Genomic DNA, 57671 nt, shown 5'->3' with positions numbered 1-57671 from the left:
CGATCGAGCACGGCCGTCGAGGATCCGGGAATGGCGACGGTCGCCCATCCCAAGGAGGTCGAGGATGTCGACGCACTCGGCCGAGCGGACGACGAAGTACGGGGGGACGCCGAGCCCGACGGTCGCCCCGTCGACGCGTTCACCGGTTGCGCCGGGGAGCGGTCGCCCTGCCGCTGGCCTGCGGCGCTGGTACTCGCAGGCGACGCTGTTGGCGCCGCGCCCGGCGCCGCCGTTGCGTCTTGGCCTCCGCCTCGGGGCCCGTTCAGACTCGTGGACCGGTCCGGGCCTCCGTCGCTCGGGTTTGCGCCACGCGGTGCGCCGCCGCTCGGAGTACGGCCGCTGGGCGCACCGACCCCCGGTGTCCCTCCGGCGGGCGCGGCCGGGCCGCCGTCCTGCCCCGCCGGCTTCGCCACGAACTTCACCCGGATGCCGAGCAGATCGATGATGGACTGCCGCAGCACCTCGCTCGCGGCATCCTGCGCTCCTGGCCTTCCGCGGAAGCTCTCGACGTCGTTCGCGCTCGGGAACGACAGCGACAGCACGTCGCCGTCCAACGCACGCACGGTCGCCGTGTACACCACGGCCCACGCGCTGCGACTGGATTCCGCGACGGCGTCGAGGATCTCGGGCCAGGCATCCCGCACCTGTTGCGTCGTGACGGCTCCCACGACGACGGCTGGTGTGTCGTCGGTGACACCCGGTGTCGCCCAGGCGGATGCCGCGGAGTTGCTCGATGCTGCCGGCGCACCTCCCATGGCCGCGCTCTTCTTCGCAGCAGCAGCCGCGGCGAACGCCGCAGCCTGCGCCACGGCCGGGTCGAGCGACGACGCTTCTGACGGTGCCGCCGGCGCTGCACCGGTGGGCGACGTTGAGTCCGGCGACGCCGCCGCTTGCGGCCCGGCCGGCGGGGCCGGTGTCGCCGCGGGTGCTGAAGATGGTGCGGACGCCGCGGACGAGCCCGCGGACTCTGCCGTCGACGCGCCCGTCCGAGCGGGCGTCGGAGGTGTCGAAGCAGCAGCGCCGGAGGATGCGCCGTCCGCACCGCCGGCTGCCGGCCCGCTCGGGGAACTGACCGACCACGCGGACGTCGCCGCCGTCGCCGCCGTTCCCGGCCCGGCCTCTGCCGTCCGGCCCTCGCCGGCAGCGGCTGGCTGCTGCCCGGCAGCACCCCGTACCTCCGTCACCGGCCGTCCCGCGGCGCCGCTAGAGGCGCGCGGCGCCTGGTTCGCGGCGGCAGCTTGAGTCCCCGCGACCGCCGGAGTCCCGGCAGCGGCAGGAGTCGCCGAGGCGACATCGCTCACAGCAGCCGAGCTCTGCACGCCAACTCTGCGTTCCAGTCGCTCGACGCGCGCCAGTGCGCCGCGGTCGGTCGCATCGGATGCCGGAACGAGCATCCGCGCGATCATGAGCTCGAGGTGCAAGCGCGGAGACGTCGCACCGGTCATCTCGGTGAGCGCGGCGTTGACGATGTCGGCGCACCGCGAGAGCTCCGCCGCGCCGAACACTGACGCCTGAACCGACATGCGGTCCAGCTCTTCCTGGGGGGTGCCGCGCAGCACGGCTGCAGCAGCATCCGGAGACGTCGCGGCCACGATGATGAGGTCGCGGAGTCGCTCGAGCAGGTCTTCGACGAACCGGCGAGGATCCTGACCGGTCTGGATGACGCGGTCTACTGCGGCGAACGCCGTTGGCGCATCCACGGCCCCGATGGCATCCACGACCTCGTCGAGCAGCGCAGCATGCGTGTACCCCAGCAGCGCGACGGCACGCTCGTACTCGATGCTCGCGCCCTCCGAGCCGGCGATGAGCTGGTCGAGGAGCGAGAGCGTGTCGCGAGGCGAGCCTCCGCCTGCTCGCACGACGAGCGGCAGCACGCCGGGAGCGACCGACATCCCCTCGCTCTCGCACAGCCGCTGCACGTAGTCGAGCATCTGGGCAGGAGGCACGAGGCGGAACGGGTAGTGGTGGGTGCGGGACCTGATCGTCCCGATCACCTTGTCGGGCTCCGTCGTGGCGAAGATGAACTTCACGTGCTCCGGCGGTTCTTCCACGATCTTCAGCAGAGCGTTGAAGCCCTGCGGCGTCACCATGTGCGCCTCGTCGAGGATGAAGATCTTGTAGCGGTCTCGGGCCGGCGCGAAGATGGCGCGCTCGCGGATGTCTCGCGCGTCGTCGACGCCGTTGTGGCTCGCCGCGTCGATCTCGACAACGTCGAGCGATCCCTGACCGCCCCGCCCGAGCTCGATGCAGCTTTCGCACGTCCCGCAGGGCGTGTCCGTCGGACCCGTCGCGCAGTTGAGGCAGCGGGCGAGGATGCGCGCACTCGTGGTCTTGCCGCAGCCCCTCGGCCCGCTGAACAGGTAGGCGTGGTTGACGCGGTTGGTGCGCAACGCCGTCATCAGCGGCTCCGTCACCTGAGACTGGCCGATCATCTCGGCGAACGTCTCAGGCCGATAGCGGCGATACAGGGCGGTGACCACGGGCTCAATCGTAGCCGCGGCGACTGACACGCGATTGAGGGCTGTGGAAGGGCGCTCGCGCACTTCCAGCTCTGGCCTTCGCACACCCCATCCGGACCGAAAATCGGGGATCTGGACGTATCCCCGGCGCGCCGCCCGCATCGCACGGCGCGTCATACGGATCACCGATTTTCGGGCATGCGAACCGACCCCACCTTGTCGTCCCCGGCTCGTGTCGCGCGTCGTTTCACACCGAATCAATGCGTACATCCGCTGAGGTCCACGTGGCTCAGCAGACTCGATCCATGCTGCTTTGTCGTCTTGGCCACGCGGCGTGGTCTCGACAGCTGATCGCCGCCGGCGCGACGAGACGGGCCCTCGCGAGCCTGTCGGCGGATGCCGCGGTGTGGCATCCCCGCCGCGGCCTTTACGCCTGCGAGCACCTTGGCGAGGAAGCACGTCTCGCACTCACGCTCGGCGGTCGACTGGACTGCGTCAGCGTTCTCCGAGAAAGAGGAGTCTGGACGGGCCACGACGAACACGTCCACGTTCGGATGCCGCCCTCTGGTCGGCTTCTGTCTCACCCCGAACAGCCACCCGAGTGTCCCACGGACGCCGATTCGCACGGCGGGCGCGGCGGATGTCTCGGCCAGGGCGGACGCGACGGGCCCGGCCCGCCCAACGAGCGTTACGTGCCACGCGGATGCGACGGCCATGGCGGACCGGACCCCAGCGGCGGCGTCGGTCTCGGGCCCGGTCCCACTTCCACGTCTCGACGTGCTGTTCGCGTTCACTGGACGAGCGACCCGGCAGGGAGCGATCCGCTACGAGTCTCCACGCGCGCCGCCCTCCGTCAGGCGATGCGCTGCTTACCCCCGGATGACGTTATTGCGGCGCTCGAATCCGCGGTGTTCCTGCGCGTGATCTCGCGGGCAGAGTTCGAGGACCTCCGCGCACATTCGCCGACAAGGCTGCGCGCCACACTCGCCCAGGCGGAGATCGGCGCGCAGTCCGGCTACGAGACGCACGCCCGCCTTCGCCTGCGGAGAGCGGGGTTCGTCGTCCGATCGCAGGTCTACGTACCGGGCGCGGGTCACCTCGACAACGTCATCGACGACCTCGTGGACCTGGAGACCGATGGCCGCGAGTTCCACCAGGACAGCTTCTTCGACGATCGGCGAAGAGACCTTGCGGTGCAATGGATGGGACTGCGCGTCTTGCGCATCCCGGCCACGCTGGTTGACACGGACTGGGACTACGTGGAGGAGACGGTCTCGCGCATGGTCCTCGACGGTCGCCGGAGGCACGACCCCCGAGGCCGGCGGAGGCATGACCTCCGACCACCGTGACGCATCCGGTGGTCCACTCTGCGTGCCCCGCGCGTGGGGTCAGAGCGGTCGGACGACGTGCACGAAAATCGGGGATCTGCAGCGACGCGCCGCGCCCGCGAGCGCCGCACCGGCCGATCCCGCAGATCTCCGATCTTCGTGCCGTCCGTGCTTCCCGAAGGTGGTGAGAGAGACCCGGCCGAAGGTGTAAGACAGCCAGGCCGAACGGTGTGAGACAGCCGGGCCGAAGGTGTGTGACGCCCAGCCGAAGGTGTGTGACAGCCCGGCCGAAGGTGTGAGACAGCCCGGCCGGACGTACGCGCCCGCGACGAAGGGGCGCGACCCGGAACCCCGGACCGCGCCCCTTCTTGCTGTGGTGTCATCCCTCTTGCTGTGGTGTCATCGCTCCTGCTGTGGTGTCATCGCCCGTCAGCGCTACTGGCGGGCGCTCGCCGTCAGACGATCCGGCGGCGTCGGAGCACCATCAACACGATGCCTGCCGCGAGCAGGCCGATCGCGGCCAGGATGCCCCCGATCCCCACGGACACCGCCCCTGTCGCCGCGAGCACCTCGGCCGGCGTCAGGTAGGTGAAGCCGCCCTTCAGCGTCGACGTGCCGCAGTCACCCGATCCCACCACCGTCACGTCGACCTTGCCGCTTCCCGCTGGCGTGACAGCGGTGATCGTCGTGTCGTTCACCACCGTGAAGCGGGCCGCGGCAGTTCCGCCGAACAGCACCTGGGTCGCTCCCGTGAAGCAGTGACCGGTGATCGTCACCGTCGTTCCGCCTGAAGCGGGTCCCGATCCCGGATCCACGTGGTGCACATCCGTGACCGCGTAGTAGGTGAAGCGCCCTGCGTTGGACTGCGAGTTCGCCGCCGCGGCAGCCAGCGTCACAGCGGAACGCAGCGAAGTGCCAGGGGATGCCTGCACATCCGGTCCGAACACGATCACGTCGACCGTCGCCGGTACGTGTGCCGGGCTGGTCACGGTGATCTGGGTGTCGCTGTCCACTGTGAACGACGTGCCCGCCAGTCCGTCGAACGTCGCGCCCGTCGCTCCGTCGAAGTTGGCGCCGGTGATGGTCACCACGGTGCCTCCGGTCTCCGGGCCGCGGTTCGGCGTCAGCCCGTAGATGATCGGATCGGTCGACGGCACGTAGGTGAAGCCGCCGGGCGCCGTGCCCGTGCCACACTCGGCCGTCCCGACGACGACCACGTCGACCGTCCCGACGCCTGCAGGAGTGACGGCGGTGATCGTGGTGTCGTCCACCACGGTGAAGCTCGTCGCATCCGTTCCGCCGAAGAGCACAGCCGTCGCATCCGTGAAGCAGTGGCCGGTGATGGTCACCTGGCTGCCGCCGTCCTCGGGTCCCGACGACGGGCTGACGCCGGTGATCGTGGTCACCGGATCGTACGTGAACGTTCCGGCAGGGCTGTCACCGTGCGGGCTCGTCACGATCACATCGACCGATCCGGGCGTGCCGGGTGGGGTCGTCACCGTGATGGTCGTGTCATCGACCACCACGAAGTCCCCGCCTGCGCTGCCCCCGAAGGTGGCGCCGGTGGCATCGGTGAAGCCCGTCCCCGTGATCGTCACGGTGGTGCCGCCCGTCTCGGGTCCGTGGTTCGGATCGATCGACTCGATCGCCGCCGGGGCAACGAACGTGAACTGTCCGGGTCCCGACGTGCCGCCCACGGTCGTCACCGTCACGTCGACCGCACCGGCGCTGTGTGCCGGGGTCGTCGCCGTGATGTGAGTCGCGTCATCCACGGTGAAGGATGCCGCAGGCGTCCCGCCGAAGTCCACGGCACTGGCCCCGGTGAACCCGGTGCCCGTGATGGTGACGGATGTTCCACCCGCGGTCGGTCCCTCCGTCGGTGTCAGCGACTGGATGGTGGGCGCGGCGACGTAGGCGAACGCATCCGGATCGGTCGCGCTGCCGCAGTCGCCGCCTCCCACGACCGTCACATCGACGGTGCCGGTTCCGGCCGGAGTGACGGCGGTGATCTGCCCGTCGGAGTCGACCGTGTAGCTCACGGCGTTCGTCGTGCCGAACGTCACCGCCGTCGCCCCCGTGAAGCACTGGCCGGTGATGACGACGGAGGTGCCGCCCTCCTCCGGGCCGGTGCTCGGGTCGACGCTGTCGATCCGCGTCGCCGGATCGTACGTGAAGGCTCCCGGCGCCGACGGCCCGACCGGCGACGTCACGACCACTTGCACGGCGGCGGGCACGTGTGCCGGCGTGGTGGCCGTGAGCTGCGTGTCGCTGTCGACGATGACCGAGAGAGCCGGGACCCCGTCGAAGGTGACGTTCGTCGTTCCGGTGAAGCCGGTGCCGGTGATCGTCACCACCGTTCCGCCGGTCTCCGGTCCGTGATCAGGCGTGATCGATGCGATGACCGGCGCGCTCGGCGCCACGTACGTGAAGGCGCCGGGGAGCGTCGCCGTCCCGCAGTCGGTGGTCACGACGCTCACGTCCACGACGCCGGTCCCCGCAGGGGTCACCGCCGTGATCTGGGTCGGGCTGTCGATCGTGACGTTCGTCGCGTCGGAGCCTCCGAACGTGACCTCAGTGGCGTTCGTGAAGCACTGTCCCGTGATGACGACGGTGGTTCCACCCGCCTCGGGACCCGAGCCGGGGTTCACCGTCGCGATCTGCGCCACCGGGTCGAACGTGAACGTGGCGGCATCCGAGTTCCTCACGGGATCCGTGACGACGACGTCAACCGGACCGGGAGCGTGCTCCGGGGACGTGACCCGGATCGTCGAGTCGTCCAGCACGGTGAAGTCGTCCCCTGGCGTCCCGTCGAACGTGACGCCGGAGGCGTTCGTGAAGCCCGTTCCGCTCACCGTCACGACGGTGCCGCCAGTCTGCGGACCGTGGTCGGGCGTGAGCGAGGCGACGGATGGCGTGGGCACGTAGTCGTATCCGCCCGGGTCGGTGCCAGTGCCGCAGGTGCCTGCGCCGATCACCGACACGTCGACGGTGCCCGTCCCTGCCGGAACGACGGCCGTGATCTCGGTGTCGCTCACGACCTGGAAGCTCGTGGCCGACACGCCACCGAACGTGACGTCCGTGGCCCCGGTGAAGCACTGACCCGTGATGGTCACGGTGTTGCCTCCGGCTTCCGGACCGGTGCCGGGGTCGATGCCGTCGACCGTCGTCACCGGGTCGAATGTGAAGCCGCCGGGCTCCGAGTCCCCGTTCGGGCTCTGCACGACGACGGACACCAGGCCGGGCGCGTGAACGGGAGTCGTGACGGTGATGGTCGTGCCACCCGACTGGCTGAAGTTCGTGCCCTGGATGCCGTCGAACGTCACACCGGTCGCGCCGGCGAATCCGGTGCCCGTGATCGTCACGTCCGTTCCACCCGTCTGCGGCCCGTGATCGGGCGACAGCGACGTGATCGACGGCACCGGGTCGTACGTGAACGCCTGCGGCTCCGACGAACCGAGCGGCGTCGTCACCACGACATCGACCTGGCCAGCCGCGTGCGCCGGCGAGTCGATCGTCAGGTGCGTGTCGTCGATGATCGTGAGGTTTGTGCCCGCGACGCCGCCGAACGTCACACCGGTCGCCCCGGTGAATCCGGTGCCGGTGATCGTCACTGTCGTGCCACCGGCCTCAGGGCCGTGGTCGGGTGAGAGCGAGTCGATGACGGGAGCCGGGTTGTAGGTGTAGGCGTTCTGGTCCGTGCCCGTGCCGCACGCTGCCGACCCGACCACCACGACGTCGACGGTCCCGGTTCCGGCCGGGACGACCGCCGTGATCTGCGTGTCGCTGCCGACCGAGAAGCTCGTGACCGGGATGCCGCCGAACGTCACCGACGTGGCGCCGGTGAAGCAGCGTCCCGTGATGGTCACCGTGTTGCCGCCGGCTTCCGGCCCGTTGCCGGGGTCGACGCCGTCGATGGTCGTGACCGGCGTGTACGTGAAGGTGCCAGGCCCGGAGTCCCCGTTCGAGCTCTGCACCACCACGTCGACGCCGCCCGGTGCGTGAGCGGGGGTCGTCGCGGTGATGTGGCTGTCGTCCACGACCGTCACGTCGGTCGCCGCGGTCCCGCCGAACGTGACTCCCGTGGCTGCCGTGAATCCGGTTCCGGTGATCGTCACGGACGTTCCGCCCGTCTCTGGCCCGCTCGTCGGGTTCAGTCCGTTGATGGCAGGGATGACGTCGAACGTGAACGTTCCCGGGCCCGAGTCGCCGTTCGGGCTCTGCACCACGACGGGCACGTCGCCAGGGTCGTGCGCCGGCGTCGTGACCGTGATGTGGCTGTCGTCGACGATCGTGAAGCCCGTTCCCTGGTCGCCGCCGAACGTCACGCCGGTCGCCTGCGTGAACCCGCTACCCGTGATGGTGACCGTGGTGCCACCGGTCTGCGGGCCGTGCGTGGGATCGATCGACGTGATGGATGCCGGCACCGCGACGTTCGGTCCCACTTCCGCCCGTCCGAGATCGACGGTCGCGCCCGAACCGGACAGCAGCGAGACGCGCAGTGCGACCTCGCGATAGGCACCGCTGTCTGTACCGGGTTCCTGCACGTTGAGGGTTGCGCCGACGACCGTGCCAATCGAGGTCAGCACCGGGTCGAGCGCGGTGCTGAGCGTCGTCACGTCGCTGGCGACAGCCGTCGAGACCGTGCTGATCGCGCTCGAGCGCACCGGCGTGACGACACCCGACAGAGCGGTGCTGAGCCCTCCGGTGAGGGCGGAGAGCACCGGGCCCAGGGCGGAACCCACGGTGCCCGTGCCCGTCACCGTGACGACGGCGTCGCCAGAGGCCAGATCGCCCAGGGTGCCGTTGTACGACACCGTCAATCCGCCGACCGCGCAGCCGCCGAGGGGAACGCAGACGCCGCCCGAGATCGTGACGGGAACCGCATCCAACGCGGTGGCGAGCGCGGTGTTGATGTTCGTCTGCAGCTGCTGGAGGATGCCGTCGACGTCGCTCACGACCGAGCTGATGACGTCAGCGCTGAGGAGCGGCGTGTTCAGGTCGCGGTCGTTGAGGCCGCCGATCACGGTGGCGAGATCGACGGTGATCGTTCCGTCGTCGAGGTTGAGCGTCACCCCGTCCTGCGACAAGGTGCCCGCCAGTTCCGGCGCAAGGGCCGAGCGAAGGTCGGCGTTGACCGTCGCCGTGATGGTGCTGTTGTCACCGCTGCCGAGAATCGAGCTCAGGGCCGGGATGTCGAGGATCTGCCCGAGGACCGCCGAGCCGAGCGAGTCGGAGAGGCCGTTGACGGTGCCGCTGACGGTATCCAGCGTGCCGTTCACCCCGGTGACGAGCTGGCCGACGAGTGGCGAGGTCAGATTCAGCCCGGCGTTCGCGACGTTGTAGTCGCGGCAGTTCACCGGGTCGGAGATGTCGGCACATGAGGTCGCGGGCGCTGCTCCGTCGCCGCTCAACGCCGCGACGCCGCTCACGGCGCCGACGTGCAGGTTCGCGGCCGAGAGTGCTGTCTGCGATCCGAGGAGCTTCGTGAGGTCGACCGTCGCATCCGCGGGGAAAGCGCCGCTGCCGTCGACATCGACCGCGCCGTCATTGCCGACGGCGCCGGATGCCGCGCGAGAGACCCCGGCGTCGGACGCCTGCGCGTACTGGTTGACCGCGCCCAGCTGCATGAACTGGCCGAACGGGATGTCGAGGCCGTTCGGCAGCGACACCTGGATCGCGCTGAGCGCCGTGACGTCGAGCGTGCCGGTTTCCGTGACCGGGTCGGGATTGCCGGGGTTGCTGGCGCTCACCCCTTCCGCGCCCGCGACACTGTCGAGGGGGATGCCCGTGAACAGCGTCCCGGAGACGAACGTGCCGCTCGCCGTCGAGCTGTCACCCGGAGATGCGACGGCGGCCAGAGCGCCGGTGGACATCAGGGCGGCCGTGCCGATGCCTGCCGTCCACTTCACGATCCGTCTGCGCCACTGCGGCCGACGGTGTCGTGGCCCTCCTCTGCGGCGATCGTTCGGCTGATTCTGATCCGTTTCCGGCAGCGAAGACAGCATCATGACAGGACTCCCCCCGACCCGCGAAGCCCGTCCACCCCGTATGAACGGTTGCGCTCCCCGGTTCCCCCCTAGAGCCGTTTGCCACGCTACAGACAGCCGCACGGTGGGCGTCAAGGGTTCACGACCAGATGTGCCCCGAACGTGGGAACCGTTCATGCGGTAGACACCGGTTGCCGAGGATTCGTCACCTCGGCGCGCTCATTCGAGTGCCGAAAATCGGAGGTTCGCGGCGACTCACTGCTACAGGGAGCGCCGCGCCGAGCACTCGCGCAGAACTCCGATTTTCGGAGCATGCGTGGTGCGCGACTCGCGGATGCCGTGACGCGTAGCGGCGGCCGGGCTCGCCCCCTACGTCGCCACCTGCAACGTCTGACGTGCGATCTCGAGCTCCTCGTTCGTCGGCACTACGAGCACGGTCGTGCGCGACGCATCCGTGGAGATGACGCGCGGACCTCTGTTGGGCGCATCGTTGCGGTCCGGGTCGATCTCGATGCCGAGACCCTCGAGTCCGGACAGCGCACGGGCGCGCACGATCGCGGAGTTCTCCCCGACGCCGGCCGTGAACGTGATCAGGTCGGCACCGCCGAGCTCGGCGAGATAGGCGCCGACGTAGTGCTTGATGCGGTGGACGTACACGCCGAGGGCCAGTCTCGCCTTCTCGTCGCCGGCATCCGCTGCGGCCGTGAGATCGCGCATGTCCTGGTGGCCCGAGATGCCCAGCACACCGGACTGCTTGTTCAGCAGGTCGTCGAGCGCGTCGACGCCGATCCGCGTCTTGCGCTGCAGATAGAGCAGCACGGCGGGGTCGATGTCGCCGGTGCGGGTGCCCATGACGAGCCCCTCCAGCGGCGTGAATCCCATGCTGGTATCCACGGACCGTCCACGGTCGATCGCGCACACGGATGCGCCGTTCCCCAGGTGCAGCACGAGCTGCTTGAGCTCCGTGAGCGGTCGCTGCACGAACCGGGCGGCGGCCTCCGAGACGTACTTGTGGCTCGTGCCGTGGAACCCGTACCTGCGGATGCGCAGGCGCTCCGCGACGGATCCCTCCAGCGCGTAGGTGTAGGCATCCGGCGGCATGGTCTGGTGGAACGCCGTGTCGAACACCGCCACCTGAGGCAGTTCGGGGAACACCTGCATGGCCGCCTTGATGCCCTCGACATTCGGTGGGTTGTGCAACGGGGCGAGTTCGGAGAGGTCCTCGATGTTGATCAGCACGAGCGGCGTCACGAGAGTGGGCTCGAAGAAGCGGGCTCCGCCGTGCACGACCCGATGGCCGACCGCGACGGGCGGATGCTCATCGAGACTCGGCCCGTGCTCCCGGAACGCGTCGGTCATGACACCGAAACCCGCCGTGTGGTCGGGGATCTCCAGCGAGCGCTCCCACTGGCCTTCCGGAGTCTCGTGCGTCGCGTGTCCCGTCGAGTCGCCGATGCGCTCGACGAGGCCGGACGCGAGACGTTGCTCGGATTCCGCGTCGATCAGCTGGTACTTGAACGACGACGAGCCGCTGTTGATGACCAAGACGGATGACATGCGGACTTCCCTAGTTCTGCGCCTGGATCGCGGTGATCGCGATCGTGTTCACGATGTCGTCGACGAGCGCGCCGCGCGAGAGGTCGTTGATCGGCTTGCGCAGACCCTGCAGCACGGGGCCGATCGCGACCGCACCCGCCGAGCGCTGCACCGCCTTGTACGTGTTGTTGCCCGTGTTGAGGTCGGGGAAGATGAACACCGTCGCCCGGCCCGCGACACTCGATCCGGGCAGCTTCGCGGCGGCGACGGCGGCGTCAGCCGCGGCGTCGTACTGGATGGGACCCTCGACCGGAAGCTCGGGGGCACGCGAGCGCACGAGCGCCGTCGCCGCGCGCACCTTCTCGACATCCGCTCCGCTGCCTGACTCCCCCGTCGAGTAGGACAGCATCGCCACGCGCGGCTCGATGCCGAACTGCCGCGCCGTGGCCGAGGAGGAGACCGCGATGTCGGCCAGCTGATCCGCTGTCGGGTCGGGGATGACGGCGCAGTCGCCGTACACGAGCACCCGGTCGGCGAGTGCCATCAGGAACACGCTCGAGACGACGGAGACGTCCGGCTTCGTCTTGATGATCTCGAAGGCCGGGCGGATGGTGTGCGCGGTCGTGTGCTTCGCGCCGGACACCATGCCGTCTGCCAGGCCGAGCTGCACCATCAGGGTGCCGAAGTACGAGACGTCGGTCACGACATCCGCTGCCTGCACCCTCGAGATGCCCTTGTGCGCGCGCAGCCTCGTGTACTCGTCGGTGAAGGTCTCGTGCAGTTCGGGATCGAAGGGCGAGAGGATGCTCGCCTGCGCGAGTTCGAGCCCCAGCTCACGCGCCCTGCCGCGCACGGTGGCCTCGTCGCCGAGGATCGTCAGGTCGGCGATGCCGCGTTCCAGGGCGATGCTCGCCGCCTTGAGGATGCGATCGTCGTCGCCCTCTGGCAGCACGATGCGTTTGCGTTGTGCTCGCGAGCGTTCGATGAGCCGGTATTCGAACGCCAGCGGTGTGACGACCGGCGCCCGCTCGACGTCGAGCAGGCCCAGCAGCATGTCGGGATCGACGCTCCGCTCGAAGAGCGCGAGCGCCCGATCCCGCTTGCGCTCGGAGTCCGCCGCCAGCCTGCCTCTGGTGTGCGTGATGCGCACCGTGGTGTCGTAGCTGCCGTACCGGGTGCCGATGATGGGCAGCCGCGTGTGGATGCCGTCGAGAAGCCGCTGGATCGGCTCGCTGAGCTCGAACCCTCCGTTGAGCACGATCGCGGAGATCGTCGGGAAGGTGCCCGACGAATTCGCCATCAGCACGGCGAGAAGCACTTCGGTGCGGTCGCCGGGGACCACGACGACGGATCCCTCGATGAGGCGCGTGAGCACGTTCTCCATCGACATGGCGGCGATGACCACGCCGAGCGCCTCCCGGTCGAGCAGTTCCGGATCGCCGGAGAGCAACGCGCCGTCGACCGAGCGCATGATCGACGCCACAGACGGCGCCACGAGCACGGGGTCTTCGGGGATGGCCCACACGGGCGTGAGCGTGGATGGCGCGCCTACCGCGCGTACCGTGGGTTGAGCCCGTCGAAACCCACCACCCTCGGAACCGGTTTCGAGAGGCTCAACCGGCGGTAGGGAGGGCTCAACCGGCGGTAGGGAGCGCTCGACCGGCGGCGCCGGCACGACGGACGCCACGGCGTCCACGACCTCCTCGAGCCGGTCGGGGTCTGCCCTGTTCACGACGATGCCCGCCAGACCGGCGTGCTCGGCGTGCAGGGATCCGATCGCGACCTCGCCGAGCTGACGGAGGTCGGAGGGGGTGCGGGCGTCCGCTTGCCCGAGGCGCTCGTCTGCTCCCTGGGCGGTGCGTCCGCCGAGCACCAGGAGCACGGGCGCGCCGAGGTTGGCGGCGATGCGGGCGTTGTAGCTGAGCTCGGTCGGCGTGCCGACATCCGTGTAGTCGCTGCCGACGATGACGACGACATCGCAGGATGCCTCGACGGCCTTGTACCTGTCAATGATGCGCGACAACGCGGCGTCGGGATCGGCGTGCACATCGTCGTACGTCACGCCCAGCGCGTGGTCGTAGTCGGTCTGGACGCCGTCCAGCCGGAGCAGCAGGTCGAGCACGTAGTCGCGCTCCGTGGTCGAGCGCGCGATGGGCCGGAACACGCCCACCCTGCGCCCCTGCCGCAGGAGGAGGTCGACGACCCCGAGCGCCACGGTGGACTTTCCGCTGTGCCCCTCGGCCGACGTGATGTAGACGGATCTCACGCCTGCACCCGCCGCCGTCCCCCGCCGACCGGGGTGCGGTCCCTTCGGCCCTTCCTGACGCGCCCGCTCACGCGTTGTCCCCTCCGGTGTCGCTGGAGAGGTTCACCTCCTCGTCTGCTCCGCTCTGGTCATGTCCGACGCTGTCGTGCCCCCACGCCCAGTTCGCCACCTCGGGAATGTCCTCCCCGTGCTCGCGCGTGTACTGACGCGCGACCAGGCGGGCATCCTGCATGCTCTGGCGCAGCTCGGCGTAGCGCTCCGCCAAGCCCGGAACCCGGTCGATGACGTCGATCACGAGGTGATACCTGTCGAGGTCGTTGAGCATGACCATGTCGAACGGCGTGGTCGTCGTGCCGTTCTCCTTGTACCCGCGGGCGTGGATGTTGTCGTGCCCGTGCCTGCGATACGTCAGCCGGTGGATGAGCCACGGATACCCGTGGTAGGCGAAGATGATCGGCCGGTCCGTCGTGAAGATGGCGTCGAACTCCTGGTCGGAGAGCCCGTGCGGATGCTCGGACGCCGACTGCAGGCGCATCAGGTCGACCACGTTGACCACGCGCACCTTCAGGTCGGGGATCTGCTCGCGCAGGATCTTCGCCGCAGCGAGCACCTCGAGCGTCGGGATGTCGCCGGCGGCCGCGAGCACCACATCCGGCGCCTGTCCCTGCACCTCGGTGCCCGCCCAGTCGAAGATGCCCAGGCCCCGGGTGCAGTGCGCGATGGCCTGGTCCATCGTCAGCCAGTTGGCGGCCGTCTGCTTGCCCGCGACCACGACGTTGACGTAGCCCACCGACCTGAGGCAGTGGTCGTACGTGCTCAAGAGCGTGTTCGCGTCGAACGGCAGGTAGACCCGCACGACGTCGGCACTCTTGTTGACGACGTGGTCGATGAAACCGGGGTCCTGGTGGCTGAAGCCGTTGTGGTCCTGACGCCACACGTGGCTGGACAAGAGGTAGTTCAGGCTCGAGATGGGCCTGCGCCACGGGATCTCGCGCGTCACCTTCAGCCACTTGGCGTGCTGGTTGAACATCGAGTCGATGATGTGGATGAACGCCTCGTAGCAGTTGAACAGCCCGTGCCTGCCGGTCAGCAGATACCCTTCGAGCCAGCCCTCGCACTGGTGCTCGCTCAGCATCTCCATCACCCGGCCGGCGCGTGCCAGGCGGTCGTCCGTCTCCCAGATCTCCGCGTTCCACTGCTTGCCCGTGTACTCGTACACGGCGGGGGCGAGCCGGTTGGATGCCGTCTCATCCGGCCCGAAGATCCGGAACGTCGTGGGGTTGTCCTCGATCACGGTCGCCAGCCACTGGCCGAGCACCTTGGTCGCCTCGGCCACCGTGGCGCCCGGCGCGGGGACGTCGACCGCGAAGTCCCTGAAGTCGCGCAGCGTCAGCTCCTTGCGCAGCAGGCCGCCGTTCGTGACGGGATTCGCGCTCATCCGCTTGTCCCCTCGGGGCGCGAGAGCTGTGGCCAGGGCCACCGGCGCCCCGTCGTCGTCGAACAGCTCCTCGGGCCGGTACTCGCGCAGCCATCCCTCGAGGATCCGCGTGTGCTCCTCGGTGTCGCGGGCATTCGCGAGCGGCACCTGGTGCGCGCGATACGTGCCCTCCACCTGCACGCCGTCGATGAAGCGCGGGCACGTCCAGCCCTTGGGCGTGCGCAGCACGATCATCGGCCAGGCCGGCACCGGGCCGCCCTGCTCGTCGCCGGGGGCCGCGTCGTAGAGGCCGGCACGGGCATCCGCCTTGATCGTGGCGATGTCGTTGAGAACCTCGTCGAGCACGCGAGCGAACCGCTTGTGCACCTCGATCGGGTCTTCGTCGTCGAAGCCGCCGCTGACCAGGTAGGGCTTGTGCCCGTACCCGCGCAGCAGCTCGAGCAGCTCGTCCTCGGGGATGCGCGCCAGCACGGTCGGGTTCGCGATCTTGTACCCGTTGAGGTGCAGGATCGGCAGCACGACACCGTCTTGCCTGGGGTCGATGAACTTGTTGGAGTGCCAGCTCGTGGCGAGCGGCCCCGTCTCGGCCTCGCCATCGCCGATGACGCACGCGACGAGCAGGTCGGGGTTGTCGAACGCGGCGCCGTAGGCGTGGCTCAGCGAGTATCCGAGCTCACCGCCCTCGTGAATGGAGCCGGGCGTCTCGGGCGCGACGTGACTCGGGATGCCGCCGGGGAACGAGAACTGCCGGAACAGTTTGCGCAGGCCGTCCTCGTCGCGCTTGATGTGCGCGTACACCTCCGAGTAGGTGCCGTCCAGGTAGGCGTTGGCCACCATGCCGGGGCCGCCGTGGCCGGGGCCCGTGACATAGATGGTGTCGAGACCGCGCTCCTGGATGGCCCTGTTGAGGTGCGCATAGATGAGGTTGAGGCCCGGCGTCGTGCCCCAGTGCCCGAGCAGGCGCGGCTTGATGTCGTCACGCGTCAGCGGACGCCGAAGCAGCGGGTTGTCGAGCAGGTAGATCTGCCCGACGCTGAGGTAGTTCGCGGCGCGCCACCAGGCATCCAGCGCGGCCAGCGTCTCCGGCGTCAGGTCGGTGACCGTGCGGTGCGGGAATGTCGGCGCGTAGTCGGATGCCGCCCGCCTCCCCTCGTGCTCGGCCCGCGTCGCGGCCTCGGATGCCACGACCTGCGTCGGCACCCCGCTCTTCGTCTTCGCCTTGTCGCGCTTCTTCTTCTGCGCCTTGATCGGGGCCGACACGGATGCCACGAGAGTCTCCTCCAGTCCGGTCGCGTTCGCGGCCACTGGTTCCATCCTGGCCAGCAGGCCACCTCTGGCGCCAGTGTTCGCCAGGCAACTCCCACCCGAATCCGGCGGCGCCGGATGCAGGGAAGACGCCCGTGCGAAGGCAGGGCACGCTCGTGCGAAGGTAGGGCAGGCCCGCGCGAAGGCAGGGCACGCCCGTGCGGAGGGACGGGAAGAAGAGGAGTGCGGGCTCGCGCACAAAAAAGGACCCCCCGCGTACCCGCCAGAGCCCGGTTACCCTTGCTGCGTTTCCGCCCTGGGGGAGTTGGCCTGGATGGCGCCACGCGGGGAGCCTCGTCCATTGTACCGATGCGTGAGAGCCGTCGCGCACGCCCGATAGTGTCGAACCACCGCTGTCGAACCGCCCTGTCGAACCGGGCCGCTTGTTCGGCAGAACCGGGCCGCTCCCCGACGAAAGGACGCCATGCCGCTGTATCTGGACGACCTGCACGCAGGCCAGGTGTTCGTCACGCCTGGGCGCACCATCACCGAAGCGGATGTGATGTCGTTCGCCGCGTGGACCAACGACAACAACCAGGTGCACACCGACGCCGAGTTCGCGAAACACACGCGGTACGGCCAGCGGATCGTGCACGGGATGCTCGGCGCATCCCTGTGCCTCGGCCTCATCGCCCGCACCGGTGTGTTCGAGGGCAGCGCCGTCGCCCTGCTGGGCATCGACGGATGGCGGTTCGAGGCTCCGGTGTTCATCGGCGACACCGTCACGTGCACCGTCGAGATCCTCTCCACGCGGCCGACGAGCTCGGGCAAGTACGGCATCGTCGAGCGGCGGCTCACGCTGCGCAATCAGCGCGACGAGGTCGTGCAGGGCGGTCGGATGGACATCATGGTCGCCACGGCCCCGGTCGCCTGATCTGGCCGTTCCGCCGGCTCAGGGCGTCACGGCCGCACGGTCAAGGAGGCTCCTGCCGTCGGGTAGGATTCTCTGAGGCCGTTTGCGAACGGCCGCCCGGAGGATTCGCCTAGTGGCCTATGGCGCACGCTTGGAAAGCGTGTTGGGTGAAAGCCCTCGGGGGTTCGAATCCCCCATCCTCCGCCAGGTCGAGAACCGCGACGGCGCCGACATCCGCGTCGCCGCCGAGCATCACCACCCGCTGCGCGTCGGTGTGTGGCCTCGCCGGGCGTCGTCCGGCATCGCCATCTCGGCACGGACTCCGAGGAGCCTCAGCGGCCGGCCGGGCTCGATCTTCGCGACGAGGTCGAGCACCTCGGCGAGCACTGTGCTGCGATCGAAGGTCTCCGCGATCTTGTGCCCGAGCGTCTTGGTGGTGAACGGAGCATAGCGCACCTTGAGCCCGACCCCGACGACGGGGCGTCCCTCTGCGATCACATCGTCGAGCACCTGATCCACGAGCGTGCGCGCAGCCTGCTCGATCTCGACCCGATCGGTGAGGTCTCGCTGAAACGTGGTCTCGCGGCCGTGCCCTCGCGCGACCCACGGGGTGTCATCCACCACGGAGGAGCCCTCACCCCGGCCCAGCTGCCGGAACCACGGTCCCATCTTGGGACCGAACTCGGCGACCAGCACGCCTTCGTCTGCGTCCGCGAGCTGCGCGACAGTGTGGATGCCGTGCGCCGTGAGCCGCTTCGAGATCTTGGCACCGACTCCCCACAGCGCGACCGCGGGCCGCTCCCCCATGACCTCCATCCAGTTCTCCGCGGTGAGCCGGAACGTGCCGCGTGGCTTGCCGAAGGTCGTGGCGTTCTTCGCCCGCACAAGCGTGTCACCGATTCCGACACTGCAGTGCAGGCTCGTGCGCTCGAGCACCGCGGCCTGCACCCGCCGCGCGTACGCCTCCGGGTCGTCCGTCGTCACCCCGAGAAAGGCCTCGTCCCATCCGAGCACCTGAACCACGGCATCCGGCTGCGCGCGCAACGTCGCCATGACCTCTTCGGATGCCGCCGTGTAGAAAGGGGCGTCGACCGGGAGGATGACGGCCTCGGGCGCCTTGCGCGCGGCGATACGCAGCGGCATCCCCGAGCCGACTCCGAACTCGCGCGCCTCGTAGGAGGCGGTGGAGACCACGGCTCGCTCGGTGGGATCACCCCTGCCGCCGACGATCACGGGTTTGCCGGCGAGCTCGGGCCGACGAAGCACCTCGACCGTCGCGATGAACTGGTCGAGGTCGACGTGCAGCACCCACGGCCGCGCCGGTTCACTCATACGTCCAGTGTGGCGACGCCGGGCGTCGACCGGGAGGGCGATCGGCAGAAGCCTCTGCTCCCGCGGAGCGTCACCTGCCTTTGCCGTGATCGCCGGGATTCCCGTTGCCCGGCCCGGCGCCGGGGCCTGGCCCGTTACCGGGGCCACGGCCGTGCCCGTTGCCACTTCCGTTCCCCGCGCCCGGCTGATGGGACGTGCCCTTCGGGCCTGCGCCTGCGGGTCCGGTATCTCCACCTGGGCTCGGCGCCGAAGGTTCCTGGATCTCCACGGGCGCGGGGGGCTGGGTTGCCGAGGGCGTCGAGGTCGGAACCTCCGTCACCACCACCGTCGGCACGGGCGTATGCGGCGCGGGGCGAGGCTGGTCGCCGAGAGAGCTCCAGGCGAGCGCTCCGCCCGTGAGACCGAGCGCGACGACCACCGCGGCGAGGACTGCGGCGACTCGCGAGCGCCTCAGCCGCCCAGGGACGGATGCCGGCAGCACGACGGTCGACGACAGAGGCTCTGACTCGGCCGGCATCCGTTGCGTCGTCGCTGCGAAGGCCGGGGCCATCGGCATGGTCGCCCCCGTGCTGGGGGGCGCCTGCGCGTTCTCGACCAGGACGAGTGGCTCCCCACGTGCCGCCAGGGAGTCCAGCGCGGTCACGAGCTGGGCCGCGGTCGGCCGCGCGGCCGGATCCCGCTCCGTCATCGCGGAGAGAAGCGAACTCCAGCCGGGAGGCAGCGCGTCCGGAACCACGGGATCACGCACCAGGCGCGCCACTCCCGCTTCCACCGCCGATCCCGGATACTCGCGCCGGCCGGTCAGGCACTCGAGCACGACGAGGCCGAGCGAGTAGATGTCGCTCGGCGTTCCGACCTCGTGTCCCGACACCTGTTCCGGACTGAGGTAAGCGGCCGTTCCGAGCACCAGGCCGTCCGTCGTGATGCGCTCGGAGCCGCTCACCCGTGCGATGCCGAAATCGACGAGCTTCACCGCGCCGGTGGCATCCTCGATCAGGATGTTCTCCGGCTTGACATCGCGATGCACGATCCCGCGCTCGTGCAGGTAGGCGAGCGCTGCCGCCAACTGGACACACAGGCGCGAGGCGAACTGCGTGTTCGCCCCGTCGCGGTCGATCCGACGTCTCAGCGACTCGCCCTCGACCAGCTCCATGACGAGGAAGGCCTGCCTGCTGCCGCCGGCATCGGCCGGCCATTCGGCGTCGAAGAGCGTGACCAGGTGCGGATGACTGGCCATGGCCAGCGCTCGCGCCTCGCGCAGCCTGCGCTCACGGTCCGCGGCGATCGGCCCGTCCGATGCGAACATCTTGACGGCGACCACGCGCTCGAGCTTCTCGTCCCAGGCACGGTAGACGGTCGACATCCCGCCGCGGCCCAACGCCGCACCCAGCCGATAGCGGCCCGCCAGCAGGATCGGCGGGGTCGCATCGGGTTCAGGCATCCGTCACCTCCCGATCGGCCACCCACCATACGGGGCAATGGAGCGGCGTCTCAGGGGTTGACTGCTGGTCTGGCGGCAGTCAGCACGCTGCGGCGGCGTCCGGCGCACCCCACCAGAGCGCCGCGACGTCGCCGTCGATAGCTCGTCGGGCGAGGCGTTCTCATGCGAGGCCGGGGCTCGCCGATGCGGGGTTCTCGCGTGACCGGCCGCGCTCGTCCGGACGCGTGGCCTCGCACGAGCACTTGGCCGCGCGCTTGCTCGCATGGGGAAGTATTGATAACGTTACCAACCGATGTTCCTTGGAGGGTCAACGTGGACAAAAATCTGCCGGGTACGGCCGAGGGTTCTTCCTACGACAAGTTCCCGGCAGTAAGGCTTCCCCCCGGCCACCAGGCCTGGAGAGGATCTGCCGCATGGGCCAGGATCGGAGGCGAGATCGAGTCCGGCGCCCGCCTCATCGCGATCGACACCTATCCGGGCGTGGAGCTGGCGGAACTGCTGTCGGTGCTGACCGAGCAGTTCCCGAACGCCGATGTCATCGACATCGAGGCAACTGCCGCGAAGCCGATCGAGCAGATCGACGCGATGATCGCGAACAATCTGACAGACGATCGCGTCTTCGGGGTTCTGAACCATCAGACGCTGGATGCGTTCTACGAACCGGACAGGCTGCTCGAGGTCGCCAAGAAGCTTCGCTCATCAACGGGCCCGGTGTTCGTGGTCGGCTGGGGCGCGACACTGACACCGGTCGCTTTCGATCGGATCGTGCTCGCCGACATGGCGCGCTGGGAGATCCAACAGCGGCAGCGTGCCGGCGCACCGAACTGGCGGTGCTCCAACTTCGACGAAGACCCCATCCGCAAGGTGAAGCGCGGATTCTTCGTCGAGTGGCGCGTGGCCGACCGCCACAAGCGCGCCATCTTCGACCGGATCGACTACGTGTTGGACAGCAACTCGTCCGTCCGCGATGCGAAGCTCATCAGCGCCGCGACATTCCGAGCCGGTCTCGCTCTCGCAGCCCGGCGCCCGTTCCGGGTCGTGCCGTTCTTCGACCCCGGGGTGTGGGGCGGCCAGTGGATGCGCGAGGTCTTCGGACTCGGAGATGAGCCGAACTACGCGTGGTGCTTCGACTGCGTGCCTGAGGAGAACAGCATCCTCCTCGCTGTCGACGAGGAGACCATCGAGCTGCCGGCCCTCGACCTGGTCTTCCTGCACCCGCGCGAGCTTCTCGGCGAGAAGACCTTCGCGCGGTTCGGCGCCGAGTTCCCCATCCGATTCGACTTCCTGGACACGATGGAAGGCGGCAATCTGTCGCTCCAGGTGCATCCGCTCACCGATTACATTCAGAACACGTTCGGGATGCACTACACCCAGGACGAGAGCTACTACCTGCTCGACGCTGCGGACGACGCCATGGTGTATCTCGGCCTCAAATCCGGTACCGATCGGGCGGAGATGGAAGCGGCTCTCCGCGAGGCCTCCCGCGGCGACAGCGAGTTCGATGCCGCGCGCTTCGTCAACACGTTCCCCGCCAAGAAGCACGACCACTTCTTGATCCCGGCCGGAACCGTGCACTGCTCAGGAGCGAACTCGATGGTGCTGGAGATCTCGGCGACGCCGTACATCTTCACGTTCAAGATGTGGGACTGGGGGCGCGTCGGCCTGGATGGCATCCCGCGGCCCATCCACCTCGAGCACGCGATGCGGAACGTGCAGTGGACACGGGACACCGAATGGACCAGCGAGAACCTCGTCAATCGGGTCGAGCAGGTCGACAGCGGGCCCGGGTGGACGGAAGAGCGCACCGGCCTGCACGAACTGGAGTTCATCGAGGTTCGACGTCACTGGTTCGAGTCGACGGTCAGGCACGATACGGGCGGGACCGTCAATGTTCTCAACCTCGTCGAGGGCAGTGAAGCCATCGTCGAAAGCCCCACCGGGGCATTCGAGCCGTTCGTCGTGCACTACGCCGAGACGTTCATCGTTCCGGCGCAGGTCGGCGAGTACACCGTGAGCCCGCACGGCAGCAGCGTGGGCGGGCGCCTGGCGACCATCAAGGCATTCGTGCGCGGCACCCAGATCGACCCGCGATAACGGGCCCCGGGCCTGTCCGGTGCGTCACGACATACCAGGCACCCCAACTCACTCAAGTGACGCGCACTCTCGCGCGATCCAACGACCACGCGAGCTACCGAGCACGAGCGATCGACGGCGAGCCACCGGCCACGTCAGCAGCCGACCGCGAGCCGCCGACCTTGCGGGCGGCGGCAGAGAGGTCTCCGGTCGGCCCGAGTCGTCAGACGGAGACCGCCGCACCGATGAGCGGTGCGTCGTCCAAGAGCCGGGATGCCGCCACCTGCACGGAGCCCGCAACCGTGCGCACTCCGCGCTCGAACCCGGCATGGAGCACATCCCAGGATCGGGCCATGGAGCCTCCCACCACCGTTTCGGTGGCCCCGAAGCTCGCTATCCACGGCGCCAGTGCTTCGCCCAGCTCGAACATCGCCCGATCGAGGACGCTGTTCGCCAGGACCTCTCCGTGTCGCGCACGGTCGGCGATGTCCCGCACGGAGAGAGCCGGTCCGCCACCCTGCGCATAGCGCCTCTGGATGGCGCGGGTGGACACCGAGTCCTCGAGCGGTGCGCCGTCGATCTTCAGAAGGTGCGCCCAGCCGTGCGGTGGCACGTCGTCGCCCGCAGTGACAGGCCGTCCGCGGTCGAGGAAGGCGGAGCCGACTCCCGTGCCCAGCGTGATGCACACGAACCGGTCGGGACGCCGCGGAGCGACCGACCATTCGCCTATCGCATACGCGACCGCATCGTTGACGAACCGCAGCCTGGCCGCCGGAACTCCGAGCATCGCACTGAGCCGGCCCCGGACATCCAACCCGGCGAGGGCGCCGAACTTCGCGACGCCGTCGAAGGTTCCCGTCCCACGCTCGTAGTCGAAGGGTCCCGGAAGCGCGACCATCCATCCCGTCGCATCTTCGCCGACACGCAGCAGGGTTTCGGTTATCGATCCCAAGATCTCATCGGCTTTGCCCTGCGTCTCGACCGGGGCGGTCTCACGGCGAAGGATCCGCGGTCGGGGCGACTCCACGTCGACGATGGCGGCTGTCACGTGGGATCCTCCGACGTCAGCCACCCACTGGACCGATGGGCGTTGCTGGGTCTGAGTGGCCTGGGTTGCGGACATACGTGGCTCCTGGGATGGGCGATGCGGGATCGGATTGCTTGAGCGGAGCGGGCAGACGTCCGGTTCGCTATCGAGCACAGGGCGAATCCTGGCAGGGAACGATAACAGATCCGAAGAACAGGGGCACCGATCGGCCGCTAACGGGATCGACCGCATCGGATCGACCGCAAGGGCAGGACACACTCGCCACCAGCCAGAGCGGACGGCGACCAACGACGACTGCCGGCGTTCTGACCGAGCGGGCGCATCACTGCGGGCCGCGCGGCTCGAGCTGAAGCTCGACCGGCAGCTCCACCGTCTCGGCAGGACGCACCAGGTCGCCCTCGATGCGCGCCAGCAGCATCTGTGCAGCACGACGCCCGAGTTCACGCGGATCGTGAGCGACGATGGACAGGGGAACTGGCGAGAGATCGGCGAACTCGAACCAGTCGAATCCGATGAGCCGCAAGTCGGTGGCCTGCGACTGGGCAGACCGGAACTTGGCGATAGCACGGATGGCTCCCAGCGTGTTGCGGTTGTTGGCCGAGAAGACAGCGGTCGGCGGCACCTCATGCACGAGCAGCTCAGCCAGCGCCTTCTCCGCTCCTGCCGCTTCCTGCTGACCCGTGCGGATGAGGTGCTCGTACACGGGCACGTTTCGGTCGCGATGCGCGTTCCGGTAGCCCTGCAGCCTTCGTTGACCGGTCAGAACCGAGGTACGCGTTCCGAGGAACGCGATCTGCCGGTGACCCTCCTCGAGCAGCCTGCTCGTTGCTTCGTAGGCGCCTCCGATGTCGTCGATGAGCACGGTGTCGACATCGAGACCGGGAACCGGGCGCGAGGCGAACACGATCGGCGTGCCTCCGAGGGCGTCGGAATCGAGGTGATCCGAATGCGCGGGATCGGCGGGCACCACGATGAGTCCCTCGACACGTCGGCCGATGAAATCCGCCACCAGTTGGCGTTCGCGATCCGGGTCTTCGTTGGAGTTCCCTACGATGATGCGGCGATTCGCCTGAGCGGCGACCTCCTCGATGCCGCCTTGCATTTCCGCGTAGTAGGGGTTGGCGATGTTGGTGATCGTCACGCCGATGAGTCCGGACTTGTGGCCCGGTCGCAGGCTGCGTGCGTTCTCGTTCCGCCGATACCCGAGCTCCAGTGCGGCATGCTCGACGCGCCTGCGCAACTGCGGCCGCACGTTGGCGCCCCCGGCGAGCACGCGGGAAACGGTCATCGGGCTCACCTGCGCTCGCTCGGCGACGTCTTTGACCGTCGGCGGTCTGGCCGGCTGGGAAGCCGGATCGTCGCCCCCGGACGAGCCTTTCATGAAGGGCACGCTATACCACCGAAACTTCCTGGTATCGCAACGCTCTGCTTGCGTCGCCACAAGGCCTGTGTTACTTTCAGGCAGTTGGTAACGATACCAAACAATCATCGGAACAAGGGAGTTCGTGTGAAAGCACGCAAGTGGCTCGCTGCCGCGGCGGTGACGATAGCAGTGACGGCAGGCCTCGTCGGCTGCTCATCCAACTCATCCGGTGGCTCGGGCAGCAGCACGCTCAACTTCGTCGAAGACAAGGCTGGAACTACGGCCCGCTGTCGTCAGCGGCGAAGAAGGATGTCGATGTCTCGCTGAAGACCAGCACCTACAGCAACGAGAATCAGTTCCAGGCGTTCGTGAAGCAGTCCCTTCGCACGCCGAAAGCCCCAGACATCTTCACGTGGCACACCGGCGCACAGCTCGAGCAGTTGGTCTCGCAGGGCCTCGTCGCAGACACCAGCAGCGTGTGGAAGGAAGCGGTCGCCAACAAGTGGGTGTCGCCGTCCATCGAGAAGATGTTCACCATCAAGGGCAAGCAGTACTGCGTGCCTCTCGAGGTCGATTACTGGGGCATGTACTACAACAAGGCGATCTTCCAGAAGTACAACCTCACTCCCCCGACCACCTGGTCTGAGATGCTGAGCGACGCGGCGACCCTCAAGTCGCACGGCGTCGTTCCGTTCTACAGCCAGGACGGGAACCCGTGGGCGTTCGTCTACTACATGCTCATCATGGCCGGCACCGACCTGAACGAGTACAACGCCATCAACGACGGCAAGGCGTCGTACACCGACCCGCAGGTCAAGTCGGTCATGGACACCTGGCTGTCGATGCTGCAGAAGGGCTACTTCAGCGATCCAGGATCCACGACGCCGTCGCAGACGGTGTTCAAGGACGGCGACGTGGCCATGCAGCCGTTCGGCACCTGGTATCCAGGAACCCTCGCGAAGGTGGGCATGAAGCCGGGAAGCGACTGGGGCATCTTCCCGATCCCCGCGATCAAGGCGCAGGACGGCAAGACGCCGGTCGCGGTCGAGACGGCGCCGGTCTGCGTCACCGCCAAGGGAGCGAACAAGGCTGCGGCCCTGAAGTACTCGAAGTGGCTGATGAGCCCGGCTGCGCAGTCGACATGGTCGAAGGCGCAGGGGATCCTGCCCTACAACCCGAAGGCGAAGGCCGCGAACTCCACCCTTCAAGGGTTCGGTCAGCAGGTCACCGACGCGTCCAAGTACACGACCTACCTCCGCTACTACGAAGCCGCGCCGGCGCCCGTTCTGACGGCCGCCTTGAACAACTTCACGGGGTTCATGACGTCTCCCGGCGACCCGACGAAGTACCTGCAGGGCATCCAGAGCGCGTCATCCCAGTACTGGGCCAGCAACAAGTAGCACGCGCCAGTGATGCTTTCACGATCAAAGGGATATCAGCGATCCGCCTGGGCCTTCATGGGCCCAGGCGTGGTCCTGGTGCTGCTGGCGATGTACATCCCCGTGGTGTACACGATGTATCTCAGCCTGACCGACTCGAACGGTCTGGACACGCCCCGGTTCGTCGGCTTCCAGAACTACGTGACGATGTTCTCGGATCCGTCGTTCCTCGTGTCGCTCATGAACACGGCGATCTGGGTGGTCGGCACCCTCATCATCCCGGTGGGAGTCGGTCTGCTCGTCGCGTACCTCTCCTTCGGGCTGAAGTGGGCCGGAATCTTCCGGATTCCGTTCCTGATCCCGTACGCGCTCTCCGGTGTGGCCATCGGTGTCGTGTTCAACTTCATCCTGCAGAACGGCGGAGCGCTTTCGCAGGCTCTCGCGTTCCTGCACCTGCCTGGCGCGCACACGCACTGGCTCGAGGTCGCACCGCTCAACACGATCGTGATGATCCTGGCCTCGTCGTGGCAGGGGATCGGCGTGAACGCGCTCCTGTTCATCGTCGGCCTGCAGTCGATCCCGAAGGAACCGCTGGAAGCGGCACGGATCGACGGAGCCAACGGATGGCGGCTCTTCACGAGCATGATCTGGCCGTTGCTGCGGCCATCGACCACCATCGTCGTCGGACTGTCGATCGTGAACAGCCTCAAGACGTTCGACATCGTCGAGACGATGACACAGGGCGGCCCGAATCGCGTGTCCGAGACCCTCGGCGTGACGATGTACACCGACACCTTCCAGAGCAGCCAGTACGGGCTGGGCGCAGCGGTGGCGATCTTCCTCACGATCGTGACGGTCGCCGCATCCGTGCTCTACCTGCGCCGACAGCTGGCGATCGGCGACTCGTCGGGCAGCGGAAAGGTGACCGAAGCATGATCTCCCGCGTCGCGCGCTATGTGGTGCTGGGCATCCTCGGGCTGCTGTGGCTCCTGCCGATCTACTTGCTCCTGGCGAACGCGAGCAAGTCCAACGCCGAGTTCTCCGGCAGTCAGCTGTGGACGACGGGGAACCTGGGCGCGTTTTGGGGCAATGTCGTCGACGTCTTCACGACGACGAATGTGCCGGGCGGACTCGGCGTCTCCGCGGTGTACGCGGTCGTCGCTCCCGTGATCGCGGTCATCCTCGGCGCGTGCGTGGGGTTCGCGGTGATCGTGCTGAAGCTCAAGCACGGCTTCACCTGGTTCTTCCTCGTCTTCTGCGGCACGGTCTTCCCGATCCAGATGATGGTGATCCCCTGGTTCAGCTTCTCGGCGAACACCGGGCTCTACGACACCATCGTCGGGATGATCATCATCTACTCGATCGTCGCGCTGCCGTTCTCTGCATTCGTCATGCGCAACTTCTTCACGGGCATCTCGGAGTCGGTGTTCGAGGCAGCCGTGGTCGACGGAGCCAACGTCTGGCGGATCTTCACGCGCATCTACCTGCCGATGAGCACGAGCGCGCTGGTCGTGGTCTTCATCCTGCAGGCGACGTGGGTGTGGAACGACTTCCTTCTGTCCTTGATCCTCACCCAGACCAGCGCTCGCCCGGTCATGCCCCTGCTGAACGCGCTGCAGTCGACGGAGGGCGGCGGCCCGGGTTACACGGTCACGCTCACGGCGGCGCTCCTCGTGTCCATACCGACGGCAGCCCTGTTCCTGTTCACCCAGAAGTTCTTCCAGAAGGGTCTCGCGCTGGGTCAGTACTGATCCCTGATCCTCCGCCCCCACCGACCCCTCGATCAGCCACTACCGAACCTTGTTATGGAGATAGGTCATGTCCTCACCGAAGCTCGTCGCGACTCGCCCCTGGGATGACCAGGATGCCAGGGCCGGACTCATCGACCGCGCCGTCGCTGCAGAAGGCCTCATCGGCTCGACGCACATCTCTGTGCTCCCTGAGCCGCTCCTGAAGACCGTGAACGGCACGCGCACCCAGTCTGTGCGCCTGATGGGAGACGGAGCACCCCTTTCCGGTCGGGGGTTGCGGCCGTCGCTGACAACGGACGACGGCGCCGAACTCGTAGTAGCCGTCGAGGACGGCCCTGCAGGCAGCATCAGGATGCTGGTCCGCGCGGTCGACGACACCGTTCGATCCAGCGTCGGCATCCCCGAGCTCGGCCAGGAGCGAGTGGAGTTCGAGCTGCGCCATCAGCGCGAGTGGACCATTCATCTCGTGCACCACTCCCACTTCGACTTCGGTTACACGGACCGCCAGACGGAGGTCTTCGCTGCGCAGCGCTCGTATCTCGACAGCGCACTGGACCTCATCGACGAGACGTCCGAGTGGCCGGAGGAGGCGCGCTTTCGCTGGAACAGCGAGGCACTGTGGGCGATCACGGACTGGCGCCGACAGCGCCCAGCGACGCAGATGGAACGACTCGTAAAGGCCGTCAAGGAGGGCTCGATCGGACTGAGCGCGCTTCCGTACAACCTGCACACCGACGTCTGCTCCACCGACGAGCTGCACGAGCTGCTGCGCGATGCGCGACGGCTCCGCGACGAGTTCGGCATCCCGTTCCGCTCCGCCATGCAGACCGACGTGCCCGGCCAGGTTGCCGGCCTTCCCGATGCGCTTCAGGAGGTCGGCGTCAAGTACCTCTCGGTCGCACATAACTGGGCGGGCCGCTCCCAGCCGCACACCACCGGCGCACTGAACCTGCCTCGCCTGTTCCGGTGGCGCTCGCTCGCCGGAAACGAGGTGCTCGTCTGGATGACGGACAGCCCCCACGGCCTTGCCTACATGGAGGGGCCGATGGTGGGCTTCACCGAGGGGATCGAGCAGGTCGAGAACTACTTCCCGGCATACCTCACGGCGTTGTCCACGAAGGGCTACCCCTTCCCGCCAGGGGTGTTCGGAGCGCACGGCGAGTCCTTCGAGGGCCGAGACCCCTATCCGTGGGACGTGCTGCACCTGCGCATCCAGGGCTATATGGGAGACAACGCGCCGGCACGTCTCGCCTTGCCCAGCATCGTGCGGCAGTGGAACGACACCTGGGAATCGCCTCGCCTCCGGGTCTCCCGCAACGAGGACTTCTTCGTGGACGCGGAGTCGCGCATCGGCGACGAGCTCGTCACCGTCGAGGGCGACTGGGGCGACTGGTGGGTCGAAGGTGTCGGCTCCGCTGCCGTCCCCATCTCCTTCATGCGCAAGGCTCAGGCCGAGGTGGTGGATGCACGCACCATCTCTCAGCTCAGCGCTCTCACCGGCGGGGCTGCGGTGTGCGAGGAGCCGACCCGCTCCTCCGAGACCTACGACGCGATCTCCATGTTCAACGAGCACACGTGGGGCGCAGGCAACTCATGGACGCACGGCGACGAAGGCTTCTCCTCTGGGGAGCTGCAGTGGGAGTGGAAGGTCGCACAGAGCCTCATTGCTCAGCAGCGCTCTTCCGAGCTCCTCGAGACAGCGCTCGTCTATCTCGGACAGACCGTCGTTCGAGGGAGCGGGGCCGACGTCTCGTACGCGGTGGCCAATCCCACGGGTTTCGAGCGCAGCGGTGCCGTGCGCTTCCTCCTCCCGGAGGCACTCGTGCCGCTCGACACGACCATCACCCTGACGGATGCGCGCGACGGATCCGCCCTGCCCTACGCGATCGAGCCACAGACGAATGCCGCACACCGAGAGGCCGGTCGCTGGGTCATCGCACGCGTCGAGAACGTCCCGGCAGCGGGATACGTGCGTATCGATGTCACGTCCACGCACGACACGGCGAGCTCGATCGACAGCGACGCGTCCGCTGAGACCTCCCGCAGCGCTTCAGGACGAAGCGATTACGGGCTGCTGTCGCTCGACGATTCGGGCCGTGAAGAGGGTTCGGACCTCAGCCGGCGACCGCGTGCCGAGCTGTTGACGCTCGAGAACGAGTACCTCCGGGTCACCGTCGATGAGAACACCTCGACCATCGCGTCGATCATCGAGACGCGAACCGGCCGCGAACTGGTCAACGAAGAAGCAGTCGTGGGATTCAACGGTTATGTCTATGACGAGTACGCGAGTTCAGGAGTCGGGTTCAATCATCTTGCAAACAAGCTCGCAGTGAGCGAGCGCTTGGAGATGCTCGCAACCCGCACGGTGGCTCGTCCTTCGCGCATCGTGGCGAGGACCGACGATGCCCTCGGCCAGACCCTGGTCTACGAGTACCAGGCGGCGGGCGTCGACTGGGTCAGAGTGACGCTGCGACTGCCGAAGGGATCTCCCTGGCTTCTTATCGAGAACCGGCTCTCGAAGCCGTCGCGGCTGGTGAAGGAGAGCGCGTACTTCGCATTCCCGTTCGCCGTCGAGGACGCACGGATGCGCTTCGAGGTCTCCGGAAGCGTGACCGGCGACGGCCTCCCGCACATTCCGGGAGCTCCGCAGCACATGCGCGGTGTGCGGGACTGGATCACCGTCGAGAACGACGAGCTCGCGGTCGCGTGGGTCACGAGAGATGTGCCGCTCGTCGAGCCGCACGCCATCGCGGTGCCCTATGCGCCGTTCCCCGCCAGCACGAGTCCTCGAGAGCCCGGCACCATCTTCTCCTGGGTGCACAACAACGTGTGGGACACCAACTTCCCGATCGAGCAGGGATTCGAGGCGACGTTCGCATACGCCATCGGCGTCCGCGCGACCGCCGGGGAGCCGACGAGCGAGCTCGCACTGCGGACCGCGGCCGAGCTGGTCCATCCGTTGCGCGCCGCCCGCGCCACGGGCACCGACGACACGCGGACGCATCGGCAGGTGCTGACCATCTCCGACCCGCGTGTGCAGCTGGTGGGACTCGTCCAGTCGGATGACGGCGCCACGATCGTCCGCGTGCAATCGTTCGCCGACGAGCCGACCGAACTCACGATCGGATTCGACGGGGAGATCGACAGGGCGGTGAGATCCTCCTTCCTCGGCGATGAACGAGGCGATCTCGAACGCGACGGGCAATCCGTACGCCTTCCGCTCGAACGCTTCGAGACCGCGGCGCTCAAGCTGGTCCCTGCCTCGACGATCTGATCGCCTGGATCCGAGGACGGGGTGCCGCAGTTGTTGTCATTCGGGATGATCGGTGCCTCGTCCATCGGTCCGGCCGCGCTGCTCGAACCCGCCGCGCGACGCGACGACGTCAGCGTCGTTCGCGTCGCGGCGCGGCGGGCCGGCGCCGCCGAGCGTTACGCGTCCGCCTGGAACGTGCCGAAGTCTTCGTCGCGATATGAGGACGTCCTCGCCGACCGCGAGGTGGACGCGGTCTACATCTCGAACGCCGCAGTCGATCACGCCCGCTGGACGATCGAGGCGCTCCAGGCGGGAAAGCACGTGTTGTGCGAGAAGCCGATCGCGGTGAGCCGGGAGGAAGCCGGCGCCATCCGCCGCGCGGCGTCGGCCAGTGGACGCGTGGCGATGGAGGGATTCCACTACCGGTTTCATCCGCTGTTCGGAGCTATCGGAGACCTCGTCAGGAGCGAACGCTTGGGACCCCTCGACGCCATCCGTTCCACGGTGAACGGAAAGCGAGCGTACGACCCCGCCTCGATACTCCAGTCGAAGCCTGCCGGTGGGGGCGCTCTGCTGCACAACGGTGTCTATGCGGTGCACTGGTCTCGGCTGCTGTTCGACGCGGAACCGCTGACGGCACGCGCTTCCCAGCGGCTGAACCCGACCGGTGCGGATTCGGACACGGCGGCAGAGCTGGAGTTCCCCGGGGGACGTTCCGCCATCGTGCACTGCTCGTTCGACCGCGACGACCCCGTTTCGGTCACGCTCTCGTTCGCGAGCGCGCAGGTCGTCGCGACGGGTGTCATCGCCCCTCATCTCGGACACAGTCTGCGCGTCGTTCCCGACGTCGGGCCGAGCACCGTCATGACTGTTGCCGGAGCCAGCAGCTTCGACTACCAGCTCGCAGAATTCGCGCGGAGGGCGGCAGCAGCAGCAGGCACGGGGCCAGAGCCGGCAGCGGCGTACGGCAGAGGCGACGACATCGAGGGGAATCTCGCCGCCATCGACGCGATCCGTCTCGCGGCGTCGACTGGCGAGGTCGAGGAGATCACCCCAGCTGAGGCCGAACGGGACGGCAGCTGAATCCGACGGCGCCGGCAGACACACCGCGTCGAGAAGCCGAGGCCGATCGCAGTCACGGCGTCACTTCACGTGCACGGTGACGCTGTGCCATCCGGTGGCTCCGTTGGGCGCGGGCGGCGCGGCGACGGAGGTCTGGGTGACGCCGTCCGCGTTCCTCGCCCGCACCTGGATGACGTGGCTACCGCCCGTCGCATCCCACTCCCACACCCACTGCCGCCAGGTGTCCGCCGACACGGTCTCGGCAAGACGCGCCTGCTGCCACGGGCCGTCGTCGACGCGCACCTCGACCGCACGGATGCCGGTGTGCTGATCCCATGCGACGCCGGCCACCGCGTAGCGTCCGGCCGCGATCGTGCCGCCGTCTCGCGGACGATCGATGCGCGACGCGGTCTTGACCGGGCCCTTCACCGACCACCCCTTGTCGCTCCAATAGCCCTGCGCCTTGTCGAACCTCGTGACCGTGAGCTCGCTCAGCCACTTCGTGGCCGACACGTAGCCGTAGAGGCCGGGCACGACCATCCGCACCGGGAAGCCGTGCTCGAGCGGCAGCGGCTTGCCGTTCATGCCCACGGCGATGAGCGCATCGGTTCCGATGTCGGTGAGCACGCTGAGCGGCGTCCCCGCTGTCAACCCGTCGACGCTTCGGGAGAGCACCATGTCGGCGGATGCCGACGGCCGCGCCTTGGCGAGCAGCTTGCGCACCGGGTAACCGAGCCAGGTCGCATTGCCGACGAGGTTGCCACCCACCTCGTTCGACACGCACGCGAGCGTGATGGTGTGCTCCTCGAGCGGCAGCGACAGCAGCTCGGCGAAGGTGACGGTGATCGGCGTACCGACCATGCCGCGGATCGTGAGCTTCCAGGTGTCGGGGTCGATGGCCGGGATCTGCAGGGCGGTGTCGATGCGATAGAAGTCGGCGTTCGGAGTCAGGTACGGCGTGAGCCCTGCCAGGTGAAGGTCGCTGCCGTGCGGGATGGTCGGAGCCGGCTTCACGGGCGCCGGCAGCTTCAGCGCCGAGCGCGCGGTCGCGATCGCCGTGCTCCCTGCATTGATCGTGCGGGCGATCACGCCCGCGACCACCGCAACCGCCCCGACGCCGATACCGAACGCGAGGAACGACCTCCTGGCCGGTCCCCCTCCGACGCCGGGAACCCGGGACGGCGCCGACGACCGCGTCCAGGCGTTCAGCCTGTCGACGGCCCGCACCAGCACGTAGACACCGACCAGCGTGCCGGCCACCGTCGGCAGGAGCCACCAGTAGGTGGCATCAGCGCGCGTGAACACCGCCACGAGCGCGACGAATCCGACCACACCGAGCAGCACGGCTCCGAACGGGCGCCTGACGAGCTCGAGGATGCCGGCAGCGGCCGCGAGCGCCGCCACGAGAACCCCCAGGCAGACGAACAGCACGATCTTGTCGCCCGTGCCGAAGAGGCCGATGACCCACTCCTTGAAGCCGGGAGGGGTGAGATCGATGACCCACGAACCGACGGCGAACAGCGGTGAGGATGCCGCGCCCACGAAGACGGCGAGAACTTCGGCCACGGCCCAGGCGGCGAGCGCCGCGACGAGTCCGGCCGCTGCCGCCGTGATGTAGAGAAGCCGCCCACGCGGAGCGGGGGCGACGGTCGGCATGAGGCACAGCATAGGTCCGTGGCCACAACGCCGGATGTGCGTAGGCCATGGGGTGCATCCGGGTCGCTCACCAGCAGGTGCGCAGATGCGGGACGGGATTCCGCGACACAATGAACTCATGACATCGGCAGGCGGAAGCGTTCTCGTGCGCTACTTCGCGGCGGCGTCCGAGGCCGCAGGCAGGGACGAGGAGACGCTGACCGTCGAAGATGCGACGGTCGGAGCGGTGCGCGCCGTTCTGCTGGAACGCTACGGGGACGCGATGTCGCGCGTGCTGGCATCCGGTTCGTTCCTCGTCGACGGCGTCGCCACGCGCGACGATGCCCGCCCGGTGCGCGAGCGGATCGACGTGCTTCCGCCGTTCGCAGGAGGCTGAGCCGCCGCCGCAGAAGGCGCGGCGCCTGCGACGTCGGCAAGCGGGCAGGGCAGGATGGGGACATGACGATTCCCTCGGATGACCGCATGTCGCTCACGCATGTGCGCGCAGACGGCTCCGCCCACATGGTCGACGTCGGAGGCAAGGCGGTCACGGCGCGCAGAGCGACGGCCGAGGCGACCCTGGTCACGCGGGCCGACGTCGTGGCCGCCGTCTTCGACGGTTCGCTGCCCAAGGGGGAAGCGGTCGGGACGGCCAGAATCGCAGGCATCATGGCCGCCAAGCAGACGTCGTCGCTGATCCCGCTCTGCCATCCGCTTCCGCTCTCCAGCGTGGAGGTCGAGCTCTCCGCCGCCGATGACCGCGTTCTGATCTCGGCGTCGACCGCGACGACAGGGCAGACGGGCGTGGAGATGGAGGCGCTCACCGCGGCGAGCGTCGCCGCCCTGACCCTGTACGACATGATCAAGGCCGTCGACCGCGAGGCCACCATCGAGGGCATCCGCGTCGTCGAGAAGCACGGCGGACGAAGCGGTGACTGGCGGCGACCGGACGCTGGGAGCGCCGGCTGATGTCCGAGCACGGCCGGCTGATGTCCGAGCACGGCCACCGGATGTCCGGAGCCGCACGTCGGGCCGTCGTCGTGGTCGCCTCCACGAGCGCGGCATCCGGCTCGGCCGCGGATGCGACGGGTCCCGTGATCGCCCGCTGGCTCGCCGAGCACGGCTGGACGGTGGAGGCCCCGGTGGTCGTCGCTGACGGCCCGCCGGTCACGGCGGCGCTCCGCAAGGCCATCGCCGAGGATGCCGCTGTGGTCATCACCACGGGCGGCACCGGCCTCTCCCCCGATGACGCCACGCCGGAGGCCACGCGCGCCGTTCTCGACCGCGAGCTGCCCGGCATCGCCGAGGAGTTACGGAGGCGCGGAGCCGCGAGCACACCGCTCGCTCTGCTCTCCAGGGGTATCGCGGGTGTGGCGGGCACGACCCTCATCGTCAATCTGCCCGGATCCTCCGGCGGAGTGCGCGACGGCCTGGCCGTGCTGGGCGACGTGCTGGACCACGCCGTCGCGGTGATCAGAGGTTCGGCAGACCACGGGCGACGAGACTGGACCGTCTCAGATTCGTAATCAGAACGGAAATCAAGCCGCAGATGCGGCTGTAATCTCGTTCTCATGACGCACTATCGCATCGCCGAGGCGGCCGAGCTGCTCGCCGTGAGCGATGACACGGTTCGCCGCTGGATCCGCGAAGGCGCCATGCGGGGCGCGGTCGACGAGGCGGGCCGGCAGGTCGTCGACGGAGCGGATCTCGCGAGGCAGGCTGTGGAGATCGCGAAGACGCCTACCGACACCACCGGGGTGCTGCGCAGTGCCCGCAACCACTTCCCCGGCATCGTGACGAAGGTGGTCAGCGACACCGTCATGGCACAGGTCGAGCTGCAGTGCGGCACCTCGCGCGTGGTGTCGCTGATGACGGCCGAGGCGGTGCGCGATCTGGGCCTCGAGGTGGGTTCGCGCGCGGTGGCCGTCGTCAAGGCCACGATGGTCATCGTCGAGTCCCCGGCCGGCGACGCGCAGCACCGCGGCACTCAAGGAGAGTCGGCATGACCCGGCAGGCCGACCGGCGGATGCCGTCCCCGGCACGGCGAGCGGGCATCCTCGTCGCCGGGCCGGCCTTCGGGCTGGCCGCGGTGCTGACCGCCGTGCTGGCGGTGTCGGGATGCGCGGCGAGCACGCCGGCAGCATCGCGCTCCTCCGCGGGCTCCGCTCCGGCATCCGCGCAAGCGCTGCACGGCGACCTCACCGTCTACGCGGCGGCATCCCTCACCGCGTCGTTCAACGACCTTGCTGCCCGATTCGCCGCGGCGCATCCTGGTGTGACGGTCAAGCCGATCGACTACGACGGCTCCCAGATCCTTGCGACCCAGATCGTGCAGGGCGCGCCGGCCGATGTCTTCGCCTCGGCCGATCAGCAGACCATGGACACCGTGCGCACGGCTGGGCTCACCACCTCGACTCCTGTCACCTTCGCGACCAACCGGCTCGAGATCGCCGTGCAACCCGGCAACCCGAAGAAGATCACGACGCTCGAGCAGCTCGCCGCGCCTGGAGTCCAGACGGTGACGTGCGCACCTGCCGTGCCGTGCGGCGCCGCCGCGCACACACTCCTCTCCGCCGACGGCGTGAAGCTCACGCCCGTGAGCGAGGAGCAGAACGTGACGGCGGTCATCACCAAGGTGGCCTCGGGCGCCGCCGACGCGGGGCTGGTCTACGTGACCGACGTGAAGGCGGCCAAGGGCAGCGTGGCAGGCGTCAGCATCCCGGATGCCGGCAAGGCGATCAACTCGTATCCGATCACCGTGGTCAAGAACGCTCCGGACCGCGCCGTCGCGAAGGCGTTCGTGGACTATGTGCTCTCCCCAGCAGGGCGGAAGGTGCTTCGCTCGTACGGCTTCGGCGCACCGTGAGCGCGCCCCGCTGGCTCATCGCACCGGCGGTGCTCGGGCTCGCGCTCGTCGTGCTGCCGCTCGTCGCGTTGATCGTGCGGCTGGACTGGGCATCCGTGCCAGCAGCCATCGCCTCGTCTGAGGCCCTGTCGGCTCTGACGCTCTCGCTGGTCACCGCAGCGGCCGCGACGGGCGTCTGCGTGGTGCTCGGCGTTCCGCTCGCCCTTCTCATCGCGCGAGCAGGGTCGCGGCTGGCCGGGGTGCTGCGCGCCGCCGTCACGCTCCCGCTCGTGCTGCCACCGCTGGTCGGCGGCATCGCCCTGCTGTTCCTGCTCGGACGCACCGGGCTCGTCGGCGCCTCGCTCGACGCCGTCGGCATCCGCATCCCGTTCACGACGGGTGCCGTGGTGATCGCGCAGTCGTTCGTGGCGCTGCCCTTCCTCGTGATCGCGGTGGAGGGCGCATTCCGCACGGCGGGAGTGCGCTACGAGCAGGTCGCGGCGACGCTCGGTGCCTCGAGGTGGACGACGTTCCGCCGGGTCACCCTGCCGCTCGTGGCACCGAGCCTCGTTGCGGGCATCGTGCTGTGCTTCGCCAGGGCACTGGGCGAGTTCGGCGCGACCGCGCTCTTCGCAGGCAACCAGGAGGGCGTCACCCGCACCATGCCGCTCGCCATCTACACGGCGTTCAACGGCGGCGGCATCGGCCAGAGCACCGCTATCGCGCTCTCCCTCCTGCTGGTGGCTGTCGCCATCCTCGTGCTGCTCGCGATGCGCAGCTGGCGAGAGGATGTCGCGCTGTGACCGGCCTGACGGCGAACGTCGCCGCCCGCCGCGGCGCCTTCACGCTGGCCGTCGACCTGCACGCGGCGTCCGCGCGCACGCTCGCCGTGCTGGGCCCGAACGGCGCAGGCAAGTCCACGCTGCTCGATGTGCTCGTCGGACGGCTGCGACCGGAACGCGGCGAGGTGCGGGTCGGCGACCGTGTGCTCTCCGACGCGGCCGAACGCATCCACGTTCCGCCCGAGCGACGCAGGGTGGGTCTGCTCAGCCAGGCGCCGTCGCTGTTCCCGCACCTCTCGGCGCAGGAGAACGTGGCGTTCGCGCCGCGCGCGGCCGGGGCATCCCGCATCGGCGCGCGAGAGGAGGCGGTGCGCCTGCTGGATGCCGTCGGCCTGCGCGGACTGGAGGACCGGCGCGCTGCACGGCTCTCCGGCGGGCAGCAGCAACGCGTCGCCCTGGCCCGGGCGCTGGCGGCGCGGCCGGACGTGCTGCTGCTCGACGAGCCGTTCTCCGCACTCGACGTTTCGACGGCCGCGGACATGCGGATGCTCACGGCCGAGACGCTCGAGAGAACCGGCACGACCGCCGTCGTCGTGACGCACGACGTCGTCGACGCTCTCTCCCTCGGGCACTCCTGCGTCGTGCTCGACGCAGGGCGGGTGGTCGACGGCGGCGACCTGGCGAGCGTGCTGGGCATGCCGCGGTCGCCGTTCGTCGCCGCGCTGGCCGGCATGAACCTGCTGGCCGGGGCGGCGGCAGGCGACGGCGTCGTGCACACGGATGATGGCCGGGTTCTGCGAGGGCACGAGATCGGCGTCCTCCGCCCCGGCGACCGCGCCTTCGCGGCCTTTCCACCGGCGGCGGTGCGGCTCGAGCACACGGGCGTGGTCGGATCGGCCCCGTCGGCAAGAGTGACGCACCTCGCGGCCATGGTCGAGGGATGGGAGCTCGGAACAGCGGGCATCCGCGTGCGGTTCCGCGACGGGCTGCTCGCCGACGTTCCGCCCGCCGAGTTCGCTTCCCTGCGGCTGCGGCGCGGCGATCGCGTGCGCCTCGTCGTGCCGCCGGAGGCGGTGAGCGTCTATGCGGCCGGTGAACCCGTCTGCGGCGCCGACGAGACATCCGCGACGGTGCACGACGTCGGGCGCGGGCGGTTACGGTGATGTGGTGGGTGCGGAACGGATCGGCGACCGGTACGGCCGTGAGCTGCGCGATCTGCGCATCTCGCTGACCGACCGCTGCAACCTGCGCTGCGTGTACTGCATGCCTCGCGAGGTGTTCGGCACCGACCACGTGTTCCTCCCCAAGGACCGGCTCCTCACGTTCGATCAGATCGAACGCATCGCACGCGTCGCTGTGGCCGGCGGTGTGCGAAAGCTGCGCCTGACCGGCGGCGAACCGCTGCTGCGACCGGGCGTCGTCAGTCTCGTCGAACGTCTCGCCGCTCTGCGCCAGCCGGACGGCGCACCGATCGACATCGCGCTCACCACGAACGCCACTGGCCTCAGTCGCCTTGCGGCGCCGCTCAAGGATGCCGGACTGAGTCGCGTGACGGTGTCGCTCGACAGCCTCGATCCGGAGACGTTCGCACGCATCAGCGACACGAAGCTGCCGCTGTCTCGCGTGCTGGACGGCATCGACGCGGCCAGAGCGGTGGGCTTCCCTGTCAAGATCAACACGGTCGTGCGGCGCGGCTTCAACGACGAAGAGCTCGAGGCGATCGCCGAGCGCTTCCGTGGAACGGGTGTCGCGGTGCGGTTCATCGAGTACATGGATGTCGGCGCGACCAACGGCTGGCGGCTCGACGACATGGTGCCCTCTGCCGAGGTCGTCGAACGGATCGGGCGGCGGCATCCGCTCAAGCCCGTCGGGCAACGGGGATCCGCCACCGCCTCCCGCTGGGAGTACGTCGACGGCTCCGGCGAGATCGGGGTCATCTCCAGCGTGACGGAGCCGTTCTGCGGCTCGTGCACGCGTGCGAGGGTCTCGGCCGACGGCCGCCTGTTCACGTGCCTGTTCGCCTCCGACGGCATCGACCTGCGCCCCGCCGTCGACGACGGAGACGAGGCCGTCGCCGACGCGCTGTTCGGAACGTGGAGAACGCGGGACGACCGCTACTCGGAGCTGCGCGGAGCCCAGACGATGGAGCGCCCGCGTCCTCGCGTGGAGATGTCGTTCATCGGAGGCTGACCGAGGCGGGCCCTGCGCTGCCGTGATCGAGGCCGACCCACTCGGAGTCGCCGTCGGAGAAGCGCTGTCGCTTCCAGATCGGCACTCCTGCCTTGATCTCGTCGACGAGCGTCGCGCACGCGAGGAAGGCCTCCCGCCGATGCGCGGATGCGACGGCAGCGATCAGCGCGACATCGCCCACCTTCAGCGGGCCGACGCGATGGGCGGCGGCCACGCGCAAGCCGGTCGACGCCGCGACACGCTCGCAGCACTCACGCAGGAACCGCTCGGCGTCGGGATGCGCGGAGTACTCGAGGGCCGTCACCGGCCTTCCGCCGTCGTGGTCGCGCACCACGCCGAGGAACACGACGACGGCTCCGTCCGATGCGGCGCCGACGGCATCCCGCACCGCCGCCTCATCGAGGCGTTCGTCGCTGACCGACGCCAGCGCGACGAGCCCTTCGCCCGCTGCGGCGCTCATGCCCTCACCATCCCGGAGGAAGACGAACTCCGCCCTCGGCGAGCCGATGCCGAAGCCGCGTCGAGCGCGAGCGTTCCGCCCTGCAGCGAGCGCACTCCCGTCACTCCCGCTGTGGCGAGCGCGAGCACGGCGCGTGCCGAACGCACGCCCGCGCTGCACACGATCACCACGTCGGCGCCTTCGGCCAGCCGGCCGGCCAGCGCCGCTGCATGCCCGCGCAGCCGCTCCGATCCGGCTTCGAGCTCGGTCATCGGCACCTCGAGCGTGTCCGCCGCCTCCGTGAGGGGCCGCTGCTCGCGCTCCTCCGGAGTGCGCACATCCACGAGCACGGGCGGGTTCGCTCCGCCCAGTTCGGCGAGCAGGGCCTGCGCGGTGACGGTCGCCACGTCATCCGTGTCTGCGGAAGGCTCGCGGCGCTGGGGGCCGGATCCCCGACCGGTGTGGTCGGTGAGACTCGCGACCGGCGGCGCATCCGGGCTCGCCCGGAACTCCACCTCTCGAACGCGGGCCGATCGCGCGTCGTAGGAGAGCATCCTGCCGATCAACGGCTCGCCGATGCCCGTGATGAGCTTCACGGTCTCGGCCACCACGAGTCCTCCGATCACGGCGCAGACCGAGGGGAGCACGCCGCCGATGGAGCAATCGAGCACGTCAGCGGCGTCCGGAGGCATCGGGAACAGGTCGCGGTAAGTGGGCCCGGCCGGCCAGGAGACGCCGATCTGGCCGTCGTAGCGCAGCACCGCTCCCCAGACGAGCGGCATGGATGCGAGCACAGCGGCATCGCTGGCCAGGTAGCGGGTGGCGAAGTTGTCGCTGCCGTCGATCAGCAGGTCGTACTCGCGCAGCAGCTCCTCCGCGTTGTCGGCGCAGAACGTCTCGGGATGCCTGCGGAATCGGATCGCAGGATCGATCGCGGCGACGGTGTCGGCCAGCGAGTCCACCTTCAGCCGGCCGATGTCGGCCAGTCCGTGCGAGGTCTGGCGGTGCAGGTTGGACAGCTCGACGCTGTCGGCGTCCACCACCCCGATCGTCCCCACGCCGGTCGCGGCGAGCGCCGGCACGATGGCGCTCCCCAGGCCGCCTCCGCCGATCACGAGCACGCGCGCGTCGGCGAGCGACAGCTGGGCAGCCGCACCGAAACCGGGCAGCACGAGCTGCCTGCTGTACCGTTCGCTCGCCTCGCTGCTGAGCCGTCGCGCGGCCTGCTCGCCGCCCGCCGGTGAATCCTGCTGGAGCATGTGCCTCCCGGTCGTCCGCCGTGTGACGATCCTACGAGCAGTGACGTCGCAGGGTCGCGCCTGGACTCCTGGCAGGTGCCGCGCGGGCGCGGGTGGTCGCCGCTAGCGTTGGCTCATGGTCCCGTCCGAGCACGCCGGCGATCCGTCGGAGGATACGTCGAACCTCCCACCTGCCGAGTCGCTCACCGCCGAGCCGCTCACCGTCGAGCAGTGGCAGGAGCGCGTGCTCGCCTCGGTCGGACGAACGGGCGATGAGACCGTGCCGCTCGCGGATGCCCAGGCACGCACCGTGGCGGTCGACGTCCGTACCAGGCATCCCGTTCCGCTCTTCGACAACTCGTCGATGGATGGGTACGCGGTGCGGCACTCGGATGTGCGCGGTGCGACGCCGGAGCATCCGGTGCAGCTCGTCGTCGTGGCCGATGCGCCGGCCGGCTCAGGTGCCGATCCCGTGTTGCCAGCGGGTGCGGCGGTGCGCGTCATGACCGGTGCGCCCGTGCCGTCGCAGGCGGATGCCGTGGTCCCGGTCGAAGACACCGTCGAGCACCACGACGCGGGCCGCTGGGTCGAGCCGACCGACCAGGTGGCGAGTGTGCACGTGCTCGCGGAGCCGGTGCCTGGCCGCTTCATCCGTCGAACGGGCGAGGATGCCGAGAGCGGCACGACCGTGCTGCACGCCGGTCGGGTGCTCACCCCCGCCGCCCTCGCCTCCATCGCCGCCGCCGGCTGGGACGCCGTGCGGGTGTCGCGGCGTCCCCGTGTGGTCGTCGTCTCCACCGGAAGCGAGCTCGTCGCCCCGGGAACGCCGCCTTCCCGCGGCATGATCCCCGACTCCAACACGGCGCTGCTCACCGCGCTCGTGCAGGATGCCGGCGGCGTCGTGGTGGATCGCGCACTGGTGTCCGACGACCCGGCTCGCCTGCTCGCGTTGCTCGACGCCCTCTCCCCCGACCAGGTCGACGCCGTGGTGCTGTCCGGCGGGGTGAGCGCCGGCGCCTTCGACGTTGTCAAGGCCGCGCTCACCGACCACGGGTCCGTCACGTTCGCGCGCCTGGCCATGCAGCCGGGCAAGCCGCAGGGTTTCGGCCGACTGGCATCCGGCATCCCCGCGTACTGTCTGCCCGGCAACCCGGTGAGCTCTCTCGTGTCGTTCGAGCTGTTCGTCAGGCCGGCGCTGGCCGCGATGCTCCGACGCAGCGTGACGCGGCGTGAGGTGCTGGAGGCCACGGCCGGTGCCGGCTGGTCGTCGCCGGCAGGGAGGCGGCAGTACATTCCGGTCAGCGTCGAGCACGACGGCGGCGCACCCGTGGTGCGGCCGTCTGCGGCAGGCGGATCCGGCTCGCACCTCGTGGCGAGCCTCGCCGCGGCCGAGGCGCTGGCGGTCGTGGCGGAAGGCGTGACGGAAGTCCGCCCTGGCGACCGCGTCGGCATGCTCCCCCTGGCCTGAGGGCGCGTCATTCGCTCCGCGACTGTTCCGTCACGACGTGTGGGTGGAGATACTGGGCAGAGATACTGAACGGGGATACTGAGAGAACGTGCGACAAGGATGCCGCTGAATCGATCGGAAGGCTGGACGAATATGGCGCTCATCACACGGGGATTCGGCGCAAGGGGCCACCAGCGTGACACCCGGCTTCCACCCGGTCAGACGCAGGTGGAGGACTGGCCCGTGCTCACCGCCGGGGCGACGCCTCAGATCGATCCGGAGATCTGGGAATTCACGGTCACCACAGAAGACGGCAACGTCGTTCGCTGGGACTGGGACTCCTTCCGCGCGCTCGGACTCGAGGACTTCACCGTCGACATCCACTGCGTCACGCACTGGTCCAGGCTCGGGATGTCCTGGCGGGGCGTGCCCCTCGACCGCGTCTTCGAGCATGTTGAGACGTCGTACGACTACGTGATGGCGCACAGCTACGGCGGATACACCACCAACGTCCCGCTCGACGAGCTGCTCGACGGCCAGGCCTGGATCGCGTTCGAGGCCGACGGCGAACCGCTCGAGGCCGAGCACGGCGGACCCGCGCGGCTTGTGGTGCCCCATCTGTACTTCTGGAAGAGCGCGAAGTGGGTCAGCGGACTGGAGATGATCCCGCAGGACGAGCCGGGGTTCTGGGAGGAACGCGGCTACAACCTGCACGGTGATCCCTGGACCGAAGAGCGCTATTCGTGATCCCGCACGCTTCCTGGCACGTCGCGACGGTGTCCGACACCAGGCAGGAGACGCCGAACGCCCGCAGGATCGTGCTCGACATCCCGGACTGGCCGGGCAACGAGGCGGGCCAGCACGTCGACATCCGGCTGACGGCCGAGGACGGCTACCAGGCGAGCCGTTCGTACTCGATCGCCTCGTCGGGGGACGCGCGTTCGATCGAGCTCGCGGTGGACCGCGTGCCGACCGGCGAGGTATCACCGTTCCTCGTGGACGACCTCATGACGGGCGACGCTCTCGAGGTGCGCGGCCCGCTCGGCGGCTGGTTCGTGTGGAGGCCGGGGCAGGCATCCGAGCGGCCCGTGCAACTCATCGCCGGCGGGTCGGGCGTTGTGCCGCTCGCTGCGATGGTGCGCGCGCACCGGGCCAGCGCGGATGCCACGCCGTTCCGCCTGCTCTACGCCGTTCGCGGCCCCGACGACGTCTTCTTCAGGGAGGAGCTCGCACGGGAGTCGGACGACGACGGCCCGGGCGCGGTGCGCGTGGACTTCGTGTTCTCCAGGCGCACGCCCGAGGGGTTCCCGCGCCCGGCGGGACGTCTCACGCGAGACCTCCTCGGCGAGCTCGTGCTGCCGCCCGAGCGGAATCCACGCGTGTACGTCTGCGGGGCGACCCCGTTCGTCGAGCAGGTGCTGTCGTGGCTGAGGGAGCTCGGCCACGAGGTCGACGACGTTCGGGCCGAGCGATTCGGAGGTTCATGATGCAGAAGCTCGACGGCAATGTGCTCGCGGGCCCGTTGTCGCAGGTGATGGCGGGCGACGTCACGTCCGCACGCGCCCGGTGTGTGTACTGCGGCGACGTCGCCGCCGTCGCCCAGGCCGTGGTCTACGCGGACGGCGTGCGCTTCGTCGCCAAGTGCAGGCGATGCGACGGCGTGCTGCTGACCGTCGTGGACGCCGGCGACGACATGCGGCTGACGATGACCGGTGTCACCTCGCTCACGCTTCCCGTCTGACTGCTGACCGCTCGGCGCCTACCGCACGAGCGTCGTGACTGCTCGGTCGAACGGCATGCACTCGAACCTCAGCTGTCCGGATGCACCACGACACAGCACCTGCCGTTGTCGGGTGCCAGCTCGGCGCGCTCGGGATCCTCGCCCGATCCGCTGAGGATGCCGCGGATCAGCGAGTGGTTCATGCCGCACACGAGCGCGGTCTGGTGCTGAGCGACCTGGTGGAACGGGCAGTTGCGCATGACGAGGTCGCCCTCGCCCACGACGGCCGGTTCGTAGCCGCTCGCCCGCAGGCATCCGACGAACTCTGCGCCCTCCTGCCCCACAGACACGCCTTCGTCGTGTGCCGCACGGTTCAGCGCCGCGCGCACCTCTCCCGTCGGATCGGCGGCGGCGGCACTCGCGAGCAGGCGCGCCAGCAACGCGTAGCTGCGCGGCGGGACGGACACCGCGATCTCGCGGTCCGATCGCGCGTAGCGCTTCGCCGGACGCCCCGCGCCTGGTCCGGTGCGGTCGTTCTGCCGCGCGAAGCTGACCTCGAGTAATCCGGCATCGGCGAGCCGGTCCAGGTGGTAGGCGGCCAGCGTGCGGCTCACGCCGACGGCCCGCGCCGCCGCATCTCTGCCCACCGGCGCGCCCTGACCCGCCACGTACTCGTAGAGCGCGTTGCGCACCGGGTCGGCGAGCGCGCTCAGTTCCGCGATTCGGTCGTCGGAGGGTCGGTCGTCCACCACTCCATTCTATTGACAATCGATCTTGACAAAACCCTCTGCGACGATGAATCTAAAACTGACGAATTCATTTTTAGACGCGAGGCGACGATGACGACAGTAGAACCGGCGGTGGCGACGAGCGAGGAGATGGCGCAAGGGATGCCCGCGGAGGCTCGTGCATCACACCACCGGGTCGCCTCGGCCGGGCACTCCGCCGGCGGCAACGTCGCGCCCCTGCGCGTGGTTCCCGCCGACACCCCCGACCTCGCACGGGCCGAGCGCGCAGCGGAGGAGTTCCTGCTCGCCCTCGGCGTCTCGCTCGACGGCGAACACCTGAGGGCCACGCCCGGCCGCATGGCACGCGCCTGGGCAGAGATGATCACGCCCCGCCCGTTCGACCTCACGACGTTCCCCAACGACGAGGGCTACGACGAGCTCGTGCTGGTGCGCGACATTCCCGTGCAGTCGCTGTGCGAGCACCACCTGCTGCCGTTCACGGGACGCGCCTGCGTCGCCTACCTCCCCGGAGAGCGCATCGTCGGGCTCTCCAAGCTGGCGCGAGTCGTCGAGTACTTCGCGCGCCGCCCGCAGACGCAGGAGCGACTGACCAAACAGGTCGCCGAATGGCTGGATGAGCACCTGAGCCCGAAGGCCGTCGGAGTGGTCATCTCGGCGGAGCACACGTGCATGACATTGAGGGGCGCGCGAGCAGCCGGCACGTCCACGACCACGTCAGCGCTGCTCGGCGGCCTGCGCGACGACGCCCGCTCCAGGCAGGAGTTCCTCTCGTTGTGCGGCATCGCATCCTGACCGTCGAACCTGCTCCGTGGCGACGCGGAGCTCCACATCACCATCGCATCAGCAGGAGGACCTCGTGAGCACACCGGAACGCGTCGTCATCGTCGGCGGCGGTCTCGCAGGAGCGAAGACAGCAGAAGGCCTCAGGTCTCTCGGCTACGACGGGCAGCTGACGATCGTGGCGGCTGAGAACCACCTGCCATATGAGCGCCCGCCTCTGTCCAAGGGCTACCTGGCGGGCACCGCGGCCTTCGCCGACGCCGTCGTCCATCCGGCCGCCTGGTACGCCGAACATGAGGTGGACCTGCTCCTGGCGACCAGGGCGACGGATGTCGACGCGGTGGGTCACAGAGTGAGGCTGCAGTCGGCGCCCGCGCTCGAGTACGACAAGCTCGTGCTGGCCACCGGGTCGATCCCGCGCAGTCTGCGTGTTCCCGGCGCCGATGCGCAGGGCGTGCAGATGCTGCGCACGATCGAGGACTCCGAGGCCATCCGTGACGTCTTCGGTGCCCAGCATCGTTTGGTCATCATCGGCGGGGGCTGGATCGGCCTCGAGGTCGCTGCCGCAGCCCGAGACGCGGGCACCGAGGTCACTGTCATCGAAGCGCTCGACCTACCGCTGCTCAACGTTCTCGGGCCTCAGGCCGCGGCCGTGTTCGTCGAGCTGCATCGGGCACACGGCGTCGATCTGCGGCTCGGGGCCCGATTGGCCGAGATCACCACCGATGCCGGCGCCGCTACGGGCGTACGTCTCGACGGGGGCGAGACGATCGGCGCAGACGCTGTGGTGGTCGGCGTCGGCGTGGCGCCCGACGTCGCACTGGCGGAATCCGCGGGACTCGAGCTCGGGAACGGAGTGCTCGTCGACGCCACCCTGCGAACCAGCGATCCCGACATCTACGCCGTCGGCGACATCGCCAACCACGATCATCCCGTGTTGGGGCGGCGCGTTCGTGCGGAGCACTGGGCGAACGCTCTCAACCAGCCCGCCGCCGCTGCCGCGTCACTCCTCGGCGACGGGACGCCATACACCGCGCTTCCCTATTTCTACAGCGATCAGTACGACCTCGGCATGGAGTATGTCGGGTTCGCGCCCAACGGCACGTACGACCGCGTGCTCGTGCGCGGCGATCTCGCCGGTCGGGAGTTCGTGGCCTTCTGGCTCGACGCCGCCGACCGCATCCTCGCCTCGATGAACGTGAACGTGTGAGATGTAGTCGACCAGGTCACGCCGCTCATCGCCGAGGGACGACGGGTCGACCCGGCGAGACTCGCCGATCCTGCAGTGCCGCTCTCCGAGCTGTGATCCATGAGCGGCCTGCAGGAGCCGGCCTCGGTCAGTGCACGACGAGCGGCATGACCTCGACAGCGCTGTGGTCGGCGCGTGCTTCTGCCAGCAGGCTCGCGAGAGCCACGGCATCCGACTTCTCAGGCACGTCGACGAGGTAGAAGCCGCCGAGCATCTCCTTGGTCTCGGCGAACGGGCCGTCCACGGCCGTCGGTTCGCCTGAGCCCCCGGCACGCACCGTGGTCCACGTGCTGCGACCCTCCAGCTGCCCATCGGCGAGGATGGCATCCCTCGCCTCCTCGCGGAAGCGGCGGTGCCCGGCATCGATGGCCGCCCAGTCCTCCGGGCCCATCGCGTTCCACCGCTTCTCGTCACCGCTGATCGCGATCAAGAATTTCGACATGTGATCGATTCCGTTCTCTTCGTCTCCGGCCGGAGCCCCTTCATGGCTCCCGCACGCCGTCATCCACACGTCGAACGACGTACACCGTTTTCGACAGCCCTCGTCCGCTTCCAGTCGTTCGGGCGTTCAGCGGTTGCCTGAAGGCGGGTGACGACGCCAGCCTCCAGCGGTCGGACCGGGGGCGGCGGTCCGCGGAACCGCATGTAGGACGTCGACGTGGGCGTCGACGATCGAGAACTCCGGCGGTCAGTCGAGCTTCGTCAGCACGTGCATCGGGATGGCGAACGAGAGCGCCATGGCGACGATGCCGCCGAAGAACGTCAGGCCCTGCCACGCCGTGAGCTCGGGCGCGTAGCCCATCAGGGCCATCCCGCCGAGGAACAGCACGCCTGAGACGATCAGCGCGATCACATTCATCCGGAACACTCCCACTCCGCCCCTTGCGGGGCACCCGTGCCTCGTCGTCCAACTTACCGGCTTCCGGCGGAGTCGATGTCGGGCGACGGGGGCGGAATGGGGGTTCTATCCGTGAGGGATTCTCGCTAGTGTTTCCCTCACGGGTGACGAGCCCGCGGTCGGTGACCGCCTTGCGTCCCCTCGTCTGCGGCCACGGCGCCGTGCCGATCGCCGCCGGAGGGCGGCTTCCACTACTGATGCAAGTCCCCTGATGAGGCGGAGGAGCTTCTGTGCTTTCCGAGCAGGTGATGACGACGGAGACCCACGTGCTGCGTCCTCATCGGCACCTGCTGTCCAGCGGCCTGATCGCCGCCCTCGCCCTCACGACGCCGCTCTTCGCCGTCGCATACTGGCTCACGATCGGCGCGGGCACCTGGCCCATCGTGCTGGCCGTGCACGTTCTCGTGGCTGTCATCGCCGTGCTCGCCGTGCTGCAGTTCCGGCGAACGCGCGTGCTGGTTTCGCCGCAGGGCATCTGGGAACGCGGCTTCCTCGGGCGGGTGTCCTCGATCGCCGACGACGAGATCGGGTCGCTCTGCCTTGTCGAGCTGTACCGCGACAACGCTCTCGACACGCAACCGAACCTCTTCGTGCTCGACCTGTCCGGCGTGCCTCGCATCCGGCTCCGTGGTCAGTACTGGTCGCGCGTCGACATGGAGGAGCTCGCCGACGTGCTCGACCGCCCGCTGGTCAGTCCGGCGGACTCCGTGACGCTGTCCGAGATGCGTTCGACGCAGCCCGGATGGCTGTACTGGTTCGAGCGCATCCCGCTGTTCGCCTGGTTCTGATCGGTTCCGCTCGGCTGGCTGCCACCGGCGAAGGGCCACCCCGCCGCGCCCGTCGCGCATCGCCGATCCATCGGCGTGGTCGGCAGGCAGGCAGCCCGCTCAGACGACCGCGTCGGTGTGCAGACCCACCCTCGTTCCCGCACCGGACGCAAGCGGCGTGAAGCCGAGTCGACGATAGAACGCGCCGGCGCTGACGTTGTCCGCACCGTATTCGAGCCACACACCGGGAACGCTCCGCTCGCGAAGCGACGAAAGGAGCGTGCGCACGAGCCCTCTGCCGAATCCCTGCCCCTGCAGCTCGGGAAGCAGGTCGATGTGCAGGTGGGCGGGGAACTCTGTCAGCTCGGGGATCAGCATCCGCTCCGGCCGGCTCGCGTCGCGTGCGAAGCGTGCCGTCGGAGTGTCGGCGTCGTTCGGCGGGTACTTCTCCAGGAAGCCGGGCAACCAGTCCGACCTGAGGCGCTCGACGAATGCTGCCGTGTCGGCGACCCCGAGGATGTAGCCGCGCGCGCGACCGTCCACGTCGACGACGAACGCGGTCTCGGGCGCGAGATCCACGTACGGCAGGGCGTAGATGTCGGGCAACAGGTCGTCGTCGTCGAGCCAGCCGGTGGCATCCTGACCCGACCTGCCGGTCTTCAGGCAGATCTCGTAGATGTCGTCGCGATCGCTCGCGCGGTACGGGCGGATGTCTGCCACGATTTCCCTTCTGTTGTCGCGTCCCTGCATGTGGAGTCCCGGTTGTCGCATCCGGTCTGACTGCCCGGCGGCCCGTCCATGTGTACGACGGACGGCGCGGTAACCGCGACTAGTGTGCCAGGGCGGGCACGGTTCGGGGCCTGACCACGAACCAGAGCGAGCACACCGAGACCAGCGAGCACGCGAGCATCACGATACCCATGGGCGCGGCGCTGGCCACGCCGAGCAGCCCGACGAGCGGGGAGATGACCCCGGCGATCGCGAAGTTGGATGCGCCCTGCAGCGACGCCGCCGTGCCCGCCTCCGCGCCGTGGCCGTTGAGGGCCAGCACCTGCACGCACGGGAAGCCGAACCCGCACGAGGCGATGAAGAACCAGAGCGGGATGATGACGCCCCAGATGCCGCCGGCGCCGGTGCTGCCGAGGATCGCGATGAGCGCCGCCGAGACGGTCATCGTCGCGGTCGAGACCGCGAGCACCCACTGCGGGCCCACCAGCTTGGCGAGCCGCGCCGCGGTCTGCACGCCGATGATGATGCCGACCGAGTTGGCCGCGAACAGGGCGCCGTACTGCTGAGCGTCGAACGAGTAGACCATCTGGAAGACGAACGAACTCGACGAGAGGTATGCGAACAGGCCGGAGAAGTTCATGGCGCTGACGATCACGATGCCCACGTAGATGCGGTCGCCGAGCACCGACTTGAAACGCTGTCCCACGCTCGTGTGACCGGCGGCCTGCCTGGCCTCCGGCGGCCGGGTCTCGACGATCCAGAGCACCAGACACGTGAGCATGACGGCGCTGTATCCGGCGATCACCCAGAAGATGCCGCGCCACGGCATGATCAGCAGCAGCTGGGAGCCGAGCACGGGCGCGATGACGGGCGCCAGGCCGTTCACCAGGGCCAGCCGCGACAGCATGGTCACCAGGCGGTGCCCGCTGAACAGGTCGCGCACCATGGCCATGGCGACGACGCCGCTGGCAGCGGCGCCCAGTCCCTGCAGCAGGCGGAACAGGCTGAGCAGCTCGACGTTCGGCGCCAGTGCGACCCCGACGGATGCCAGGATGTGCACGGCCGTCGCGAGGATCAGCGGCATGCGCCTTCCGACCTTGTCGCTCCACGGGCCGACGATGAGCTGCCCGAGTCCGAACCCGATCGTCGTCGCGGTCAGCGTGAGCTGGATGACGGCCGTCGAGACGTGGAAGTCGGTCTCCAGCTTCGGCATCGACGGCAGGTACGTGTCCATCGTGAAGGGCCCGAGCGCGGTGAGCGCGCCCAGGATCAGGATGTAGGAGAGCCGCTTGCGGGTCGGCAGCGCGTCGCCCGGATGCACCACCGACGATGGTGCCGCCACCGGGCTCCTGCGTCCCCTGCCGCGCGAGGCGGCCTCGATCGTGGGGATGCCGCCGGTCGGCATGCCCGCCGTGATCCCGATGACGGGCACGCCCGACGTCTGCGTCGCAGCGAACTCCCGGGCTCCGTCGGCGGACGCCCGCGCGCTGTCGTGGTGCTCGGCGTGGGCGTGTCCTGCCAGGTGCGAAGTGGCGACGCCCTGCTCCCTGGCGCCCTGCTCCCTGGCGGCCTGCTCTCTGGCGATCGCGGGCTCTGCCGACGGCCGCGTGGCATCCGGGCGATGGGCAGGATGCTGTCGCGCGCTCTCGCGGGCCGACGAGTCGGGAACGACGGGAATGGGTCTGGTGGCGGTAGAAGACATGGCTGTTCGGTGGAATCGATTTCGTGGCAGAGGTGCGTGAAAGGGAGCGTGACTGGTCCCGGTCTCGGATCCGGGCTCGCCCGGATCCTGCGGTGGCAAACGCTGGCGGTGCACGCGAGTCGGCGAGGTGCACCGGCACGCGTTGCGGCGGGACGAGTGGTTCAGCTGGTGGTGCAGGCGGTCGAAGCGCGAAACGACGCCGTTCGATGAGGAGCGGCGTCGAATCGATTCGACACCATCCTATCGGATGCCTCTGGGTGAAATGCCACCACCCACGCGCGAATTTTGCTCAGCCGACCGGGCGTATTCCTTGCTGAGCCGGCCGGGCGCGCGTTCGCTGCTCAGCCGGCCTTGCGGGCGTCCTCCGGCGCGAGCCGTCCTTGTCCGGGCACGAGTGCATTGCGCTCTCCCGCCGCGGCAGCCGAGGCCAGCGCATCCGCGACGGTCTCGCCTCGGACGAAGGCCGCCAGAAGGCCGCCGAGAAAGGCGTCGCCGCTTCCCGCGGGAAAGCGTCCCCGGCGCGCCGGGACGGTCACCGCCGCCTCGACCCCGCCGATCAGCGCGGCGGCGCCGGCGACGCCATCGGTGACGACTGCGTCGCATCCGTACCTGGCGTGCAGTGCGAGGCACGCGTCACGGGCGGAGTCGAGCCGTGCGTCCAGCAGTTCGGACGCCTCCCGCCTGTTCACCTTGATGAGCCCTGCTGCCGGCGCCGTCGCGCGCAGTCCGGCTCCCGAGCCGTCGACGACGACCCGGGCGCCGGCCGCCGTCAGCCTGGAGAGCAGAGCTCCGAGCTCCTCGAGCGGGACGCCGGGCGGCACGGAGCCGCTCAGCGCGACCCAGGGCGCCTGCGGACCGTCGTGCTCCGACACGGTGGATTCGACGGCCGCGGCGTACGCACTCCACTCGTCGCCGTCGAACGCGGTCGCCGGTTCGTAGAGATCGGTGCTCGTCGCGGACTCCGCGCGCTCGACGACGGCGACGCACGTTCGGGTGACCCGACGGAGCGGAACGATGGTCGCCTGCACGCCGTCGTCCGCGAGCATCCTCGCCACCCAGTCGCCCGTCGGGCCACCCAGTGCGGCGACTGACCGCACCTGCGCGCCGAGTGCGCACGCGGCCCGCGCCACGTTGAGCGCCTTGCCGCCTGCGACCCTCGTCACGGCGAACGGCCGCGTGATGTCGCCGACGTTCAGCTCGTCGACCTCGTAGGTCACGTCGAGGCTGGCCGACATCGCGAGCGTGATGATCATGAGCGGCAGCCTAAGACCGCGCCGACGTGAGCCAGCATGCGACGAGGAGTCCGAGCAGGTGCGTGATCAAAACGCCGGTCCGGTCACTGCGGGATCCGTCGACGCCGATCGCTCGACGCGTTAGCCGAGAGCGTCGGATCGAGCGTGCCGAATCGACCGCGTCGGACGCGCCCGCCCGGTCCGTGCGTATGAGCTCGGTCAGCGCTGGATCATCGTGGGGTCGGCGATGAGCCGGCTGAACGCCAGCTCGGCAGCCCCGACGATGAGCACACCGCCGCCGAGCTCGGCACGCACGATGTCGACGTGCTCGGCGGATGCCGCGAGCGACTGCGACCGCACCTCGGCATCGAGCACCTCGGGTGCCGCATCCAGCAGCACGCCGAGGAACCCGCCGAGCACGACCCGGCGCGGGTTCAGCACGTTCACCGCATTCCGGATGCCGATGGCGAGAAACCGCAACTGCCGCTCCACCTCGGCACGGCCCGTGGCATCCAGGTCACCCGCGGCCTCGTCGAGCTCCTCGGGGTCGCCGATGCCGAGCGCCTCGAGAAGCCGAGCCTGCGACACCTCCGTTTCGAGGCATCCGATCGCGCCGCAGTGGCAGCGGGCGCCGGCCGAGTTCACCAGCGTGTGGCCGAGCTCGCCCGCGTAGCCGAAGCTTCCCGCGAGCGGCATGCCCCTGGCGATCACGCCGCCACCGATGCCTCCTGAGCCGCCGTTCAAATAGATGAGGTCTTCGATGTCGCGCCCTGCACCGAAGAGGTGCTCCGCGTTCGCACCCAGGCTCGCGTCGTTCGCCACGACCGCCGGCAGGCCCGTTGCTTCCTCCAGGAGCGCGGCGAACGGCTCGTCCACCCACTCCAGGTGCGGCGCCATCCGCACGACGCCGTCGGCCTCGCGCACGCTGCCGGGAACGGCGGCGCCGATGCCCGTCGCGCGCAGCCCGGAGTCGAAGAGAGCCTTGAAGCCGTCGAGCACGTTCGCCACGATGCGCGCCGCTTCCGCCGCCGTCGGCGGCTGGGACGTCGCGTGCCTGACCCTGCGATGCACCGTGCCGTCGAGGCCGACGAGTCCCACCGTGACGGAATCGACTTCCGGGTTCACGGTGACCACCACGACGTGCGGGTTGGCGACGACGATCGGGCTCGGCCGGCCGACCCCTGTGGACTCGCGCGGCTCCTCTTCGGAGACCAGGCCGAGCGCCGAGAGCTCCGCGACGAGCGCACCGATCGTCGACCTGCTGAGGCCCGTGGCCCTGGTGAGCTCCGACCGGGAACGTCCCGAGTTGCCGTGTACCAGCCGCAGCACCGCGCCCAGGTTGTGCTGCCGCACGCCGTCGAGATTGCTCCCGAGCGGAGGACGCACGGGCACGGCATCCGGCGGCAACGCCGAGAGGGCTTCGGTCACGCAGGAAGCATAGTGGCATTCACGTTCGGGTACCGAACTTATTGCGGACGCATGGATGCGCCCGCTGCCCTACTCCGGAATGCGCCGCGTGGCTGCGAGCTCCGAGTACCACTGCGAGCTGTCCTTCGGGATCCGGTCGAGCGTGTCGTAGTCGACGCGCACGATCCCGAACCGCTTGGAGTAGCCGAAGCCCCACTCGAAGTTGTCCATCAGCGACCACACGAAGTACCCGCGCAGATCCACGCCGTCCTGCAGCGCCCTGTGCGCAGCCGTGATGTGGCGACGCAGATAGTCGATGCGGTCGGCGTCGTGAACGGTGGGTCCGCCTTCGTCGTGCGAGACGACATCCGGGAACGCGGCGCCGTTCTCCGTGATCATGAGCGGCTGCTCCGGGAACTCGTCGCGGACCGAGGTGAGCAGGTCGTACAGACCTTCCGGCTCGATGTTCCAGCCCATCTCGGTGTAGGGGCCGGGCTGCTCGAGGAACTCGACGCGGTCCGCGCCCGGCCACGGCGACGCGCCGACATCCTTGTGCCCGTCGGCGTGCTGACGCTCGCCACGGCCGTCCCACAGGCGCACCCGGTTCGTCGAGTAGTAGTTGATGCCGAGGATGTCGATCTTCTGGTTGATCGTGTCCAGGTCGCCCGGTTGCACGAACGACCAGTCCGTCAGCGACTTCGTGTCCTCCAGCAGGTCGGCCGGGTACTCGCCTTTCAGCATCGGATGCGTGAAGGCCCGGTTGCCCAGCGCGTCGATCTGGCGCGCGGCCTCCTGACCACTGTCCCCCTCCGGCCGGATCACGTGCAGGTTGAGCGTCACCGAGTACTGCGGGTCGTTCGACACGGTCGCGCGCAGGGCCTGCAGCGCGAGCCCGTGGCCCAGGTTGAGGTGGTGCACGGCGCGCAGGGATGCCGCAGGGTCGGTGCGCCCCGGTGCGTGAGCACCCGAGGCGTAGCCGAGGTACGCGGAGCACCACGGCTCGTTGAGCGTCGTCCACACGGCGACGCGGTCGCCGAGCCGCTCGCCGATCGCCGCCGCGTAGTCGGCGAAGGCGAACGCCGTCGCACGGTTCGGCCAGCCACCCTCGTCTTCCAGCACCTGCGGAAGGTCCCAGTGATACAGCGTCGCCACCGGCGTGATGTCTCGCTCCAGAAGCCCGTCGACCAGGCGCGAGTAGAAGTCGACGCCCACCGAGTTGACCTGGCCGCGGCCGGTCGGGATGATCCGCGGCCATGCGATGGAGAACCGATAGGCGTGCAGGCCGAGACGCTTCATGAGATCGAGGTCGGCCTCGAGGCGGTGGTAGTGATCGTCCGCGACATCCCCGTTGTCGCCGTTCCACACCTTGCCGGGCGTGTGGCTGAACGTGTCCCAGATGGAGGGAAGCCGACCGTCTTCCCGCACGGCGCCCTCGACCTGATACGACGCGGTGGCCGAGCCGAACACGAACGAATCGGGGAACTGCAGACCGCTGTCGCGGAAGTCGTCACTGCCTTGAGTCATGTCTTTCCTGCCTGTCGGCGTGCATGCTGGATGCCGCTGGTATCGAGTGAGTGGGAGCACGAGCGCGTGAGAGCGCTCTTTCTCCCGCCACCCTAGCGCGGCGGATGACGACACGAGGTGCGGGAATCGAAACGATTCGTGCCGAGTGCTGCCGTCACATCCGGGTGAACTCAGCCGATTCGCGTCAGCGCTCGAGCCCGCCCTTCTTTGCGACACGCACGCCGCTCCGGACCCGATCACGCCTGCAGAGGGCGAGCGGGTCCGGAGCGGAACGGCGTGCCTACCAGGTCGCGGGCGTCGAGTCGAGCGGAACCGGCGCCGGCCGCTCGACCGTGCTCTGGATGTCGACGACCGTGTGATCCGCGGCAGCGCGCAGGATGGCGTCCATCACGTCGAGCACGTGGAACGCCAGTTCGCCGCTCGCGCGGTGCGGCCGGTCCGTCTCGATGGCCCGCGCCATGTCGGCGAGACCGAATCCGCGGCCCGAGTCCGCCCAGCCCGCCGACATCGGGATGGACTCCCATTCGCGGGTCGTCGCCGTGGCGATCTCCACGTCGCCGTCGAACCGGTTCGGGTCGGGCACCGCCATCGTGCCGTCGGTGCCGAACACCTCGAACAGCGGGGCACGGGACTTCCACACGTCGAAGCTGACCGTGATCGTCGTCGTCAGACCGTTCTCGTGCTCGAGCAGCGCGCTCACGTGGGTGGCGACATCCACCGGGATGGCCGTGCCGGCGAGCGGTCCGGTGGCGACCGTGCGCTGCCGCTGCGAGGTGGTGGCGACACCGGACACCCGGGCGATCGGTCCGAACAGCGTCACGATGCTCGTCAGATAATAGGGACCCATGTCGAACAGTGGGCCGCCGCCCTTCTGGTAGTAGAAGGCGGGGGCGGGGTGCCACAGCTCGTGCCCAGGGGCGCTCCAGTGGATGGCGGCCGCGATCGGCTGGCCGATGAGGCCCGCGTCGAGCGCCTGCCGAGCGGTCTGGATGCCGGTGCCGAGAACGGTGTCCGGGGCACTCCCGACGCGCAGCCCCTTCTCGGCCGCGAGGGCGAGCAGGGGCTCCGCCTCCTCCGGCGTCAGCGCCAGCGGCTTCTCGCCGTAGACATGCTTGCCCGACTCGAGCGCACGGATGCCGATGGCAGCGTGCGCCTGCGGAATCGTCAGGTTGAGCACGGCGTCGACGTCGGGATCGGCGAGCAGCTCGTCGACGCTCAGGGCGCGAACGCCCTGCTCTGCGGCGACCTCGCGTGCACGCTCCTCGTTGACGTCGGCGACCGCGACGAGCTGCAGATTGGGCAGCTTCGGGATGTGCGTGAAGTACTGCGCGCTGATGTTGCCGACGCCGATGACCCCGACGCGCAGAACACCGGATGCCTCCTGAGGCTCACTCATCGCCGGCCCCCGTTCCCTGTCCGTTGGCACCGGTGAACGCACCGGACTCGACATCCGCGGCGCTCGGAGCCGGCTGTCCCGATCCACGGGCCGCCCACAGCATGCCGCGCTCGATGATGCCGCGCACGTTCGGGTCGTCGACCACGTCGAGCTTGTGCCCGGGCGCGGAGACAAAGATGCGGCCTTCGCCCCACAGCCTCGTCCAGATGGCGGGAGCCGTGACCGGGCGGTGCCAGGCATCCCAAGGCCGCACCGACTGCGTGGTGGTGGCCAGCACATCGTTCAGCTCATCGCTCAGCACCCAGTACTGCTCGGTAACGAGGTCGAAGTCTTCGACTCCCGCGGTGATCGGGTGCACCTTGCCGAGCTCGGTCATGTGCACCGTGTACGGGATGTAGTTGTCGGACTGCTCGCCCGCCAGCTCCTCCTTGGGCGCTTTGGAGGCGTGGTGCGCGAACTGGCCGCCGATCATGTGGAGGTAGTCGGCGGTGTTGCGGTAGGAGTCGGCGATGCCGCCGTGCCATCCGGCCATTCCCATCCCGTTGCGCACGGCACGATCGAGGCCGGCCATCTCCTCCTTCTCGATGGTGTTCATGGTGTTGATCTGAACGAGAAGGTCGACGGTGTCCATATAGGACTCGTCGGCGTAGATCGCGGGAGACTCCTCCACTCGCACCTCGAAACCGTTGGACTCGAGGAACGGAATGAACGATTCCGTGGTCTGGACGGGCTCGTGCCCGTCCCAGCCGCCGCGCACGATGAGCGCGCGACGTGTTGCGTCAGTCATATCAAGCTTTCTGTTCTGTGGTTTACCGGCCTGTGCCCGTCGAGCGCCACCGAGACTACGGAAACGCCGGTAAGGCTATTGCGGATGTCCGTAGCCTCGACGTGCGATCGGTAGTCTCGGCGCGAAAGGCTGTCGAACGAGCGGTCAGCGGCTCTGCGAGAACGCCGCGTCGAAGGCCGCGGCCGGGGGCGTGATGGTCGCGAGCTTGCGGACGAACTGCAGGGCCTCGGGTCCGCCGACGAGGCGGTCCATGCCGGCGTCCTCCCACTCGACGCTCGTCG

At 69.0% G+C, this 57671-nt stretch carries 44 protein-coding genes, 1 tRNA gene, 1 other RNA gene and 2 pseudogenes (1 of these 48 running past the window's edge); 24 read left to right on the top strand and 24 right to left on the bottom strand.

Translation table 11 applies throughout. The features are described 5' to 3' along the window. Window positions 1–2480, bottom strand: the 5' portion of a protein-coding gene (locus VHB92_RS06635) for a DNA polymerase III subunit gamma and tau (RefSeq protein WP_325452653.1). 622 nt of this gene lie to the left of the window's left edge; only the first 2480 of its 3102 coding nucleotides appear in the window; the start codon lies at window positions 2478–2480; the stop codon falls past the left edge of the window. Between the two features lie 839 nt (window positions 2481–3319). Between VHB92_RS06635 and VHB92_RS06630 the strand changes: the two genes are divergently transcribed. Next, window positions 3320–3808, top strand: coding sequence for a hypothetical protein (locus VHB92_RS06630; protein ID WP_325452651.1), 489 nt, complete (start codon window positions 3320–3322; stop codon window positions 3806–3808). Window positions 3809–4242: 434 nt separating this feature from the next. Here VHB92_RS06630 and VHB92_RS06625 read toward each other — a convergent pair whose 3' ends face one another. The 5 genes from VHB92_RS06625 to ffs all read right to left on the bottom strand — a co-directional run bounded on the left by VHB92_RS06625 (window position 4243) and on the right by ffs (window position 16616). After that, complete coding sequence (locus tag VHB92_RS06625; RefSeq protein WP_325452649.1) at window positions 4243–9696, bottom strand: IPT/TIG domain-containing protein; 5454 nt, start codon at window positions 9694–9696, stop codon at window positions 4243–4245. Between the two features lie 447 nt (window positions 9697–10143). Continuing rightward, a complete protein-coding gene (locus VHB92_RS06620; RefSeq protein WP_325452647.1) occupies window positions 10144–11331 on the bottom strand; it encodes an acetate kinase in 1188 nt (395 codons plus the stop codon). A gap of 10 nt (window positions 11332–11341) precedes the next feature. Next, window positions 11342–13576, bottom strand: a complete 2235-nt coding sequence (gene pta / locus VHB92_RS06615) for a phosphate acetyltransferase (RefSeq protein WP_325452645.1) — start codon at window positions 13574–13576, stop codon at window positions 11342–11344. Between the two features lie 67 nt (window positions 13577–13643). After that, the gene (locus VHB92_RS06610) at window positions 13644–16319 is read right to left on the bottom strand and encodes a phosphoketolase family protein (RefSeq protein ID WP_325452643.1); all 2676 of its coding nucleotides are present in this window, start codon (window positions 16317–16319) and stop codon (window positions 13644–13646) included. A 200-nt stretch (window positions 16320–16519) separates the two neighbouring features. Further along, an RNA gene (gene ffs / locus VHB92_RS06605) (signal recognition particle sRNA small type) lies at window positions 16520–16616 on the bottom strand. A gap of 127 nt (window positions 16617–16743) precedes the next feature. Here ffs and VHB92_RS06600 point away from each other — a divergent pair. Next, window positions 16744–17193, top strand: coding sequence for a MaoC/PaaZ C-terminal domain-containing protein (locus VHB92_RS06600; RefSeq protein ID WP_325452641.1), 450 nt, complete (start codon window positions 16744–16746; stop codon window positions 17191–17193). Window positions 17194–17291: 98 nt separating this feature from the next. Further along, window positions 17292–17379: transfer RNA gene (locus VHB92_RS06595), tRNA-Ser, on the top strand. A 45-nt stretch (window positions 17380–17424) separates the two neighbouring features. Here the strand turns inward: VHB92_RS06595 and VHB92_RS06590 are convergent. Together VHB92_RS06590 and VHB92_RS06585 are read right to left on the bottom strand one after the other, a co-directional pair. Beyond that, complete coding sequence (locus tag VHB92_RS06590) at window positions 17425–18504, bottom strand: DNA polymerase IV (protein ID WP_325452639.1); 1080 nt, start codon at window positions 18502–18504, stop codon at window positions 17425–17427. A gap of 70 nt (window positions 18505–18574) precedes the next feature. Beyond that, window positions 18575–19945, bottom strand: a complete 1371-nt coding sequence (locus tag VHB92_RS06585) for a serine/threonine-protein kinase (RefSeq protein ID WP_325452637.1) — start codon at window positions 19943–19945, stop codon at window positions 18575–18577. A 312-nt stretch (window positions 19946–20257) separates the two neighbouring features. Here VHB92_RS06585 and VHB92_RS06580 point away from each other — a divergent pair, with 312 nt between their 5' ends. Further along, window positions 20258–22039: a class I mannose-6-phosphate isomerase gene (locus VHB92_RS06580; protein ID WP_325452635.1), complete on the top strand. Its 1782-nt coding sequence runs from the start codon at window positions 20258–20260 to the stop codon at window positions 22037–22039. Between the two features lie 202 nt (window positions 22040–22241). Here VHB92_RS06580 and VHB92_RS06575 read toward each other — a convergent pair whose 3' ends face one another. Together VHB92_RS06575 and VHB92_RS06570 are read right to left on the bottom strand one after the other, a co-directional pair. After that, window positions 22242–23141: an ROK family protein gene (locus tag VHB92_RS06575; protein WP_325452633.1), complete on the bottom strand. Its 900-nt coding sequence runs from the start codon at window positions 23139–23141 to the stop codon at window positions 22242–22244. 247 nt (window positions 23142–23388) lie between these two features. Further along, the gene (locus VHB92_RS06570; protein ID WP_325452631.1) at window positions 23389–24447 is read right to left on the bottom strand and encodes a LacI family DNA-binding transcriptional regulator; all 1059 of its coding nucleotides are present in this window, start codon (window positions 24445–24447) and stop codon (window positions 23389–23391) included. A 140-nt stretch (window positions 24448–24587) separates the two neighbouring features. On the opposite strand from VHB92_RS06570, the gene VHB92_RS06565 reads away from it, so the two are divergent. From VHB92_RS06565 to VHB92_RS06545, 5 genes are all read left to right on the top strand, one after another. Continuing rightward, window positions 24588–25829, top strand: coding sequence for an ABC transporter substrate-binding protein (locus VHB92_RS06565; protein WP_325452629.1), 1242 nt, complete (start codon window positions 24588–24590; stop codon window positions 25827–25829). A gap of 12 nt (window positions 25830–25841) precedes the next feature. Further along, window positions 25842–26744 (top strand): sugar ABC transporter permease, encoded by a 903-nt coding sequence (locus VHB92_RS06560; RefSeq protein WP_325452627.1) that lies wholly within the window; start codon window positions 25842–25844, stop codon window positions 26742–26744. Further along, a complete protein-coding gene (locus VHB92_RS06555; RefSeq protein ID WP_325452625.1) occupies window positions 26741–27559 on the top strand; it encodes a carbohydrate ABC transporter permease in 819 nt (272 codons plus the stop codon). Before VHB92_RS06560 ends, VHB92_RS06555 begins: the two co-directional genes overlap by 4 nt. A gap of 67 nt (window positions 27560–27626) precedes the next feature. Further along, window positions 27627–30833: a glycoside hydrolase family 38 C-terminal domain-containing protein gene (locus VHB92_RS06550; protein WP_325452623.1), complete on the top strand. Its 3207-nt coding sequence runs from the start codon at window positions 27627–27629 to the stop codon at window positions 30831–30833. 45 nt (window positions 30834–30878) lie between these two features. After that, a complete protein-coding gene (locus VHB92_RS06545; protein ID WP_325452621.1) occupies window positions 30879–31895 on the top strand; it encodes a Gfo/Idh/MocA family oxidoreductase in 1017 nt (338 codons plus the stop codon). Window positions 31896–31955: 60 nt separating this feature from the next. Here VHB92_RS06545 and VHB92_RS06540 read toward each other — a convergent pair whose 3' ends face one another. Next, window positions 31956–33530, bottom strand: a complete 1575-nt coding sequence (locus VHB92_RS06540) for a molybdopterin-dependent oxidoreductase (RefSeq protein WP_325452619.1) — start codon at window positions 33528–33530, stop codon at window positions 31956–31958. 118 nt (window positions 33531–33648) lie between these two features. On the opposite strand from VHB92_RS06540, the gene VHB92_RS06535 reads away from it, so the two are divergent. The 8 genes and pseudogenes from VHB92_RS06535 to moaA all read left to right on the top strand — a co-directional run bounded on the left by VHB92_RS06535 (window position 33649) and on the right by moaA (window position 39326). Beyond that, window positions 33649–33906, top strand: coding sequence for a MoaD/ThiS family protein (locus VHB92_RS06535; protein WP_325452617.1), 258 nt, complete (start codon window positions 33649–33651; stop codon window positions 33904–33906). A 62-nt stretch (window positions 33907–33968) separates the two neighbouring features. Then, window positions 33969–34478, top strand: coding sequence for a cyclic pyranopterin monophosphate synthase MoaC (gene moaC / locus VHB92_RS06530; RefSeq protein ID WP_325452615.1), 510 nt, complete (start codon window positions 33969–33971; stop codon window positions 34476–34478). Continuing rightward, window positions 34478–35035: a MogA/MoaB family molybdenum cofactor biosynthesis protein gene (locus tag VHB92_RS06525; protein WP_325452613.1), complete on the top strand. Its 558-nt coding sequence runs from the start codon at window positions 34478–34480 to the stop codon at window positions 35033–35035. Before moaC ends, VHB92_RS06525 begins: the two co-directional genes overlap by 1 nt. 45 nt (window positions 35036–35080) lie before the next feature. Beyond that, window positions 35081–35515 (top strand): TOBE domain-containing protein, encoded by a 435-nt coding sequence (locus VHB92_RS06520; RefSeq protein WP_325452611.1) that lies wholly within the window; start codon window positions 35081–35083, stop codon window positions 35513–35515. Then, window positions 35512–36375, top strand: coding sequence for a molybdate ABC transporter substrate-binding protein (gene modA, locus VHB92_RS06515; protein WP_325452609.1), 864 nt, complete (start codon window positions 35512–35514; stop codon window positions 36373–36375). Before VHB92_RS06520 ends, modA begins: the two co-directional genes overlap by 4 nt. Beyond that, window positions 36372–37157 carry an ABC transporter permease gene (locus tag VHB92_RS06510; protein ID WP_325452607.1) on the top strand — a complete coding sequence of 262 codons (786 nt, stop codon included), beginning with the start codon at window positions 36372–36374 and terminating at the stop codon, window positions 37155–37157. Before modA ends, VHB92_RS06510 begins: the two co-directional genes overlap by 4 nt. Window positions 37158–37186: 29 nt before the next feature. Continuing rightward, window positions 37187–38299, top strand: a pseudogene (locus VHB92_RS06505) (sulfate/molybdate ABC transporter ATP-binding protein); the annotation flags it as partial. 4 nt (window positions 38300–38303) lie between these two features. Next, complete coding sequence (gene moaA, locus VHB92_RS06500; RefSeq protein ID WP_325452604.1) at window positions 38304–39326, top strand: GTP 3',8-cyclase MoaA; 1023 nt, start codon at window positions 38304–38306, stop codon at window positions 39324–39326. On the opposite strand, the gene VHB92_RS06495 is transcribed toward moaA, so the two are convergent. Both VHB92_RS06495 and VHB92_RS06490 read right to left on the bottom strand, forming a co-directional pair. Beyond that, window positions 39313–39786, bottom strand: a complete 474-nt coding sequence (locus VHB92_RS06495; RefSeq protein WP_325452603.1) for a molybdenum cofactor biosynthesis protein MoaE — start codon at window positions 39784–39786, stop codon at window positions 39313–39315. The two genes, moaA and VHB92_RS06495, sit on opposite strands and share 14 nt — an antisense overlap. Beyond that, on the bottom strand, window positions 39783–41024 hold the full coding sequence (locus VHB92_RS06490) for a ThiF family adenylyltransferase (RefSeq protein WP_325452601.1): 1242 nt from the start codon (window positions 41022–41024) through the stop codon (window positions 39783–39785). Before VHB92_RS06490 ends, VHB92_RS06495 begins: the two co-directional genes overlap by 4 nt. Window positions 41025–41139: 115 nt before the next feature. On the opposite strand from VHB92_RS06490, the gene glp reads away from it, so the two are divergent. The 4 genes from glp (at window position 41140) to VHB92_RS06470 (ending at window position 44191) form a co-directional block, all read left to right on the top strand. Further along, window positions 41140–42471: a gephyrin-like molybdotransferase Glp gene (glp, locus tag VHB92_RS06485; RefSeq protein ID WP_325452599.1), complete on the top strand. Its 1332-nt coding sequence runs from the start codon at window positions 41140–41142 to the stop codon at window positions 42469–42471. Between the two features lie 132 nt (window positions 42472–42603). Beyond that, window positions 42604–43197: a molybdopterin-dependent oxidoreductase gene (locus tag VHB92_RS06480; RefSeq protein WP_325452597.1), complete on the top strand. Its 594-nt coding sequence runs from the start codon at window positions 42604–42606 to the stop codon at window positions 43195–43197. After that, complete coding sequence (locus tag VHB92_RS06475; RefSeq protein ID WP_325452594.1) at window positions 43194–43937, top strand: ferredoxin reductase; 744 nt, start codon at window positions 43194–43196, stop codon at window positions 43935–43937. The genes VHB92_RS06480 and VHB92_RS06475 overlap by 4 nt, the downstream gene beginning before the upstream one ends. Continuing rightward, entirely contained in the window at window positions 43934–44191 is a 258-nt protein-coding gene (locus tag VHB92_RS06470; protein WP_325452592.1) for a DUF6510 family protein, read from the top strand. The genes VHB92_RS06475 and VHB92_RS06470 overlap by 4 nt, the downstream gene beginning before the upstream one ends. Before the next feature lie 68 nt (window positions 44192–44259). On the opposite strand, the gene VHB92_RS06465 is transcribed toward VHB92_RS06470, so the two are convergent. Further along, the gene (locus VHB92_RS06465; protein WP_325452590.1) at window positions 44260–44919 is read right to left on the bottom strand and encodes a helix-turn-helix transcriptional regulator; all 660 of its coding nucleotides are present in this window, start codon (window positions 44917–44919) and stop codon (window positions 44260–44262) included. A 90-nt stretch (window positions 44920–45009) separates the two neighbouring features. Here VHB92_RS06465 and folE point away from each other — a divergent pair, with 90 nt between their 5' ends. Both folE and VHB92_RS06455 read left to right on the top strand, forming a co-directional pair. Beyond that, on the top strand, window positions 45010–45711 hold the full coding sequence (folE, locus tag VHB92_RS06460; RefSeq protein ID WP_325452589.1) for a GTP cyclohydrolase I FolE: 702 nt from the start codon (window positions 45010–45012) through the stop codon (window positions 45709–45711). Window positions 45712–45775: 64 nt separating this feature from the next. After that, a complete protein-coding gene (locus VHB92_RS06455) occupies window positions 45776–46909 on the top strand; it encodes an NAD(P)/FAD-dependent oxidoreductase (RefSeq protein ID WP_325452587.1) in 1134 nt (377 codons plus the stop codon). Window positions 46910–47036: 127 nt separating this feature from the next. On the opposite strand, the gene VHB92_RS06450 is transcribed toward VHB92_RS06455, so the two are convergent. Further along, a complete protein-coding gene (locus VHB92_RS06450; protein ID WP_325452585.1) occupies window positions 47037–47390 on the bottom strand; it encodes a YciI family protein in 354 nt (117 codons plus the stop codon). 246 nt (window positions 47391–47636) lie between these two features. After that, entirely contained in the window at window positions 47637–47807 is a 171-nt protein-coding gene (locus VHB92_RS06445) for a hypothetical protein (protein WP_325452583.1), read from the bottom strand. A 269-nt stretch (window positions 47808–48076) separates the two neighbouring features. Here VHB92_RS06445 and VHB92_RS06440 point away from each other — a divergent pair, with 269 nt between their 5' ends. Continuing rightward, window positions 48077–48634, top strand: coding sequence for a hypothetical protein (locus VHB92_RS06440; protein WP_325452581.1), 558 nt, complete (start codon window positions 48077–48079; stop codon window positions 48632–48634). A 99-nt stretch (window positions 48635–48733) separates the two neighbouring features. Here the strand turns inward: VHB92_RS06440 and VHB92_RS06435 are convergent, their stop codons facing one another. The 8 genes and pseudogenes from VHB92_RS06435 to VHB92_RS06400 all read right to left on the bottom strand — a co-directional run. After that, on the bottom strand, window positions 48734–49333 hold the full coding sequence (locus VHB92_RS06435) for a GNAT family N-acetyltransferase (protein WP_325452579.1): 600 nt from the start codon (window positions 49331–49333) through the stop codon (window positions 48734–48736). 109 nt (window positions 49334–49442) lie between these two features. After that, on the bottom strand, window positions 49443–50747 hold the full coding sequence (locus tag VHB92_RS06430; RefSeq protein ID WP_325452663.1) for a multidrug effflux MFS transporter: 1305 nt from the start codon (window positions 50745–50747) through the stop codon (window positions 49443–49445). 638 nt (window positions 50748–51385) lie between these two features. After that, window positions 51386–52297: a 1-phosphofructokinase family hexose kinase gene (locus VHB92_RS06425; protein WP_325452577.1), complete on the bottom strand. Its 912-nt coding sequence runs from the start codon at window positions 52295–52297 to the stop codon at window positions 51386–51388. Between the two features lie 198 nt (window positions 52298–52495). After that, a complete protein-coding gene (locus VHB92_RS06420; protein ID WP_325452575.1) occupies window positions 52496–53704 on the bottom strand; it encodes an ROK family transcriptional regulator in 1209 nt (402 codons plus the stop codon). Window positions 53705–53773: 69 nt separating this feature from the next. Then, window positions 53774–55207, bottom strand: a complete 1434-nt coding sequence (locus VHB92_RS06415; protein ID WP_325452573.1) for a GH1 family beta-glucosidase — start codon at window positions 55205–55207, stop codon at window positions 53774–53776. A 280-nt stretch (window positions 55208–55487) separates the two neighbouring features. Next, window positions 55488–56603: a Gfo/Idh/MocA family oxidoreductase gene (locus tag VHB92_RS06410; RefSeq protein ID WP_325452571.1), complete on the bottom strand. Its 1116-nt coding sequence runs from the start codon at window positions 56601–56603 to the stop codon at window positions 55488–55490. After that, window positions 56596–57390, bottom strand: a complete 795-nt coding sequence (locus VHB92_RS06405; RefSeq protein ID WP_325452569.1) for a ThuA domain-containing protein — start codon at window positions 57388–57390, stop codon at window positions 56596–56598. Before VHB92_RS06405 ends, VHB92_RS06410 begins: the two co-directional genes overlap by 8 nt. Before the next feature lie 144 nt (window positions 57391–57534). Beyond that, window positions 57535–57671, bottom strand: a pseudogene (locus VHB92_RS06400) (sugar phosphate isomerase/epimerase); the annotation flags it as partial.

This window comes from Humibacter sp. (assembly GCF_035547335.1).
GTDB lineage: Bacteria > Actinomycetota > Actinomycetes > Actinomycetales > Microbacteriaceae > Humibacter.
Note: the sequence above shows the minus strand (reverse complement) of the source record. Positions and strands in the feature narration are given on the sequence as shown.

Bases quoted from the DNA above. Each gene is read 5' to 3' on its own strand.
- VHB92_RS06630 (WP_325452651.1), top strand. From the start codon at position 3,320: ATGCGCTGCTTACCCCCGGATGACGTTATTGCGGCGCTCGAATCCGCG.
- VHB92_RS06620 (WP_325452647.1), bottom strand. From the start codon at position 11,331: ATGTCATCCGTCTTGGTCATCAACAGCGGCTCGTCGTCGTTCAAGTAC.
- VHB92_RS06600 (WP_325452641.1), top strand. From the start codon at position 16,744: ATGCCGCTGTATCTGGACGACCTGCACGCAGGCCAGGTGTTCGTCACG.
- VHB92_RS06590 (WP_325452639.1), bottom strand. From the start codon at position 18,504: ATGAGTGAACCGGCGCGGCCGTGGGTGCTGCACGTCGACCTCGACCAG.
- VHB92_RS06585 (WP_325452637.1), bottom strand. From the start codon at position 19,945: ATGCCTGAACCCGATGCGACCCCGCCGATCCTGCTGGCGGGCCGCTAT.
- VHB92_RS06575 (WP_325452633.1), bottom strand. From the start codon at position 23,141: ATGTCCGCAACCCAGGCCACTCAGACCCAGCAACGCCCATCGGTCCAG.
- VHB92_RS06570 (WP_325452631.1), bottom strand. From the start codon at position 24,447: ATGAAAGGCTCGTCCGGGGGCGACGATCCGGCTTCCCAGCCGGCCAGA.
- VHB92_RS06560 (WP_325452627.1), top strand. From the start codon at position 25,842: ATGCTTTCACGATCAAAGGGATATCAGCGATCCGCCTGGGCCTTCATG.
- VHB92_RS06555 (WP_325452625.1), top strand. From the start codon at position 26,741: ATGATCTCCCGCGTCGCGCGCTATGTGGTGCTGGGCATCCTCGGGCTG.
- VHB92_RS06550 (WP_325452623.1), top strand. From the start codon at position 27,627: ATGTCCTCACCGAAGCTCGTCGCGACTCGCCCCTGGGATGACCAGGAT.
- VHB92_RS06545 (WP_325452621.1), top strand. From the start codon at position 30,879: ATGATCGGTGCCTCGTCCATCGGTCCGGCCGCGCTGCTCGAACCCGCC.
- VHB92_RS06540 (WP_325452619.1), bottom strand. From the start codon at position 33,530: ATGCCGACCGTCGCCCCCGCTCCGCGTGGGCGGCTTCTCTACATCACG.
- VHB92_RS06535 (WP_325452617.1), top strand. From the start codon at position 33,649: ATGACATCGGCAGGCGGAAGCGTTCTCGTGCGCTACTTCGCGGCGGCG.
- moaC (WP_325452615.1), top strand. From the start codon at position 33,969: ATGACGATTCCCTCGGATGACCGCATGTCGCTCACGCATGTGCGCGCA.
- VHB92_RS06525 (WP_325452613.1), top strand. From the start codon at position 34,478: ATGTCCGAGCACGGCCGGCTGATGTCCGAGCACGGCCACCGGATGTCC.
- VHB92_RS06520 (WP_325452611.1), top strand. From the start codon at position 35,081: ATGACGCACTATCGCATCGCCGAGGCGGCCGAGCTGCTCGCCGTGAGC.
- modA (WP_325452609.1), top strand. From the start codon at position 35,512: ATGACCCGGCAGGCCGACCGGCGGATGCCGTCCCCGGCACGGCGAGCG.
- VHB92_RS06495 (WP_325452603.1), bottom strand. From the start codon at position 39,786: ATGAGCGCCGCAGCGGGCGAAGGGCTCGTCGCGCTGGCGTCGGTCAGC.
- VHB92_RS06490 (WP_325452601.1), bottom strand. From the start codon at position 41,024: ATGCTCCAGCAGGATTCACCGGCGGGCGGCGAGCAGGCCGCGCGACGG.
- glp (WP_325452599.1), top strand. From the start codon at position 41,140: ATGGTCCCGTCCGAGCACGCCGGCGATCCGTCGGAGGATACGTCGAAC.
- VHB92_RS06480 (WP_325452597.1), top strand. From the start codon at position 42,604: ATGGCGCTCATCACACGGGGATTCGGCGCAAGGGGCCACCAGCGTGAC.
- VHB92_RS06470 (WP_325452592.1), top strand. From the start codon at position 43,934: ATGATGCAGAAGCTCGACGGCAATGTGCTCGCGGGCCCGTTGTCGCAG.
- folE (WP_325452589.1), top strand. From the start codon at position 45,010: ATGACGACAGTAGAACCGGCGGTGGCGACGAGCGAGGAGATGGCGCAA.
- VHB92_RS06450 (WP_325452585.1), bottom strand. From the start codon at position 47,390: ATGTCGAAATTCTTGATCGCGATCAGCGGTGACGAGAAGCGGTGGAAC.
- VHB92_RS06445 (WP_325452583.1), bottom strand. From the start codon at position 47,807: ATGAATGTGATCGCGCTGATCGTCTCAGGCGTGCTGTTCCTCGGCGGG.
- VHB92_RS06430 (WP_325452663.1), bottom strand. From the start codon at position 50,747: ATGCCGACCGGCGGCATCCCCACGATCGAGGCCGCCTCGCGCGGCAGG.
- VHB92_RS06425 (WP_325452577.1), bottom strand. From the start codon at position 52,297: ATGATCATCACGCTCGCGATGTCGGCCAGCCTCGACGTGACCTACGAG.
- VHB92_RS06415 (WP_325452573.1), bottom strand. From the start codon at position 55,207: ATGACTCAAGGCAGTGACGACTTCCGCGACAGCGGTCTGCAGTTCCCC.
- VHB92_RS06410 (WP_325452571.1), bottom strand. From the start codon at position 56,603: ATGAGTGAGCCTCAGGAGGCATCCGGTGTTCTGCGCGTCGGGGTCATC.
- VHB92_RS06405 (WP_325452569.1), bottom strand. From the start codon at position 57,390: ATGACTGACGCAACACGTCGCGCGCTCATCGTGCGCGGCGGCTGGGAC.